Consider the following 56,926-nt stretch of genomic DNA (forward strand, 5'->3'; position numbering starts at 1 on the left):
GTCCAGAAGGCCTTCGGATCGGTGATCGTGCTCAAGGGCATCGATCTCACGGTCGAAAAGGGCGAACTCGTCTGCCTCATTGGCGCGAGCGGGTCGGGAAAATCTACGCTCCTGCAATGCATCAACGGGCTCGAACCGATCCAGGGTGGCGAGATCCTCGTAGACGGCATCAGCGTCCACGATCCGAAGACGGATATCAACAAGCTGCGCAGCAAGCTGGGCATCGTCTTCCAGCAGTACAACGCCTTCCCGCACCTCACGGCGCTGGAAAATGTCGCGCTGGCACCCCGGGTGGTCTCAAAGCGAAGCCGCGCTGTGGCGCGCGCACTTGCGCAGAAGCACCTCGAGCATGTGGAGCTGGGCGACAAGGGCGACAGCTTGCCGTCTCAGCTCTCAGGCGGCCAGCAGCAGCGTCTCGCCATCGCCCGAGCGCTTGCAAGAAGCCGAGCTACATGCTCTTCGACGAGGTCACCTCCGCCCTGGATCCCGAACTTGTCGGCGAAGTGCTTGAGACCATGCGCCTCCTGAAGAGCGAAGGCATGACGATGGTGGTTGTCACGCACGACATCAATTTCGCTCGGGAATCGGCGGACCGCGTGGCCTTTCTCTGCCAGGGCGAAGTCTGCGAAATCGGCACGGCCGAAGAGGTGATCGACAATCCCCGACAAGAACAGACACAGAAGTTCCTGCGGCGCGAGAATCGCAAGCCCCTTGAAATCGTCAGAAGCTCAGTCGCCTAGCGAATTCCATCCAAACGCAGCATCGAAGGGTAACTCATGATCTCGTTCAATCTCACGGGAAAGGCGGCGCTTGTCACCGGGGGCGCGTCGGGCATCGGCCTCGAAACCGCGCGCATGATGGCCAAGGCAGGCGCCAAGGTCGCAATCAACTATCTACCGGCCGACCAGAGGGGCGAGGCTGCTCTCGCTGGGCTCCAAAGAGAGGGGCTCGACGTTATCGGTGCTCCAGGCGATGTCGGCGACGCCGGGCAGGCCAAGGCAATGGTGCTCGAGGCGGTGGCGAAGCTCGGCCGTCTCGATCTGCTTGTCAACAACGCGGGAATACCGGGCGTGAAGGTCCCGGTGCCGATCAACGACCTGGACAGCATAACGGAGGAGCTTTGGGCAAATCTGCTGAACGTCAACCTGATGAGCGTTTTCAGGTGCTCGAAGGCCGCGGCGCCTGCTCTCAAGGTGGCCAAAGGTTCGATCGTGAACACCGCTTCCATCGCCGGCTTCGGCGCCGTGGCCAGCACCATCGCCTATAGCGGCTCCAAGGCCGCGGTCATCAACCTGACGAAGAACCTGGCGCGTGCGCTCGCGCCCGATGTGCGGGTCAACGCGGTGGCGCCCGGCGTCGTCGAAAGTTCGTGGGCGATTGAATGGTCGGTGGAGCGTCGCCAGAGCACCCTCGCCAGCACACCTCTGAAGAAAGTCTGCACCACGGCGGATGTCGCGGAGCTTATCGTCTTCCTCGGTTTCGCCGGCGCGCTGATCACCGGTCAGACGGTGGCGATCGATGGCGGCATCTCGATCTGATCAGCACTGGAGAACGGCATGGAACTCGTGAAGCTAAAGTCCGGCAGCATCCTGGAAGAGAAGGAAGGCTATTCGCGGATCGTCGCCCTCGACACTGGATCTTCATGTCCCTGACCGCAGGACGCGACTACAAGACCCGTGTGATGCCTGAGACGGCCGTCGAGCAGGCAAGGCAAGCGATGAAGAACGTCGAAGGCGCGCTTGAGGCGGTCGGCAGCAGCCTTGCGGATGTTGTGCGGCGACGCATCTTCATTCCGCGCCAGGAAGACGTCCCGGAAGTCATGGCCTATATGGGCGAGAAGTTCCGGGACATCTCTCCGGCAAGCTGCGTCAGCTGTGGTCCGTTGGGCGGACCTGAGTATCTCTTCGAAATAGAGCTCACTGCGTATCGTGGTGCTGGCTCCCGGCGAAGAACCTGGTGGTCTCGCTCTAACGGCAAGTCAGGCGGGACAGAACGTTTTCCACTTATTCCGTAAGGATAGCTTAGTGGCAGGCTTCTCATTAGATTGTCGCATTCGTATATAGTCTACATTCCGAATGCCTGTGCAGCCGATCTCCTGCGGTCGCCTTATGAGGATCTTGATGCGACACGCGAATGAAACAGGCGCCATTCTGGCTCCCATGACGCAGATGGAAAGCACGCAGTTCGCTGCGGAGCAAATCCGGAACGCGATCATTGCCGGGCACTTCAAGCCCGGCGACCGGCTCGTCGAGCAACAGCTTACCGACATGTTGAACGTCTCCCGGCATCCGGTCCGGGAAGCATTGCGCCTGCTTGCTCGCGAGGGGTTCGTCGAGATCAAGCGGAACAAGGGAGCATCTGTCAGGGCGGTGGACGCAGACAGCGTCATCGAAGTCTACAATATCCGGATGGCCCTAGGAAAAATTGCCCTGGACCATCTGCTCGCGGAACCAGGTAGCCTAGCTTCGGTTGACCTCAAGCGTCTCGAAAAATTGGCTGAGAATGCCGTCAAGTTTGCTAACCTCGATAGCCAGGTCGAGACCGTTCGCAACGATCTTGAGTTCCAGCAAGCGATCATTGACGCGACGGGATTGCAGCGGACCATCCGCTACTTTTCCGAGCTGACCGCAGATGTGAGGCGCTTCAACCATCAGTTGGGCGTTGTCTATACAGACCGAAAGGGCGACGCCGAGAAGTATGTCGTCAAGCTACTCGAAAGCTTGCGCGACGGAGATCTCCGCACTGCGCATGAGATCTGGCAAGCCAAGTTCTCGAAGGCTCTCGAGCGCTACCTTTCGCTGATTGCCGACAGTGAATCAGATGGGGCGAGCCGCAACAGCGTGAAGACCGGTCGACCCTCACGTCGGTAGCAAGGGACGGCCTCGCACGAAGCATCTTCGCGCGTTGATTGTCCTCCCGATTTCGGCATCTAGGTCATGATGCGGCTCGGGCTTGATCGCCAACATGCACGCGCTTTTGCTTAAACAATGTTGCACCTGATTTCACTAGCAGAATCGACGCAGACGCGTCATTGTGCAATGAATATTGCGAAAGAGTGCAACATGAAACCGACCGCTGAAGCGCCGCGTGACTATGAAGAGCTCATCCGGCTCATCCACGACCGCTACGACGAAATGAGCAAATCCTACCAGAAGATCGCGCTCTATCTCACCCAGAATCCTAACGACGTTGCTGTCAGGTCGGTGAATGCAATTGGGGATAGCAGCGGAGTGCATGCCTCAAGCTTCGTGCGCTTTGCGCAGGCGCTCGGTTATGAAGGCTTCAAGGAACTCGAGTCTCTCTTTCAGAAGCGCCTGTCGACCGCCGCGCCCGGCTTCGAGGCTCGTATCAAGGCGCTGGAAGGCGAATTGGGAGCGCGAACAGATCGTAGCGAAGTCGGATTCATGCGCGACCTCGTGGTTCGCGACATTGCCTCGCTTCAGGACATGCTGACACAGATACCACCCGAGGATCTGGCCAAGGCAGTGACCCTTCTCGAAAAGGCCGACGCGATCTACCTGATCGGGCAGTTGCGATCGACGCCTGTGGTCGAACTTCTCCGCTATATCTTGACGATGCTGGGCAAACGTTGCGTGCTGCTTGATCCCGGCGGCGGACTTGCTACGCATATGGCGCGCATGATCCGCAAGACCGATGTCTTGTTTGCCGTGTCCTTTCGCTTCTACGCCAATGAAGTGGTCAATGTCGTGGAAGAGGCCGCTCGCAGCGAAGTTCCGATAATTGCTATTTCTGACAGCACGCTGTCTCCGCTAGCCAAGAACGCCAGTGTTCTCTTCGCCGTACCGGAGCATGAATATACCTTTTCCCGTTCGCTTGCCGCCCCAATGTGCCTCGCCCAGGCGCTGACGGTTGCACTCGCGGCGCGACTGCAGAACAACGCTGTCAGTCCGCGCATACCCACCGTCACCGGGCAGTAGCGGTTCCCCGACAACAACCCGGGCGTTCCGCGTCCTTGGCATTCCGGTTGCGAACCAAGCGCGCCAGGTGCACTCGAGCCTGGATGTCGCAATAGAAATTGCGCGTTTCGCATGATGCAAAGATTTCATTGTCGCATCGTTGACACATCGTTCATTGCGGAATATTTATATCTTGCAATTTTCGTTGCAGCCTATCCTTAAACCGGTTCGGGGGTGCCCCGTGCCGTCGTGAAGGGGGGCGAACTGAGTATTCCATGGGAGGAAACTATGAAGCGACTTCTGACCGCATTTCTGACGGCAACCGCTATGGCAAGCGCCTTGGCGGCGGCACATGCTCAAGATGCCAAGAAAGTGTTCTTTTTACTGCCGAATACCACGACAATTCGCTTCACAAGCCGGGACGCGCCGTTCTTTGTCGCGGCAATGAAGGAGAAGGCGCCGAACGCTCAGGTGACCGTGCAGAATGGCGAGGGGGATCCGGCGCGGCAGCAGCGGCTGGTCGAAGACGCCATCACCCAAGGCGCCAGCGTGATCGTGCTCGCGGCGACGGACGCAAACCTCGCCGCTGGCAGTCTTAAGGCGGCAGCTGATGCGAAGGTGCCGGTGGTCCTTTATGATCACGACGCGGTCGGCGGCAAGGCCGAAGCGCACGTCGTCTTCGACTCATTGTCAGTTGGCCAAGCCCAAGGCAAGCGCGCCGCCGAGCTGATCAGCGCAATGAAGAAGTCGCCGGTCAAGGTTGCGCGCGTGAAGGGTAATGAGGGCGAATACGGTACAGGCCAGTATGAAAAGGGCCAGAACGAATTCCTTCAGCCGTTGATCGATTCCGGCAAGGTGAAGGTCGTCTGCGAGCAGTACACGCAGAACTGGGATCCGGCGCTGGCTCAATCTTTCGCCGAAGACTGCCTGACCCGCAATGGCGGTGATGTCGATGTCTTCCTCGGCATGAATGACGGTACCACCGGAGGCTCGGTTGCCGCTCTGATCAGCCAGGGGGCCAAGCCTGGCGACAAGCTGGTGACCGGCGGACAGGACGCGACCGTTGAAGCGTTGCGGTACGTCGCACAGGGATGGCAGGACAACTCCGTGCTCAAGGATCTCAAGGTTGAAGCGACCTATGCGGCGGACGTCGTGGCTTCGATCCTGAATGGCAAAGGAGTGCCAAAGGATCTGATCAACGGCAAAGTGAACAACAAGTTCATGGATGTGCCGGCTGTCTTCCTGCCGGTGAAGAACATCACCTTGGATAATCTCTCGGACGTCGTCACCGCCGGCGTCTGGACCTGGCCAGAAATCTGCAAGGGCATCGAAGACACCGAAGTCTGCAAGAAGAACAACAAATAGCGAGATCGACCGAAGGACAGCGGCGCTCGCTGTCCTTCGGTCACCTGATGGGAGGAGCCTGATGGTCAAAGCGGCAGCAACCCGCGGCGGCGCCGATGTTCGTGCGGCGCATAAATCCACGCCGCTAATTTCGATGCGCAATATCCGTAAGTCGTTCGGGTCGGTCCATGCTCTTCAGGGGGCTTCGGTGGACGTCCACGCCGGCGAGGTGGTCGCCCTGGTCGGCGACAACGGCGCCGGCAAGTCCACGCTCGTCAAGATCATGGCGGGCGTCTTCGGCTTCGACTCTGGAGAGTACACCATCGAAGGCCAACCGGCGAAAATCGGCAATCCTGCCGACGCCACTGCCCTTGGGATCCAGACCGTCTATCAGGATCTAGCGCTCTGCAACAATCTGGACGCCGTGCAGAACCTGTTTCTCGGGCGCGAGCTGACCGGTCCGACATGGTTCGGCCGACGGATCCGGCGTGCGGAGTGCGAAGTTCGTGCCCGTGAGGTGCTGACGCGCATGCGACTCGGCCAGCTGTCACTGACGCGTCCTGTCGGAGCAATGTCTGGCGGCCAGCGACAGAACATAGCCATCGCACGTTCCATTCTGTGGACGCCGAAGGTCGTCATATTCGACGAGCCGACAGCCGCACTCAGCCACTCCGCAGCCGAACAGGTCTCGGCCCTGGTCCGCACGTTGGCCGACGAAGGGCTCGGCATAGTCGTGGTTAGCCACGACATCCACAATTTCGTCGTCAACGCCACCGACCGCATAGAGGTCATGCGCCTGGGCGCGAACGTCGCGAGTTTTAAATCGAGTGAAGTGACAGGCGAGCAAGTGGTCAACGCGATGGTCGGTGGCAACGAGGCAGTCAACCTCGCTGGCTGAGCCCCGCGGGGCGAAAAGTATCAGAAGGATACGTCAAGAATGGCAAACTCGGCCGCCGCTTCCGGTGACGTCAAACGCCGCACCATCGGCGAAGTGCTCAACAGCGACATGCGTGCGCTGCCCGTCATAATCGGGCTGGTGGCGCTGTGGGTGTTCTTCGCGCTCCAGAGCAATGTCTTCCTGACACCGCAGAACCTGTCGAACCTGCTCGTCCAGAGCACGGTTGTGGGCATCATGGCGATCGGTCTGATGTTCGTGCTGCTGGTCAAGGAAATCGACTTGTCGGTCGCAGCGATCAACGGCGTGACATCGGTCCTGATGGCCAAGCTGGTTGTCGACTACGGCGTTTCGCCCTGGCTGGCGGTGACGGTCGCAATCGTAATGGGTGCTGCTATCGGCAGCTTTTCGGCGCGCTGGGTCACGTTTGTCGGCGTACCGTCCTTCGTGGTGACGCTGGGGCTCGGACTGGCTCTCAATGGCTTGCAACTCGTGCTTTTGCCTCCGACCGCCCGCTACGGTTTGATGGGAACCGGTATCGACAAGATTGCAGAGACTAAGATTTCGGGGATCACGTCATGGAGCGCGCTGGCGATTGGGCTCGTCGCGTTTGCCGCTCTGGTCCTGTCGGGCATTGCCCGCAGAAAGCGCGCCGGTCTGGAAGCTTCCCTGTTCAGCCGATTTGTGCTGCCGCTCGGCGCGGCCGCGATTTTTGGCGCCATCGTCGTGATGATCCTCAACGCACATCAGGGCATACCAGTTGTGGTTTTGATCTTTGCGATCCTGCTCGGGATAGGCGGGTATATCCTCAAGGAAACCCGGTTCGGCCTCTATCTTTATGCGGTCGGCAACAATGACGAGGCTGCGCGACGGGCCGGCGTCAAGGTTGCGCGCATCAAGATGGCGGCCTTCGCTATTGCCGGCGCCATCGCTGCGCTGGCTGGCGTACTGGGCGCATCGCGGGCACTAGGCGTTGGCGTCTTCTCCGGTGGCGGAGTAGGGGGCGGCACGCTGCTGCTGGAATCAATTGCCGCCACCGTCATCGGCGGCGTCAGCCTGTTCGGCGGCCGCGGCTCCATTCACGCGGCCCTGTTGGGCGCGCTTGTTATCGGAACAGTCCAGAACGGGCTCAACCTGATGGGCGTCGAGAACTACGTTCGCCTCATCGTGACGGGACTGCTTCTCGTGCTGGCGGTATCGATCGACAAACTGATCGAAAAGGCCATGGGTCAGCAGAATTTCTGATTTGCTTCAAACCCACTCTGAACGACCGAATTCGATACCTTGGCGGTCGTTCAGTTTCGAAGGTTCGATGACGCGATCTGACCCGAAGCAGACTCGCAGGTGAAGCAGGGCATAGCCGCTTCGCGCCCAAATATAGCCGTTGAGGTCCGTTTGTGCATCACCTGAAAGCGGACATCCTTATCGGGTCGCAGGACGCCCGCGCCAGTAGCTGACATCTGCGTCAGATATTCTCCGGCGTGACGATTTCAAAAGGTATGGATCGCTGAAGGGTGGCAAATGGTGCTTGCGGTCCAATGACATCGATCATCGTTTGGACAAGAAGGGCCGAGGTCGATTCGAGCGGGTGGCAAAGAGCTGCAGTGATCAGGCCCTCAGACAGTCCCTTTCGAGTTTCGGGTCCAATGTCACGGCATACTACTTTGATACCCGACCGCCGCTCAGGAGACACCTCCCTCAAGGCACGAAGTACACCAGTTATTCCGCCGCCGACGATCAGAATTCCGACAAGATCGTCAGTCGATTTCAGAAGCTCAGTCACCATTCGACAGGCCTCACTGGCTTCCTCGTGGGTCGGACGGCTTTCCTCTACCGCTAGCCGTGGAGCGTGCTCGCGCAAATAGGAACGGAAACTGGCGTCTGACACATCCTGGCATTGATACCGGTGGTTGCCTATGAAAACCGCTATACGACCCGGTCCGTGAGTGGTTTGGGTAATCAGGAAGGCTGCAGTGCGCCCCAGCTTCCAGTTGTCGGTGCCTACATATGCGGCCCTTTCCGGCGCGGACTGATCCGTGATGTAGGAGACAACCGGTTTGCCCATCTCCTTCAGCGAACGGATGGCCTGGCCAATGATGGGATGATCTGCCGCGACCACCGCAACGGCGTCGCATGAATCGCCCAGCGCAATCAGACGGCTCGCGATTGTCTCCGGCGTCAGCAGATCCACGAAGTCGACTATTGGATCGATGACCTCGTCGCGACGCTCGCGACAGGCGGCAATAATCTTCTTCCCGAACAATTGGTAGAGCTCACGGGTCGACTGCTGAAGCAGGAAGCCCAATCGGTAGTGTGGAGATATTTTACGAGCCCGATCATCAATGGCTCCGATTCCGTAAAACCCAATTTCCTCCGCTGCGCTTTGTACTCGTTGGACGGTCTTCGGGCGTACTGAAACGGTGCCACTTAGAATTCGATTCACGGTCGCCACCGAAACGCCTGCCGCAGTAGCGAGATCGTGGATTGTCGGTCGCCTCATGAGCTCCATCCCATCTATATCATCATGACTGATATTAAATGATACAAATGTCGCTTTGATACTATTTTCGCCTTCTAGAAATATCAAGCCTCCGATATGAATGCCACCCAATTGAGGGCCGATGTTTTGACGAGCCCAGTTGGGAATAGTTCCGCAGGGAGGCGCTGTTACGATGGATGACCTTCAGTATGGAACGCGCGATAAACGCGGTAACTGGGCTCCGCATCGCCGGGCCGAGCCGGCGCCAATCTGGCATCATCCGTTCAATGCAAAGAAGGTGGTGGCGTGGATTCCTGAATTTCTCTGGCCGTGGAACGCCTTTCATATTGCCACGTCGATTATTTGGGTGAACTTCCTTATCCCAAGCTGGCAGAGCCTCGCGACCTTCTCAGTTCTCAACTACTTCTGGCTATACGGCCTAAACGCCGCCGGCATATTCCTTTTCTATGGCTTCTTCGAGCTGCGCTATTACTTCCAGCGGAAGCAACAGAACCGCTTCAAATATAATCCAAAATTCCCTTCGGACGCGCCGTCTGACGTGTTTTGGTTTCAAAGCCAGAACATCGACAATTTCACCCGCTCGTTTTTCGTCACCATACCGCTGTGGACCGTGGTCGAGATCGTGATGCTGTGGGTCTATGCGAACAGCTGGGCGGTCTGGCTGCCATGGACGACGAATTGGCTTTACCTGTCTTTCCTGGTGATTGTCTCGCCAGCCGTGCACGAGGTCTATTTCTTCTTCCTGCACCGGGCGATCCATTGGCCGCCACTCTACAGATGGGTGCACTCGGTCCATCATAACTCGATCAATCCAAGTCCCTGGTCGTCGCTGTCGATGCACCCGGTCGAAGGCTTCCTCTATCATGCTGAAGCCTGGCTGCACCTGTTGATCCCTTCTAATCCGGTCTGCGCCTACTTCACGCTGCACGGAGCGGGATTTGGAGCGGTGAACGGCCACCTCGGCTTCGAGACATTCGAAATCACCGATAAGGTTAAACTCGATAGCCATTCGTACGTGCACTACCTGCACCACAAGTATTTCGAGGTGAACTACGGCGGTGATGGGCTGGTACCCCTCGATAAGCTGTTCGGCACTTGGCACGACGGCAGCAAAGAAGCTGATGAGGTCATGAAGGCCCGCTTCCGCAAGAAGAAGGAAAAAATGCGTGGCCAGCAGGAAGGCCGCAGCGATCCCACGTCTGGAATGCCGGCGGAATAACGATCCAAACGCTGTTTCGACTGCGCCTGAGAGGAGTGGGCCCGGGACAGCAAGACTTTTTTGTTGAGACCCCACGGGGTAAATTGGGAGGAAGACTATGAAGCTTTTCAAGACACTCGTGTCGACAGCGGTGCTGATTGGATTCAGCGCCGGCGCGACGCTCGCTGCCAATATCTTCGTGGTTGGCGGCAAGCCGGACGATCCGTTTTGGTCGATCGTAAAGCGCGGTGCTGAAGACGCTGGCAAGGTCGTCGAGGCCCAAGGTGGCAAGGTCACCTGGCTCGGGCCGCAGAACTATGACAATCTGGGCGTGGACGCCGCCGAATTGATCCGTCAGGCCATCGATCAGAAGGCCGACGCCATCGTCGGCCCGGACTGGGTGCCGGAAGCGATGGACCCGGCGTTCAAGGCAGTGAGGGATGCTGGCATTCCCCTGATCATCTACAACGCCGGCGGGCTGAAAGCGGCCGATCGTCTTGGCGCCATGAACTATGTCGGCTCAGACGACTACAAAGGCGGTGTCGCGGCTGGCGAGTACCTCACCAAGGCCGGCAACAAGAAGGGCGTCTGCATCAACACGCTGCCCGGCGCCGCCAATATTGAGGCCTTCTGCGGCGGCTTCAAGGAGGGGATGAAGAACGGCGGTGGCGAAGCCGACGTCCTGCCATTGCCCGCTACATCCTTCGGCTCGGCAACGGCCGTCGCCCAGGCGGTCAAAGCCTATCTGCTGCAGCACCAGGACGTGAATGCCGTCTTTACCATCGGCAACGTTGACGCCAACTCGGCCATGAACGGCCTTACCCAGGCCGGCAAGGTTGGGAAAGTGCAACTCTGCGGCATGAACTTTGACGAAACCATCCTGAACAACATCAAGGATGGCAAGCAAGCCTGCGCGATCGACCAGCAAGGCTACCTGCAGGGATACCTGGCTGTAGCGATCCTGAACGGCCACGTCAATTACGGCTTGGCGGTGCCCACCCGCGAAATCCTTACGGGACCAGGCATCATCGACAAGACAAACGTCGACGCCACCATCGCCGGTGTGAAAGCAGGGACGCGATAATCCTCCCGCCTGGGCCGCCCTCGCTTTACAGCGGGCGGCCCTTTTTCCCTCTCTCTGCGGCGGCCACATCGCGGCCGGCCGCGTGATCGCGGATTACCCTAATGGCACATCCCGTGACGTCCACATTAACCCCGGCGCCTCACCGCACGCGGTCCGGACTAGCCCTCGGCCGGCTGGCGCGTCGACCAGAGGCGGGCTCGTTCCTCGGGCTGGTCGCAGTTCTGCTTTTCTTTGGCCTGTTCGGCGGAAGTGCCTTCACGTCGGCAGCCGGCTCGGCCAGCTGGTTGAACATCGCGTCTGAGATCGGGATCATCGCGCTGCCGATAGGGTTGCTGATGATCGCCGGGGAACTCGACATCTCGGTCGGTGCCGTGATCCCCGCGGCGTCTCTCACCGCTGCCATCGTCTCGGGTCACTATGGGTTGCCCGACTGGCTTGGCATAACGGCCGCGCTTGGTCTCGGCCTCGCTGTCGGCTTTCTCAACGGGCTGTTCGTGACGAGAACCACCATCCCGTCGCTCACAATCACCATTGGCACCATGTTCCTCACGATGGGTCTGACGCTAGGTCTCACCGTCAAGATCGCCGGCAGCACCGGCGTCTCGCTCGTGCCGGACCCGCTCACCAAGGTAATCTTCGGCGACTATCTCGGCGGCATGTTTCAAGTCACGATCCTATGGTGGGTGGTGTTCGTGATTGGCTTGTTCTGGCTATTGCACATCTCCCCGATAGGCAACTGGATCTATGCACTCGGCGGTGACAAGGAGAGCGCGCGTAATGTCGGCATTCCGACCAAACGGCTGACCATTGGTCTGTTCATGCTGTCCGGCTTCAGCGCCGCTTTCGTTGGGGTCAGCGAGGTGATGGTTTACCAGAGTGCGCAGGTTCTGGCCGGTCAGTCCTTCATCTTCAATTCCATCATGTGTGTGGTCATTGGGGGCGTTCTGCTCACGGGCGGCTTCGGCTCGATCGTTGGCATCGTGTTTGGCACGATTACCTTCTCGATCGTGAACCAGGGCATCTACTTCACGAGCATGGATCCCAACATCGGTAGCGTCATAATTGGCGCGCTTCTTTTGATCGCGGTGCTGACCAACGACACCTTCCGGCAGCTGGCGCTCAGCTATTCGTCGAAGAAGGGGCCGCAGTCATGATGGACGCAATCAAATCGGTGCTGCGCCGTCCCGAAGCCGGCTCGATCCTCAGTCTTATCGGCGTCGTGCTGTTCTTCGTTCTGTTCGGCGGCGCCAGTTTGGGCACGCTCGTTGGTGCAGCGAGTTGGGTCAATTTCGCGGCCAATCTGGGCATTGTCGCCATTCCAGTCGGGCTGCTGATGATCTCAGGCGAACTCGACATCTCCATCGGCGCTTTGATCCCCGCGGGTTCCATGACAACCGCCATACTCACCGGCTATTACGGACTGCCCATTGGGGTGGGAATTGCTGGGGCGCTGACAGTCGGCGTGGCGGTCGGCCTGGTCAACGGCCTGCTGACGATCCGCACCTCCGTGCCCTCGCTAATCATTACTCTGGCCACGCTGGTCGCCATGCAGGGGGTGGTGCTCAGTGCTTCGGTGCTTCTGACCGGGACTGCCAGCGTTGCCCTGACCGCGCCGGGCTGGGCCAAATTCCTGTTCGGCCAGTTGATCGGTGGCAGTCACCAGGTCATCATCATCTGGTGGATCGCATTCGCCGTGATCATCGGCTTCGTTCTGCACAAGACCCGTTACGGCAACTGGCTGTTTGCAATGGGCGGCGATCGTGTCAGCGCCCGCAACGCCGGAATTCCGACAGACCGCATGACCATTGCGCTGTTTGTGTTGTCCGCAGTCAGCGCCACCTTTGTTGGCATCTGCCAGGCGATCCTGTTCAATTCCGCCCAAGTCTCCGGCGGCATGAACTTCATCTTCAACGCCATCGTGTCCGTGGTGGTGGGCGGCGTATTGCTGACCGGCGGTTTCGGGTCGGTTGTTGGTATCTTCGTAGGCACCATCACCTTCGCCATAGTCAGCCAGGGCATCTACTTCACCCAGATCGACCGAAACTGGTCGAACCTGATCATCGGTGTGATGCTCTTGGTGGCCGTGCTGATGAACCAGTCGTTCCGCGATTTGGCTTTGTACTTCAGACCGCGGGGTAAGCGAAGCCTGCCGCGGGAGCCAGCAAACCCATGAGAAACGAGTTGTTACAGCAGCCGGGCCCTGAACTCGCTTCCGTCAACGAGCATCGAGCTTCCCTGGCCGATCAACCGCATCAGCCAAGCCGGTTCGCAGATGAAGAGGTGCGCACGCCATGAACGACAAACCTGCCATTCTCGAGCTGAAAAGCGTCAACAAATCCTTCGGGCCGATCGATGTCCTGCACGATATTTCGCTGAGGGTGCGCGCCGGCGAAGTGCTTTGCCTTCTCGGCGACAATGGCGCCGGCAAGTCCACCCTCATCAAAACCCTGGCCGGGGTCCACAAACCAACCAGCGGCCAGATACTGATGGATGGTCAGCCGGTGACCTTTACTGGGCCGAGTGATGCGCAGGGACGGGGCATCGCCACGGTGCACCAGTTCGGCGGCACGTTTCCGCTGATGAGCATCGGGCGGTCCTTTTTCGTCGGCGTCGAGCCGACCAAAGGTTGGGGACCGTTCAAGATCTACGACCGCAAGCGCGCCAACGAGATCGCGGTGAAAGCGGTCCGGGATTTCGGAATTACCCGCATTGATGACGGTGACCGCCTAGTCGGCGGCCTGTCGGGCGGAGAGCGCCAGTCGCTTGCCATTGCCCGCGCTGTGTATTTTGGAGCGCGCGTGCTGATCCTGGATGAGCCGACCGCGGCGCTCGGCGTCAAGCAGGCCTCCCACGTGCTGCGTATCGTCAATGAGTCCAAGAAGCGTGGCTTGGCGGTGGTCTTCATCACCCATCAGGTCATGCACGCCATGACTGTCGGCGACCATTTCGCGGTGCTGATCCGCGGCGCCATCGCCGATGATTTCCGCAAGGGCCAAAGGTCCCGCGAGGAGATCACGGATCTGATGGCTGGCGGCGAGACCATGGCCGGCCTGGAAGCCCAGGTCGAAGGTTACATGGCCGAGCATGAAGGCCATCCGCCGTCCTTCCAGGTGCTGGAGGGATCAGCCGCTCCGTAGACCCTTCCCTGGAGCCCCGGCAAGTCGGCTGCGCATCACGGCGCGCCGCTGCCCCGTAAATTAGAAACGCAAAGAATAGGACTAAGATGACAATCCGCATTGCGGTGATCGGCGCCGGCCTGATGGGCGCAGATCATGCCAAGATAGTCGCCGAGGAGCTTCCAGGCGCAAAGCTCCAATTGATCTGCGACATGGATCAGCAGCGCGCTCGCCTCGTCGCCGATGCATGTGGTGCCGTCGACATTGCCACCGACCCCAACGGCGCCATCGCGCGGCACGACGTGGACGCCGTGATCATTGCGAGCCCCGATTTCACGCATGCACCTCTCTCGATGGCCTGTATTGCCATGGGCAAGCGCGTTCTGTGCGAAAAGCCCCTTTCACAATCGTCCGCTGACTGCATCGCCGTGATGGAAACCGAACAGAAGGCAGGGGCGAAATTCGTCCAGCTCGGCTTCATGCGGCGTTACGACCGCTCCTATCAGGAAATGAAGCAAACGCTCGATAATGGTCATCTCGGCCGGGCGCTGATGATGCACAATTTTCACCGCAATGTTGAGACACCTGCGGCCGATTTTACCGGCGCTATGGCCATCACGAATTCGGCACCGCACGAATTCGACGTCGTGCGTTACGTGCTCGGGACAGAATATGCCTCTATTTCCGCGTTCCAGCCGCGCCGCTCGGACGCGCGTGTCGCACCTGTCGTCATGGTGTTGGAAACGGTGGACGGGCAGCTCGTCAATATCGAGATCAACAACAACGCCGCCTACGGCTATGACGTCCGCGCCGAACTGATCGGCGAGCGCGGAGCGGTGGCGACGAACAACATTGCCTACACCCGCAGGGAGTCGGCGCTTGCCCAAAGCACAAGCTACGACGCCGACTGGCGGACCAGGTACTATGATGCCTATCGCCGCCAGAACCGCGACTTCCTTCGCTTTGTCATGACCGGTGAGTTCCCCACGACCGCCTCGGATTGCTGGGACGGCTATTGCGCCGCAATCGTTGCCGAGGCTGGCGTGAGTGCGTTGAAGGAAGCCCGTCGTACGCCTGTGCAGATGATTGCAAAGCCGGAGTTCTACGCGTGAAGCTGGGTTTCGTTTCAGACAGTCTCGGCAATCTGCCGTTCGACGCGGTGCTTAATCATGCCCAGCGCATGGGGGTATCCGGCATCGAAGTAAACGCCTGCGGCTGGTCGACCGCCCCGCATTTCCGGCTTTCGTCCATGCTGGGTAACAGGGAAGCGCAGAAGCGGTTTGCTGCAGCCTTCGAGGAACGCGGCCTGGAGATCATCAGCCTCAACGCAAACGGCAATCCGCTGCACCCGACCGATCCGGCCCAAGGCCAAGGATTGAAAGACACGATCCGCGTCGCCGGAGAGATGGGCATTCGCACCGTCTGCACCATGAGCGGTCTGCCGGCTGGCAGCGCTGGCGACAGCATGCCGAACTGGGTCGTCTCGTCTTGGCCGACGGAAACGCAGACCATCCTTAGATATCAATGGGAAGATAAGCTGATACCCTTCTGGACCGAGATCGCGGCGCTGGCGAAGGAAAACGGTGTCGATCGCATCGCGCTCGAACTCCACGGCAATCAGTGCGTATACAACGTGCCCTCGCTCCTGAAACTGCGGGAAGCGGTCGGACCTGTCCTAGGCGCCAATCTCGACCCCTCGCACCTGTTCTGGATGGGCGCTGATCCTCTCGCTGCCGCCGACGCGCTAGGCGAGGCCGTCTATCACGTTCACGCCAAGGATACGATGCTCAACCGGCCGGTTCAGGCAACGACCTCGCTGCTTGAGAATGGGAGCCTGATGAACATTCCGGCACGGTCCTGGAGCTACATTACACTTGGGTTCGGGCACGGCGAGGAGTGGTGGCGGCAGTTCTGCTACCGACTCAAGATGGCTGGCTATGACGGCTGGCTTTCCATCGAGCACGAAGACGTCCTTCTCAATTCGCTGGAGGGACTCGAGAAGTCCGTCGCGCTGCTCCAGGGCGTGATGCCGTCCGCTCCCGCAGACTTCAAACCGCAAGATATCTGAGGAGAGAATCAATGCCCTGGGTTGACGCTTGTGCCGCTGATGAAATCGAAGCCGAGGAAGCTAAACGCTTCGAGAATGGCGACCGTACCTTCGCAATCTTCCGCAACGACGCGGACGAATTCTATTGTACAGACGGGCTTTGCACGCATGAGAAGATCCACCTTGCCGACGGTCTTGTCATGGGGAATACGGTGGAGTGCCCCAAGCATGCTTCCGTTTTCGACTTCACGACCGGCGAAGTAGAGACGCCACCGGCGTGCGAGAACCTCAAGACTTACAAGACAAAGGTCGAGGACGGCCGCGTGTATATCGAGGTCTGACATGTCCGATACCTTTACGCTTGCGGCATGCGCCGAGATGCTCTGGCGCGACCAGCCGATGGAATGGCGCGTCAAGCGCCTCACCGAAATAGGCTTCCAGGTCGGCCTCTGGAACTGGCCCGATCACGACCTCGCAATGCTGGAGAAATCCGGCGCGATCTTCTCGATCATGAACGGCTATCTGCGCGGCAGGCTTGCCGACGACGAGGGTGCCGCCGAACTGTTGAAGACAGCAAAGGAGACGGCGGCGGTTGGCAAGCGCCTCGGCGTCGCGCGGCTCAATTTGCACGGCACCGGGCTCGGCGATGGCGGCATGCCGGTCACGCCTTGCGAAACGATAGCCGGCGCGATGTGGCTGAAGGGGCGCGAGACGCTGAACCGTATCGCGGATCTAGCCGAGGCCGAGGGAGTGACCTTCACGCTGGAGAATCTGAACCTTCCGGTCGACCATCCCGGCGTGCCGTTTGGGCGCGCCGAAGACACACTTGCGCTGGTGTCGAGCGTCAACCGACCGGGCCTGCGCCTCAATCTCGATCTCTACCATGCGCAGATCGGCGAAGGGAATCTGATCGCGCTCTGTCGCGCCTGTCTGCCTTGGATCGGCGAGGTCCAGGTGGCCGACGTTCCCGGACGCATGGAGCCCGGCACCGGCGAGATCAATTACCGGGGCATCGCCCGCGCGCTTAAAGACATGGGCTACCGCGGGCCGGTTGGGATGGAGGCGTTTGCCTCCGGTGATCCCGAGGCGGCGCTACTAGCCTTCCGCGAAGCTTTCACCGTCTGAGGAACAAGAATGGTCACCAAGAACACCCGGCCCACCGTCGCAGACATTCGCGCCATGAAGGCGCGCGGCGAGAAGATCTCGATGCTTTATGTCACCACGGAAGAAGAGGCCGCGGCCGCGAACGCGGCGGGGATCCAGATGCTGTCGATCGAGGGGCGCTTTTTCAGTCCTCAAATGCGTGAGGCGGCTGGGCGCTGCTTCGTCCAGGTCGGTCTGCCGTATGGTGGCTGGGGAACCTTTGAGGGCCGACCTCTCGCAACTGCCGAGGACTATCTGCGAGCAGCTTTCCACTTCGCAGCGATGGGAGGTGACTGCTTCTATTGCGCTGCCTCCTATGACATCCAGAAGACATTATGCGATAATCACGTGCCAGTCGTCGCACATGTCGGCCTCATTCCTTCCTACATCACCTGGACAGGCTTTCGGGCGGTGGGCAAGACCGGGCAGGAAGCCCTGAAAGTCTGGCAGCAGGTGAAGCAGCTTGAGGCCATCGGCTGCTTCGGCGCCGAGCTTGAAGTTGTCCCTGACAAAGTCGGTGCATTCATCTCGAAGAACACTTCGATGATCATGCTCGGCATGGGGGCCGGGCCGGGAGCCGATGCGCAATATCTGTTCGCCGAGGACGTGCTTGGCCATACCGATGGCCATAAGCCGCGCCATGCCAAGACCTATCGCAATTTCGCGGCCGAGTATGCGCGGCTCCAACAGGAGCGGATTGCGGCGTTCAAGGAATTCGTCGCCGACGTCGGTTCGGGAGCCTACCCGCAGCCGCAGCACAATGTTGCGATCGCGGAGGCGGAATACCGCCAATTCCTGGAGCAGGCGAAAGCCTAAACCAGATCCAGAGACATCCTTCAAATGGGGAGGGACGGGCTCGTCCCCCATCAGCGGGCAAGCGCGTTCAAAACTTTCTCGCTGATCTAAAGATCAACCAGACACACAGCAAAGCTAGAGGACAACTATGCTCAAAGTCGGCCTTCTCGGTGCCGGACGTATCGCCGGCGTTCACGCGACGGCTATCTCGTCGCATCCCGACAGCACGCTCGTCGCGGTGTCGGACATCAATGCCGCAGCCGCGGAAAAGCTCGCTTCCCAGTATGATGCCGAGGCTCGGACCACTGACGCCATACTCAACGATGTCTCGATCGACGCGGTGCTAATCGCAACTTCGACCGATACTCACTCCGACCTGATCGAGCGGGCGACTGTCGCCGGCAAGGCCGTGCTTTGCGAGAAGCCTGTGGATCTGAGCCTTGCCCGCGCACACGCTTGCCAGAAAGTTGCCGCCGGAACTGGCCGCCCGGTGATGATAGGATTCAACCGCCGCTTCGATCCGAACTTTGCATCTCTGAAGGCGGCCGCTGACAGAGGTGAGATCGGCAAGTCCGAACTCCTGTCGATTACGTCCTTCGACCCGGCGCCGCCTCCGGTTGCCTACATCAAGGTATCTGGTGGCCTGTTCCGGGACATGATGATCCACGATTTCGACATGGCGAATTTCATCATGGGAACTGCTCCCGTAGCGGTCACGTCGGTGGCATCCTCTATCGTCGATCCGGAGATCGGGGCAGCCGGAGACGTCGAGACGGCTGTCGTCACGTTGACCTACGCGGACGGCCGGATCGCGGTCATCAAAAACTCCCGCCGCGCTGTCTACGGCTATGATCAGCGCGTGGAACTTCTGGGGTCCGAAGGGCTACTGCAGGCGCAGAACATGCTGGAAAACACGGTGGTGAAGTCCACCACCTCTGGCGTGACGGGGGCCAAGCCGACCTACTTCTTCCTGGAGCGCTACATGCCGGCCTATGCCGCCGAATGGGCCGGTTTTGTCGAGGCAGTCAATGGTGGCAAGGCGGTTCCCGTCACCCTAGACGACGGCATTGCCGCGCTGGCGATGGCAGAGGCAGCAACGGTGTCGGCGAAGACCGGTGCCCCCGTCAGTCTAGCGAGCGTTCTGGGCTGAGCCGGCGGATCACCAAACGTCGGGACTCTTGCCGGATCAGAAAGCATGGGCCCTCCGGCTTCGTCATTCGGAACCGGTGCAGGCAGTATCTAGCGTTTTGGAAAACAGGATTTGCCATGGAAAGTCCACGTCCTGAAATGATCATCGACGGGAAGGCCGCTGCGGCCGTTCTGGCGGGCAAGGTCACCGCTGATGTTGCGACACTCAGAGCGAAGACCGGCCTGGTGCCTGGTCTGGCGGCCGTACTGGTGGGTGACGATCCGGCCAGCGCCGTCTATGTCTCCTCAAAGCATCGCCAGACTATTGCCGCGGGGATGGCTTCCTTCGAGCACCGGCTGCCCGTGCGGACCACCGAAGATGACCTCCTCGGGTTGATTGAGAAGCTGAACGGCGATCCCGCAGTGCACGGCATCCTCGTGCAACTCCCGTTGCCGCCGCAGATCGATGCAAGCGCCGTGCTCAATGCCATTGTGCCGAGCAAGGACGTTGATGGATTTCATATCCAAAATGCCGGCAGCTTGGCGACCGGCCAGGAGGCGCTGGTGCCGTGCACACCACTTGGTTGCCTGATGCTCCTGAAGGAAAGGCTCGGCGACCTGTCCGGACTGCATGCCATCATCATCGGCCGCAGCAACATCGTCGGCAAGCCGATGGCCCAGTTGCTGCTGTCCGAAAACTGCACCGTCACCATCGCGCACTCGCATACCCGCGATCTGGCGCCGGTCAGCCGACATCCTGGTGGCAGCAGTGGGAAGGGCAGAGATGATCCGAGGCGATTGGATCAAGCCAGGTGCGGTCGTGATCGATGTCGGCATCAACCGCGTGACGCGAGACGGTAAGCCGCAGCTCGTGGGCGATGTCGCATTCGCAGAGGCGGCCCACGCCGGCGCCATAACGCCGGTCCCTGGCGGCGTCGGCCCCATGACGATCGCCTGCCTGCTTTCCAATACGCTGACGGCGTTCCGCCGCAGCCTTCAGGCGTAAGTCCGCCCAGGAAGAGAGCCAATGTTGAACTTTGCACTTCGCGTCAAATGCCGCTCGACCAGGGGGATTGTCGCGGCGATCTCGACGTTCCTCGCCGACCAAACCTGCAACATTACTGACAGCGCGCAGTTCGACGACGCCGACACCGGCAACTTCTTCATGCGGGTGAGCTTCCGCTCCGAAGGCGGATGGGGGCTGGAAGAACTCCGTTCGGGCTTCAAAGCAATCGCCTCGCAGTTCGGCATGGAGTGGGAATTCTTCGACGAGAGCGTCAAGCGCAGGGTCATCATAATGGTCTCGCGGTTTGGCCATTGCCTCAACGACCTTCTGTATCGCTGGCGTATCGGAGCGCTTCCGATTGACATCGTCGGAGTGATCTCCAATCACATGGACTACCAGAAGGTCGTCGTGAACCACGACATCCCGTTTCACCTCATCAAGGTAACGAAAGAGAACAAGGCCGAGGCAGAGGCACATCAGATGCGCGTGGTCGAGGACGCGGGCGCCGAGTTGGTCGTCCTGGCGCGGTACATGCAGGTTCTCTCGGACGAGATGTGCCAGAAAATGTCTGGCCGGATCATCAACATCCACCATTCCTTCCTGCCCTCGTTCAAAGGCGCCAATCCGTACAAACAGGCCCACGACCGAGGTGTGAAGCTGATCGGGGCTACGTCGCATTACGTGACGGCTGACCTGGACGAAGGACCCATCATCGAGCAGGACACGATCCGCGTGACGCATGCGCAGTCCAGCGAGGACTATGTCAGCCTCGGCCGCGACGTCGAGGCACAGGTGCTCGCCCGGGCAATCCACGCCCATATCCATCGTCGGGTTTTCCTCAACGGGAACAAGACCGTCGTATTCCCCGCGTCGCCTGGATCGTTTGCTTCAGAGCGATTGGGCTGACGTGGCTCGTGAACGCCTTGCCGTCATGGGCTGGATTTCAGGGCTAGCTGGCTACCGATTCTTCGAAGGTCTGGAGGGTTTCGGATGAAATCGCCTGTACTTGCACACAGACCCAAATGTCTTGATGAGATCAAAACTGCGATCGCGAAGCGCGAGCTTCGATTGACCCCCGCTCTCGAGAAGGTAGCTCGGCAAGCACTTGAAAAGCCGGAGATCATTGCATTTGAAAGCGCGGCTGCGATTGCCCGCCGCTGTGGCGTGGGCACTACTGCGCCGACAAGGCTTGCCCGCTGTTTTGGATTCTCCGCTTTTCGCGAGATGAAGAAGTTCTTTCAGGATAGTATGCGCGTTCGGGGCGGGCGTCCTTTGCCGCCAAGCCACGAACGTGGTTGACCAGCCTGAAAATCTTCGACACGCGTGCAGAGCTAGCGTTGGTCGTCAGATTGCTATGCCGACTAATCAAATCGCATTGAGTAGCGCCGGCGGCATGATCGCGTTCCGTTTACGCCGCAGACCGGCTGGAACTCAATGCTAGAAAAGGTCAGGTGGTGACGACGTCCACCCCACCTACGGTCCGCTCTCTAAGGTCAGTAGCACGAGAGCTGCCATTCCGCGTCCAGCCCCAATGAAGTCATTCCGGAACATGCCTCCGAACGGCCGCCATTGGCGCTAACTTCTCGTTCCGGCAGCGGGCAACTCCCCTTCCATCCTGACCACTTGGGTAGCCAGCTACTTGAGTTTTGACCCAGACTCCCCGGAAGGATTGAGGGCCCGCCGACCTTGCGTCGGCGCACCCCCGATGGCCTGTCAGACGGCGTGAGGTTTCAGCCATGGCTGCCCTTCGGCTTCGGCGCTATCGACGACTGCATCGACGAATGCCACACCCTTCAGCCCGTCATAAGCGGTCGGCACGTTCAACCCTATTGCCGCTGCCTTGCGCCCCTCGCGACGGGCGTGGATGGCTTCGGCAAAGCCGCGATAGAGATTGGCGAAGGCCTCCAGATAGCCCTCGGGATGGCCGGGCGGTGTGCGGGTTCGCACCTTCGCTGCCTCACTCAGATCGTCAGCACCCCGCTTGATGGTCTCGGTGCGACCGAACAGCGGTGAGAAAATCAGCTCGTTCGGTTGCTCCTGGAACCAGGTTAACCCGCCCTTTTCGCCGAAGACACGCAGCCGGATCCCGTTCGAGCAGCCGAGTGCGACCTGTGACGACCAAAGCAGCCCTCGCGCGCCCCCTTCGTAGCGCAGCAGCACATGGGCGTTGTCGTCAAGCACGCGTCCCTCGACGAAGGAAGCGAGGTCTGCTGTCAGGGACTCCAGCTTCAGCCCGGTCACGAAGCCAGCCAGATGATAGGCGTGCGTGCCGATGTCGCCGATCGAGCCGCCACGCCCCGATCGCTTCGGGTCGGTGCGCCAGGCGGCCTGGACATTGCCCGCGGTCTCGATGGCCGTCGCCATCCATTCCAGGGGATACTCCACCTGCACGATGCGGATCGCGCCAAGCTTGCCTGCTGCCACGATCTCGCGCGCCTCATGCACCATCGGATACCCCGAATAGGTATAGGTCACGCCCATGAAGCGTCCGGTCTCGCGCACCAGCTGCTCGAGCGCGATCGCGTCTTCGAGTGTGTTAGTCAGCGGCTTTTCGCAGATCACCTCGTAGCCGGCCTCGAGAAAAGCCTTGGCGATCGGAAAATGGGTGTGGTTTGGCGTGCAGATCGCCACCACGTCGATGCGATCCTCGCGATCGTTTTCCGCGGCGATCATGGCCTTGAAGTCGTCATAGGATCGGGCGGGATCGATACCTTGCGTTGCCGCGAAGCGGTGGCCGCGCGCTGCATCCGCGTCGAACGCGCCGGCTACAAGCTGGAAGGCGCCATCGAACCGGGCGGAGATGCGATGGATGTTGCCGATATAGGCGCCTTCGCCGCCGCCGACCATGCCGAGCCGAAGCGGTCGCTGAAAATCAGCAGTCACGAGCGTGCCCCCCTGTCGATACCTAAAATGGCATCGTTGATCGTGCGGTTCGCACTGGCCTTGACGAAGTCGTCGAAGGCGCGTTCGGAAACGCGGATGATGTGATCGGCGATGAAGCGGGCTCCCTCAGCCGCGCCGTCCTCTGAATTCTTGAGGCAGCATTCCCACTCGAGCACCGCCCAGCCGTCGAAGTCGTAGCCGGAGAGTTTCGAGAAAATCGCCTTGAAGTCGATCTGTCCGTCGCCTGGGGAGCGGAAGCGGCCGGCGCGCCGGATCCAGGGCTGGAAGCCGCCATAGGCGCCGGTCTTACCGTCCGGCCGGAACTCGGCATCCTTGACGTGGAATATTTTGATGCGCTCGTGATAGTGGTCGATGTAGGCGAGATAATCGATCGCCTGCAGCACGAGATGGCTGGGGTCGTACATGATGTTGCAGCGCGGATGGTTGCCGACGCGCTCCAGGAACATCTCGAAGGTCAGCCCGTCATGCAGGTCTTCGGCAGGATGGATTTCGTAGCACAGGTCCACGCCACTCTCGTCGAAGGCATCAAGGATTGGCCGCCAGCGCCGAGCCTGCTCATCGAAACCGTCGTCGATCAGCCCATCCGTCCATTGCGGATAGGGATAGAGGAACGGCCACAGCAGCGAACCTGAGAAGGTGACATGGCGGTCTATGCCGAAACGCCTCGACGCCTTGGCGGCGAGATGAAGCTGCTCGACTGCCCACGCCTGCCGTGCGGCCGGATTGCCCCGCACCTCGGGTGCGGCGAAGGAATCCGCCGGATGATCGTAGGCGGGATGCAGGGCCACAAGCTGACCTTGCAGATGCGACGCCAGTTCGGTGACAACCAGGCCGTGTTCGGCGAGCTTGCCGGCATAGTCATCGCAATAGGTCTGGCTTTCAGCCGCTTGCTTCAAATCAATGACGCGCTTGTCCCAGGTCGGTATCTGCACGCCCTTGAAGCCCTTGGCCGAGGCCCAGCCGGCCAATCCCTCGATGCTGTTGAACGGTGCTTCGTCGCCCGCGAATTGAGCCAGAAACACAGCTGGCCCCTTAATGGTCCGCATCTTGCTCTCCTTCTGGCGGCAGGGCCGCCGGTTCATCCGTTATCGGAGCCGCCCAGAAGAGTGATGTGGGTCCTCACAGGGCAGCTGCTTTCTTTTCCGTCTCCGCTTCGACGGTTCCAATGGCTTCAGAGCGCCATCGCCTTCTCAGGCACGGCCATGGGACCGGGTGCGGCGCCAAGCACGGTCTGGTCGTAATCCACCACCGCACCCGTCATGAGACCCGCATCGTCCGAAACGAGAAAGTTGACCGCTCGTGCCGCCTCGCGGGGGTCGATCAGGCGTCCGAAGGGCAGGTGTGCAACGGCTTTCGCTTCCCAGTCGGGATCGCCCTTCTCGCTCGCCTGCAATTCCCGCTCGTGGTCGGACGCCATCCAGCCGATATCCAACTGGTTGACGCGGATGCGGTTCTTCATGACGGAAAATGCCGTGTTGCGGGTCAGTGTCGCCAGTGCCGCCTTGGTGGCGCAGTAGACGTTGATGAAGGGCTGGCCGGCCTGCTGCGAAATCGAGCCGATGTTGCAGATCGCACCCTCGATGCCATGGCCGATCATGTGCCGGATGGCTTCCTGCATGAGGAAATAAGGTCCGCGTACATTCACGGCGAACAGGGCGTCGAACAATTCTGGCGATGTGTCGAGGATCGTGCCTCGGTCCGTCCGCGCGCCTGCATTGACCAGCACGTCGATTCTTCCGAAAACGCGCTCCGCTTCCGCGATCACGCGGCGGCAATCCTCGACATTGCCAAGATCGGCGTTGACATAGTGCACGGGCACGCCCGTGGCGTGCGAAATGTCTGCGGCCACCGCGCGGCCCTTGGTTTCGTTACGACCAAGTGTGACGAGGCCAGCGGCTCCGGCTCGGGCGAGCTGGCGAGCGATAGCCGCGCCCAGTCCTTGCGTCGATCCGGTGACGACGCAGATCTTACCATCCATCCGGTTCATGCCTTGTCCTCCACTGTGTAGCCAGCCGCGGCCATGACGCGCAGCAATTCCTTGTGACCTATCTTCGCCATTTCGAGCGGCGGGCTTTTGACGGGATCCTGCTCGGCTTCAACGACGAACCAGCCTTCGTAGCCGTGGCTCGCCAAGCGCTTGATCATCGCCTCGAAGTCGAGCCAGCCGTCGCCGGGCACGGTGAAGGCTCCGTTGACCACCGCGTCGAGAAAACTTTCCCGGGTGCGGTCGAGCCCGTCCACGACTGCCTGGCGGATATCCTTGGTGTGTACATGCGAAATGCGGGCGTGGTGCTTGTCGACCACCCGCAGCACGTCGCCGCCGGCAAAGGCCATGTGGCCGGCGTCGTAAAGCAGGGCCAGACCCTCGCCGGAATGTTTCATCAGGAAGTCGAGCTCTTCCTCGGTCTCGATCGGCGCGGCCATGTGGTGGTGGTAGGAAATCGGCATGCCCTCGTCCGAACACCATTCGGCGAAGGCAGTCATCTTGCGACCATAGATTCTGATCTCGTCTTCCGAGAGCCGCCGCTTGGTGGAAAGCGGCGCGGAGCGATCACCCTGTATGGTGCCTGCAGTCTCGCCGTAGACGATGCAGGGGGCATCGACGGCCTTGAAGAGCTGCATCTGCTGGGCGATGCGGTCTTTCTCCGCTTCGATATCGCCGTCAAGCAGCAGACCGGAGAACCAGCCGCCGCAGACGCTCATGCCGTGCTGCCTCAGAATGGGCTCGAGAACCGCCGCGTCCATCGGGAAGCGGCGGCCGGTCTCCATGCCGGTGAAGCCGGCCTCACGGGCCTGCCGCAGACACTCCTCCAGCGAAACGTCGTCGCTCAATTCGGCGAGGTCATCGTTCCACCAGGCGATCGGCGCGATGCCGAGCTTGGCTCTCATCTTGATCTCCATCATCATTCCAGCTGCCGCCGCCCACTTTTGGCGCCGCGAAAAAGCTGCCGGAACAATGCTCAGGGAGTGTGGCATCGTTCCGGCAGAGGACGCCCCAGGGGGCGTCCGAAAAACCTAGACTCCGATGCGCTGCCGTTTGCGGCCTTCGGCTTGAACCGAATGGGCCTCGCGCACCTCGGCCCGCTCGCTGACCTGCGGCACGCCGACATCCCACCAGGCGTCGCCGGGTGTCCAGGTGTAGCCATCCGAGACGATGGTGATCACGGTGGTGCGATCCGTCCCTTTGGCCCACTCCACAGCCTGGCCGAGATCGGCAAGGCTCTCTACCCGCCGCGTGAGGGCGCCCATGGCCTCGGCGTGCTTGGCGAAGTCGACCGAAAACGGCTCCTTGACCCGGCAATCCTTGATCATGTTGTTGAACGACGCGCCGCCCTTGGCATTCTGCAGCCGGTTGATCACCGCATAACCGCCATTGTCACAGACGATCAGGATCATCTTGTGGCCGGCGAGGACCGATGAGTAGACGTCGGAATTCATCATCATGTAGGTGCCGTCGCCGATCATCACGATTGGCGTGCGGCTCGGATCCGCCATCGCCGCACCCCATCCGGCTGAGATCTCATAGCCCATGCAGGAAAATCCGAACTCGCAGTCGAAGGTGTTCGGCTCTTTCACGCGCCAGTTCTTCATGACTTCCCCGGGAAGCCCGCCTGCCGCGGTGATCAGCAGATCCCGCTCGCCGGCCTTCGCGTTGACCACGCCGACGACCTGCGCGTAAGTCGGAACCGGGTCATTCGTGGGTTTTTGGAATCCGTCGAGCGCGGTGTTCCACTTGGCAAACTCGACCTTGCCTTTTTCGGTCCAGCCGCTTTCGGCTTTCCAGTCACCGAGCGCGGCCTCGACCTCGTTGATGGTTTCCAGCGCATCGCCGACCACGGCGAGAGCCCGGTGCTTCGTGGCATCCCACCGCGCGGCGTTGATCGAGACGAATTTGGCGTCGGGGCTGAACGCACTCCACGATCCCGTCGTGAAGTCCATGAGCCGCGTGCCGACGGCCAGGATCACATCGGCCTCACCCGCAAGCGCGTTCGCCGATGTCGAGCCGACGATGCCAATGGGCCCGACATGGGCAGGATGGTCGTGCGTCACCGTGCCCTTACCGGCGATGGTTTCGGCAAGCGGAATACCGCGCGCCTCGGCGAATTTCGCAACAGCAGCCTCCGCACCGGAGTAACGCACGCCGCCGCCTGAAATGATCAGCGGACGCTTTGCCGCCTTGAGAAGACGCACCGCCTCTTCGAGACGCGCGCGATCCGGCCGGGGGCGCGGAATCGCATGGACCGTGGGTTCGAAGAAGGACTCGGGATAATCCCAGACGACCTCCTGCACGTCTTGGGGAAGGGCGATGAAAGCCGGCCCGCAGTCGGCCGGATCAAGCAGAACCGCGACCGCCTGGGGCAGCGAGGAGATGATCTGTTCGGGATGGACAATACGGTCCCAGTAGCGAGTCACCGCCTTGAACGCGTCGTTGACGTTTACTGTAGGATCGCCGAAGTGCTCGACCTGCTGCATCACCGGATCCGGCCGGCGGCTGACAAAGGTGTCGCCGGCAAGCATCAGTACCGGAAGCCGATTTGAATGGGCGACGCCTGCGGCGGTCACCATGTTCAGAGCGCCCGGGCCGATAGAGGTAGCGGCGATCATGATCTGGCGCCGGCGCTTCGCTTTCGCGAACCCGATCGCAGCCAGTGCCATCGACTGCTCGTTCTGGCCGCGCCATGTTGGCAGGACGTCCTGCGCGGCCTCCAAGGCCTCGGACAGGCAGGTGACATTGCCGTGACCGAAAATGGCGAACACGCCCGCAAACAGCGGAGCCTTGCTGCCGTCGATAACGGTGAATTGATTGCTTAAATAGCGCACGAGCGCCTGCGTCATGGTCAGACGAATGGTCTTCGTCATCGCTTCCTCCCTGGCGAATTTCCGTTGTGCAGACTATTACGAAATAGCCATTGACAAATCAACCTCTTTGCAACGATCATTGCAAAAATATTGTTGCGGAGGAATGCAATGCTGAGAATTGGCGTGCTCGGTTGCGGGCGCATCGGGCGCATGCATGCGGCCAATATCGCTGCACACCCACGAACGAAACTGGCGGCGGTGTATGACGTCAATCGCGCCGCCGCCGACGAAGTGTCAGCCATGCTCGGCCTTCCCGCGTTGGACTCGGCCGACGCCATGTTTGACACGGACGATGTGGACGCCGTGTTGATCGCGACGGCCACCGATACCCATGTCGACTACATTGAGCGGGCAGTGGCGGCCGGAAAGCCAGTGTTGTGCGAGAAGCCCATCGACCTTGACCTGATGCGTGTCGATCGCTGTGCCGCGAACATCCGTGGAAGCAAGCTGCCCATCATGATTGGCTTCGTCCGCCGCTTCGATCCCGGGCATGCTGCGGTGCGGGCGGCTCTCCAGAGTGGCGAGCTCGGCGAGCGCCACCAGGTGATCATCACGTCGCGGGATCCTGGCATGGCGCCAGCTGCCTACATACGCGTGTCCGGCGGCATATTTCGCGACATGACAATCCACGATTTTGACATGGCTCGCTTCATGCTCGGTGAAGAGCCCGTTGAGGTCTTTGCGACCGGCAGCCGGCTGGTCGACCCGGACCTGATGGCCGAGACGAATGACTGGGATACGGTGACCGTGGTTTTGCGCACCGCCAGCGGCAAGCAGTGCATCATCAACAACTCACGACGCGCGGTCTATGGATACGATCAGCGCGTCGAGGCTTTCGGATCGGCCGGCATGGCGATTTCCGAGAACCGACGCGCGCATGAGGCCCGTATCTATGCCGATGGGCTGAGCGATCGGGCGCAGCCATACCTTCACTTCTTTATCGAGCGATACAGGGAAGCGTTCAACGCTGAAATCGACGACTTCGTCGACGCCATCGAAAATGGACGCCAGCCGTCGGTCGTATTCGAGGACGGACGCCTTGCGCTGGTCCTCGCCGAAGCAGCGATCAAATCTGTCGCAGAGCGTCGGGTGGTCAGCACCAGCGAGATCGGTGACGGCAATGTATGACAAATACGGACTTTTCATCGACGGTGAATGGCGCGCCGCTTCCGACCGAAGCACGGCGACCGTAGCCAGTCCCGTCACCGAACGCTCACTGGGCGACACTCCAACCGCGACGCTGGACGATACACAATCTGCCTTGGCGGCCGCCGAACGTGGCCTTTCTGCCTGGCGAGCAAAGAGCGCGTTCGAGCGCGCCGACGCGCTTCACGCTATCGCCGACGAAATGGGCCGGCGCAAGGACGAAGCCGCCCGCATGATTACGCTGGAGACGGGCAAGCCCATTGCCCAATCCGAACGCGAGTGGGTTCTGGCGACGGATCAGTTCCGGTGGTACGCCGAGGAGGCTCGGCGTGTTTATGGCCGTATCATCGAGAGCCGTGTCCCCGGAGGTCGCTTCGAAGTGCTGCATGAGCCGATCGGCGTCGTGGCGGCCTTTACGGCATGGAATTTTCCGGCCGCGCTCGTCGCCCGCAAGGTCGCCCCGGCGCTTGCCGCCGGTTGTTCGGCCATCCTTCGGCCTTCGAGCCAGACGCCAGGGGTCGCGATGGTGATGATCGACTGCCTGCGTGCGGGCAGGCTCCCCCCAGGCACGGTCGGTCTTCTCGTCGGGTCCACGGCCACAACCTACGTGCCGCTGATGGCGTCGGCGCTTGTGCGCAAGGTTTCGCTGACCGGGTCTACACGGGTCGGGCAGCAAATGCTGCGCGACGCAGCCGATACGGTGAAGAAGGTGTCGATGGAGCTTGGCGGTAACGCGCCTCTCATCGTCTTCGACGACGCGGATATCGAAAGCGCGCTCAACGTGTCCGTGCCCACGAAGTTCGCCAATGCCGGGCAGGTTTGCGTCACGCCAGACCGCTTTTTCATCCACGAAAAGGTCCATGATGCTTTCGTCGACGGGTTCGTCACGCGGGCGAAGGCCCTGAAGCTGGGTGATGGTCTCGATCCGACGGTGCAGATGGGCCCCTTGATCAATGCCAGGAGGACCGACGAAATCGAACAAATCGTTACCGACGCGGAAAAGGCCGGTGCCAGGATTGCCGCAGGCGGCCGCCGCTCGCCGGCGTTCAACGCCGGTCATTTCTTTGAGCCGACGGTCCTTACCGATGTTGCTGACGACATGACCGTGTTTGCCGAGGAGAATTTTGGTCCGATCGCGGCCATCACCCGTTTCTCGTCCGAAGAGGAGGTCCTGGGTCGGGCAAACGCCTCGAAGATGGGGCTTTCTGCCTATGCCTTCACCCGGGATGCGGGGCGCGCCCGCAGAGTTGTCGCGACGCTCAAGGCCGGAATGGTCGGCATCAACAGCTTTGCGCTAGCGGCTTCCGAGGCGCCGTTCGGCGGGACCAACCATTCCGGCATGGGCCGGGAAGGCGGCGCGGAAGGTATCCGGGACTATCTCGATACCAAGCTGGCTCATATCGTATTCTAAGGAGCGTTTTTCATGATCAAGAACAGGCTCAAGCAGCTTTGGGCCGATGGGAAGCCCACCATCAATGGCTGGCTTTCGATCGGCAACAGTTTCACCGCCGAGATCATGGCGGCGCAAGGTTACGACTGCATCGGCGTCGACCTCCAACATGGAGCGCTCGATTACAGCGGCCTGCTGCTAATGCTCCAGGCGATGCGTGCCTCCGCTACGGTGCCGCTCGTCAGGGTGCCTTGGCTGGAGCCAGGCATCATCATGAAAGTGCTCGACGCAGGTGCTTACGGCGTCATCTGTCCGATGGTGAATACCGCCGAACAGGCGGCCGAGTTTGTCAGCTACGTGCGCTATCCGCCACTCGGCAGCCGAAGCTTTGGTCCGACACGTGTGAATTTCGCGGCCGGTGCCAATTACGCTTCTGAATCCAATGGCGAGATACTTGCCTTTGCCATGGTTGAGACGGCCGAGGCGATGGACAATCTCGACGCGATCGCTTCGACCCCTGGACTGGACGGGATCTACGTTGGTCCGGCCGACCTGACCCTCGGCATGACCCAGGGCCGCTTGCCGCCTGCCTTCGACCGCGAAGAACCGGAGATGATCGAGGCCATCCAGCATATCGTGGCGGCCTGCAAAAAAGCCGGCATAGCCGCGGGATTGCACTGTGGAACTCCGGCTTACGCGGCGCGTGCGATCGGGTGGGGCTACAACATGACCACCGTCTCCAACGACGTGCGCATGCTGGCCGGTGCGGCGGAAGCGAACGTCAAAAAGTTCAGGGAACTCACGGGCGGATCAAGCGTCAGCGCCGGTTCCAAGGGAGGGTACTGATGCCGCATGTTCTAGTTGCCGGGAAACTCCATCCGGCTGGAATTTCCTTGCTCGAACAGGCCGCCGGCATCACCTACGATTACGTGGAGGAAGTCTCCGAGCCAAGTTATGCCCCGCTGATCGACAAGGCCGACGGGCTGGTGATCCGCACACAGCCTCTCTCGGCGGCGACCGTTGAGATGGGGCACAGGCTCCGGATCGTGTCCCGCCACGGTGTCGGCTACGACTCTGTCGATTTGCCGTCCCTCAACAAGCGTGGGATCACGCTCGCCGTCGTCGGAGACGTCAATTCCATATCTGTCGCCGAGCACGCGATGATGATGCTCCTTGCCTGCGCCAAGCATGCTGTGCGCGGCGACCGGTCAGTTCGCGAGGGTGTGTGGAATTGGCGCAACCGGCTGGAAGCTTCGGAACTGGCCGGCAAGCGCCTGCTGATTCTTGGCTACGGCCGCATCGGCCGGCATCTCGCGAAGATGGCGGCTGCCTTTTCCATGGAAGTCGCCGCCTACGATCCGTATCTCGAAAAAATCGGATGGCCGGAAGGCCCTGCTAAAGCCGTCTCCGATCTGGCGTCGGCCCTTCAATGGGCGGATGCGATTTCCGTCCATGCTCCCAAGGGCGATGCTCCTGTGATCGGCGAGCGCGAGTTCGCCCTTCTGAAGCCGGGAGCCTGGCTCGTGAACACCGCGCGCGGCGGCGTCGTAGACGAAAAGGCACTTCTTGCAGCCCTTGCGTCTGGCAAGGTGGCGGCCGCTGGCCTCGACGTGTTCGACGAGGAACCCCCCGCCGCCGACAATCCGCTTCTGTCCTGCGATCAGGTGATCCTGTCGCCGCATATTGCCGGCCTCACCGCCGAATGCGGTGAACGGATGGCCGTGTCAGCTGTGCGCAATGTGCTCGATTTCTTCGAGAGCAGGATCGACCCGATGCTCGTGGTCAACGGCAAAGAGCTGAACGGCCATTGATAGCATCGCAGCCGCTAAGCAACCACCGGAAGCCGCTACCCAAGGTCTGTCAGTCCGGTGCCGTTGCAACAAAGCAGATGCCGCAATTGGGCAATCGCTTGAAAGCGATTCCGCATGAAGTCGCGCAAAAACATATCATTAAAAACAGTTATAATTGACATCAAAATAGTTGTTGCAAATTATAAAACTCTGCAATAAGCATTGTTGCACAAGAACTTCATATGCAATTTCCGTTGCAAAATGAGGCGAGGCGAGACTCCAAGAGCCGCCGGTCCACGGGAGGATGAACCACGTGTCTTTGCTTGAAGTGCAGGGCGTCGGCAAAAGCTTCGGAGCAATCCGCGCGCTGTCCGACGTCAGCTTTTCGATCGAACCCGGTGAAGTGGCCGGCCTGATGGGGGACAACGGCGCCGGCAAGTCGACAATGGTCAAACTGATTTCGGGAAATTTTCCCCCGACCGAAGGGCAGATCAGAGTCGGCGGCAAGGCCTGCCACTTCCATAAGCCGCTCGATGCTCGCGCCGAGGGGATCGAGGTCGTGTATCAGGATCTCGCGCTGGCGGACAATCTAACCGCCGCGCAGAACGTGTTTCTAGGCCGAGAACTCAAAAAGGGCATCTGGCCTTTCCGAATACTCGATAAGCAGGCGATGATCGATCGCTCCGCGGAGCTGTTCAGCGAACTGAAGTCAGAAACGCGGCCACGCGATCTCGTAAAAAAAATGTCGGGCGGTCAGCGCCAGGCAATTGCGATTTCACGGACCCGTTTGTCCAACGCCAGACTCGTCATTATGGACGAACCGACCGCTGCGATTTCCGTGCGCCAAGTTGCTGAGGTCCTGGAATTGATCCGGCGCATGAAAGCGCGCGGTGTCGCGGTGATCCTGATTAGCCACCGCATGCCAGACGTTTTTGCCGTGTGCGATCGCATCGTCGTTCTACGGCGCGGAACGAAGGTTGCCGACAAACCCACCCTTCAGACATCTCCGGAAGAAATCACCGGACTAATCACGGGAGCGATCCGTGCAGCCTAGTCAACCCGAAGCGATCCAGGAAAGCCACGCCTCGATTGCCGACGTCGTCGGCATCATGGAACAAACTGCGCTTCAGAAGTTGAGAAGTAGCCAGGCCTTCTGGGTCTCGGTCGCGCTCTTCGTCCTTGTCGCGTTTATGGCAGTGTTGGAACCGAGCTTCGGCACAGCCGAAAACGCAACCAACATCACCCGGAATTTCGCGCTGATCGCCATCATGGGCCTGGGCATGACCGTGGTGTTGATTACGGGCGGGATCGATCTTTCCGTTGGGTCAGTCATGGGCCTCGTGGCCATCGTGGCCGGTCTTCTACTGACCTGGCATTATCCTTGGTACGTGGCGTTCGCCTCCGGCCTTCTCGCTGGAGTTGCCTGCGGCGCGTTCAACGGCTTTTTCGTCGCCTATATCGGCATGCCGCCCTTCGTGGTCACACTCGGCATGTTGTCGATCGCTCGTTCCCTTGCCGTGGTGCTGTCAGGCAACCAGATGCTCTACCAATTCGGACCTGACGCGCCGATCGTGAAAGCGATCGGCCAAGCGAAGTGGCCGGTGCACTCGCTGGAGGGATGGGCTCCTTACTGGATACCGCAGTTCTCGTCCCATTTCTGGGTGATGGTGATCATGGCGCTAGCCCTCGGCTGGGTATTCATCTTCACCGCGTGGGCCCGCCATCTGTTCGCGATCGGCGGTAACGAGAATGCGGCACGCATGACGGGCGTGCCCGTCGATCGGATCAAGTTCCAGGCGTATGTTTTCTCGTCCTTCTGCGCCTCGATCGCATCCCTGCTGCTGCTTGGCTATAGCGGTTCGGCGATCAACGCCGTCGGCACCGGGTATGAATTGCGCGTCATCGCCGGCACAGTTATCGGCGGCGCAAACCTGATGGGGGGCTACGGCACAGCCTTCGGCGCGGTCATCGGGTCGGCCTTCCTCGAGGTCATCCGCAACGCCCTATTGATGGCAGGCATCGATTCCAACTGGCAGGGTGCCTTTGTCGGCATCTTCATAATTCTCGCTGTGCTTCTGGGTCTGGGTACTTCCGGCAAATCGCTGAAGTCCTTCTTCACCATCAAGCGTGGCTAGAGCTCTGCCGGCTTATGCCGGTGGAATATCCTGAGGTGAACACAACAAACGGAGGAACATCGATGAAGAAATATCTTTTGGCGGCGGCGGTTGCCGCGTCCGCCCTGACGGCGGGGCAGGCCTACGCCCAGCAGAAACTCGTATTCGCGCTGGTGCCGAAGAACATGAACAACCCATATTTCGACCAGGCTCGTGATGGCTGCAAGAAGGCAGAGGCCGAGTCCAACGGCGCATTCGAGTGCATGTACATCGGACCCGGCGAGCACGGTGGCGGTGAGGAACAGGTTCAGATCGTGCAGGATCTGGTTGCCAAGAAGGTCGATGGCATCGCCGTTGCACCGGCGAACGCGGCAGCCATGGCCGTCGCTCTGCAAGCCGCGAAGGAAGCTGGTATTCCTGTTCTGACCTGGGACGCGGACGTGCTGCCCGAGAACAAGGACCTGCGCGCCGCCTATGTCGGAACGCACAACTACGAGATTGGCGTGAACCTCGCCAAGATCGTGCAGACGATCAAGCCGAAAGGCGGCACCATCTGCATCCAGTCGGGTGGCGCAGCTGCAGCAAACCATAACGAGCGCATGCAGGGCATCCGCGACACGCTCTCCGGGACCAAGTCAGCCGCTTCGCCCGGCGATCCCTTGACCGGTCAGAACGGCTGGACCGAGGCGCCAGGCTGCCCGCTCTATACAAACGACGACTTTCCGCTTTCGGTACAGCAGTTCCAGGACTACATGGCGAAGATGCCGAACCTTGACGCATTCGTGCCGACCGGCGGCTTCCCGCAATTTGTCCCGGACGCGAACCGTGCTGCGGTCGATCCCTACAAGGACAAGATCGCCAAGAAGGAACTGGCCCTTGTCGTTGCCGATACCTTGCCCACGCAGATTGACCAGATGAAGGAAGGATACTCCCTCGGCCAGGTCGGTCAGCGTCCGTTCGAAATGGGCTACAAGACGATGTTTGCGCTCAAGGACATGAAGGACGGCAAGCCTGCTCCGACCGATCCGACCTACACCGGCCTCGACGTCTGCACGCCGGAGACGGTCGCCACCTGCATCGCGAAGTAATAAAAAAGGGGGCGGGAGACATCCCGCCTTCTATTTCATGGCCGACCTACGGCCGATCCGCAAACGGCCGTCGCTGTCATGCCGGCCCTTCCAGCGCGACCCGCCGTCGTCACGACGAAAACAGATGCCGGAAGGGCCGCCATCGCTTGACGGAACTCCAACGACGTCTCCGGTGCAGCCGCGGCGCTCATGGGCCAACCAAAGGCCGGTTTGGTCTCATCGAACGCCCGCTCGCTCCATGCCGGGGTATTCGAGCGGGAATTCCGAACGGCCCTTGAGGACAACCTAAGTGGTAATGTGAGGCTGTTTTAGCAGAAGCGAGGCGAACGCCTGGGTCGGCTAGACAGAGCGGTTCGGGCACAATCACTGGATCATGAAGCGCGAGCTGAACGGCAGGCTCGCCGCTCCCACGGCCTTCGGGCTGATGGTGACCCGCGCCGGCAACGCTTCGATGGTGACGAATTCGCGGTTGATGTCGGCGCACAACGCCTTGGCGATTTTCCGCGGCGCATAGCTGGACAGGACGACCGTCCTGAACTCAACAAACTGGGTCAGCGCCGAAATCGACGCTTTCAGGCGATTGGAGCATTCCCCCAGCCATTCGCTGTAGGCCTCTCCGAGATCAGGCCACTCCGGGTTGCTGCTCCAGATGATTTGGGACGGGCGCCCGCGCTCGGTCAGTTCGCTCTCCAGGCGCACAAGGCCATGATCGAAGCTTGCGCTGGAGTTTCCCTTGTAGATCTGGTGATTGAGGATAAGCCTGCTTTGTAGTCTCGCGCCGAGATAGAAGAACAAATAGTCGTTCAGCGGCTTTGCGACGCCGAACATGCTCTCGCCGCCGGCTGCCGCGGTGATGTCGTTCTGCACGAAAACCGGCAGCTTGCTCTGCTCTTCGATCTCGCCTTGCAGAGCCTTCAAGGAGGTGCTCGATCCGTTGCGGATTGCAGCCATGGCGTCGACTTCGTCGGGAACAGCCAGCCCGATGCCGGCGACCCGGCCGCGCGCCTCGATCGGCAGGCTCGTCATGGCCTGCCCGATCGCTCCCAGCAAATCGCTGCTTTGCGGAAAGGGATTGGCTTCATCCGCCGGCAGCTGCTTGTGGAAGCGCACGGTGCCGATGAAGTCGATGAGCGCGATGTCGATCCTGCGCCGGCTGAAGCCGACGCCGACCGCATAGGCGCCCTCCGGATTGAGCGAAAGCGGGACGGTGGGCGGCCCGACGCGGCCGCGCTGCGCCTCGCCCTGCGAGACCAGGCCTTCCTGCACGAGCGAGCGGACGATGACCGAGGCCGTCTGCGCCGACAGGCCGGTCTTCTCGCCGATTTCCATCCGCGAAATGCCTTCGTTCTGAAGCAGCAACGATAGCACCAGCCGCTCATTGTAGCTGCGGACGCTCAACGCATTCAGCCCGCTCGCACGATCCGCGATGCGCAAGGGATTGGGTGGTGCGAATCTCATGTCAGGCAAGGGTCTCCCCGTCGGTAAGAGCGCGTTGCCTGGCAGCGGTTTGGTTGCTCATGTCGAGCGGCTCCAGCCGATGGCGTCGACCGCGCGGGCCGGCTCCGTGCCCAGCAATCTGTGGGCTTCGGCATCGATGTGAAACCCGTCCGCTTCGCTGCAGGATACCACCGAGCCGGCATCGAAAAAGTGCAGTTCGAGCGAGTCCGCCAGAACCTCGAACTCGAGCGCCAGCAGGCGCGATTTCTCCGGCGCGCCGGCGAAGATGGACTTCCATTCCTTGACGTCGTCCTGCATCGGCGGCGGCGCCACGATCATGATTTCGGGCGTGGTGCCGCCCGGACCTGGCGCCAGCTCCTTGATGTCGTAAACGAGGCAGCCGATTCCCATCGCCACTTCCGACGGCGGCTTGTTGAAGCGGATCTTCAGGTCGTTAGTGCCGAGCATGATGAATGACGAGGTCGAGCGTCGCATGGCTCTGCAGGCAAGGGCGAAGATAGGTTCGGCCGTTCTTGTGTGCTCCCTCGATCGGATCGTCATGGACGGTGGTGCGACCGCTCAATCCTTCCTCGATGACATACCAATCGGCCCCCAGCTGTGCACGCAGTATCCCCGGCCAACGCTCATCGGGACCATAGCGCTCGAGCGGCCCCCTGCCGGGGATCTGGCCGTGCGTGTTGGAGTCGCCGTAGCACAATACTGATCGCATGTTTTTCCCGCCGGGACTGACAGCGCGCCGAAGCCGGCGAGCGCCATTCATGATGGATAGAGGAGCGGTGAAAGGCAAGCAAGGGAATAGTCATTCAACATGACTAACTATTGACAGGCCGAATCCGCTGTGCTTCTAAAGTGCCCGGAGGAGTTCTCAACCGTCATCATCGTCCAGCCCAGGTTGGACCTCGACACGCATGTGTTCGGGGGCGGGAGAATTGCGTGCATCGGTCGGTTTGCGACGACGAGCGTGCATTGGGAGAGCGTCTCGCGGCCGTACGCATTCGTACGGCCGGGGCAACCACAAGGAGGAGAATTCAATGTTAGGATTGCTGAAAACCGTCAGTCTGGGAGTGCTCGTTGTATCAGCGCTTGCCGTAACATCCCTGGCGCATGCGGAAGATGTCAAGCTGATGGACGGCGTCGCGCCGCGCCCCGACGACACGCGCATGACCGCGGCCGGTGCGTTCAAGAAGGACCCGCCCTGGGTCATCGGAATGAGCGACTTCGGCGTCAACGCAAACACCTGGACCGTGCAGGTGGCGCACGAGGCGGAAAATGCCGCAGCAAAGGACAAGCGCATCTCGAAGTTCATCCTGCTCGATGCCGGCTTCGACCAGAAGAAGCAGGTGGCCGATATCGAGGATCTGATCGCGCAACATGTCGACGCGATCATCGTTCAGCCGGTGACCAGCACATCGGCCAACGCCAGCATCGCCAAGGCGGTCGCCGCCGGCATCCCCGTCATTCTTCATACCGGCCGCATCGATTCCGATGCCTACACCACCGAAATCCAGGGCGGCGCCGAACATTTCGGCAAGGTGATGGGCGACTGGCTGGTGAAGACCGTCGGCGACAACGGCAAGATCTGGGTCCTGCGTGGCCTGGCCGGCCATCCGGAAGACACTAACCGCTACGACGGCCTCTTGGAATCGCTCAAGGGCACGCATGTGCAGATCACCGCCGAGGAGCATGGCGACTGGCAGTACGACAAGGCCAAGAAGCTGTGCGAGACACTCTATCTGAACAATCCGCAGGTCGACGGCATCTGGTCGTCCGGCGCCGACATGACACGCGCCTGCGTCGACGTCTTCAAGCAGTTCGGCACGCCCATTCCACCGATTTCGGGCGAGGGCAACAATGGCTATTTCGGCCAGTGGATCACGGACGGATTCAAGTCGATCTCTCCCGAATACAGCCCCGCCCAGGGCGCCGCCGGCGTGCGCGCCGCTGTTGCGCTGCTTGAGGGTCAGCAGCTCTACAAGCGCTATGTCTACAACCCCGACGGCTGGGACAAGGACAAGGCTGCCAAATACTATCGCGACGATTTGACGGCCAATGTCTGGTGGCCGAGCGAACTGCCGGAGGACAAGCTCAAGGAATATTACGGCAAGAAGTGACGGCGCCGTGGCTGGCGGGGAGTGGACAAGCATTCCCCGCAGGCCGTTCCATCTGTCGAATCCGGTTCGTTCGAGGGTTTCGTGACCAATCTTATCGAGATGTCCCACATTTCGAAGGCGTTCGGAGGGAGCAAGGCGCTCCACTCCGTTTCCCTCGATCTGAAGGCGGGCAGCGTCCACGCCCTGATGGGGGAGAACGGCGCCGGGAAATCGACGCTCATGAAGATCCTGGCGGGCGTGCATCAGCCCGATTCCGGCGAAATCTTCATGAACGGGGAAAAGCTCGATCTGAAGTCGCCGCGCGACGCGCTGGATGCCGGCATTTCGACCGTTTTCCAGGAGCACTCGCTGCTGCCCAATCTGTCGATCGCAGAGAACATGTTTCTCGGCCGGGAGCCGACGACCCGGTTCGGCTCGATCGACTATCCCGAGATGAGCAGCCAGACCGCCAAGGCGCTTGGCGAACTCGGCCTCACCCTCGACCCATCACAACTCGTCTCCAACCTGACGATCGCCGAGCGGCAATTCGTCGAGATCGCGCATTGCATCCAGGCGGACGCCAGCGTGCTCATCCTGGACGAGCCGACGGCGGCGCTGAACGCGGCCGACGTCGATGTGCTCAACCGCAACATCCGCCGGCTGCGCGATAAGGGAAAGGCTGTTGTCTACATCTCGCATCGCATGGAGGAGATCTTCGAGCTGTGCGACACGGTCACGGTGCTGAAGGACGGCGCGCTGGTCGGCACCAGGGTGGTATCCGAGATCACCACCGACGAACTCATCGCCATGATGGTCGGACGCGAACTCCAGGACCTTTTTCCCGATCGCACGGGCGACAAGGGCGACGAGATCCTGCGCGTCGAAAACCTCAGGATCACCGAGACATCGCAGCCGCTGTCGCTGACTTTGCACAAGGGTGAGATCGTCGCTTTGGCAGGGCTGGAGGGGCAGGGCCAGCAGCGCTTCCTGAGATCGCTGATCGGCCGCTACCATCCCTTTGCGGGGACGATTTCCATCAACGGCAAAGCGCTCAAGATGCCGCTCTCGACATCATCAGGCGTTCGCCATTTGCAGCAGCTGAAGGTCGGTTTCGTTCCCGAAGACCGCAAGGAAGAGGGGCTCTTTCTCGCCCTGCCGATCGCCCACAACATTGCCATCGGATTGCATTCGAGGCGATCCGAACTTGCGTCGGCGCGATCCTATCGAAGCGTTATCGCCCGCTTGATGGAGGTCATGAACATAAAGGCGGTAGGTCCATCCGCTCCGGTCGCCTCCCTATCGGGCGGCAACCAGCAAAAGGTTCTGCTCGGCCGCTACCTCGCCGCGGATCTCGATCTTCTGCTGGTGGAGGAGCCGACCCGCGGCGTCGACATCGGCGCCAAGTCGGAGATCTACCACCTGCTGCGCGACTTCACCCGCAAGGGCGGCGCGGTGCTGGTGCTGTCGCGCGAGACGATCGAGTTGATTGGGCTCTGCGACCGCATCTACGTCGTCCACCACGACACCATCGTTGCCGAAATGCCGGCGGCGCAGGCGACGGAACACAAGATCCTCGACGCGGCCCTGATGGGCGGCTCCACGCGCCAGCATTAGGGGCTTCCATGTATCATTCGCTGTTCAACATCCTGAGTGGCCGGAACACACGACAGGGCCTGTGGGGCCTGCCGCTGCTGGTCGCCTTGCTCATTTCGCTGTGGCTGACCGTCGAGACGACACAGTTCGCCACGGCCGAAAACCTTTTCAACCTGGTTGCCCAGGCGATGCCGCTGATCATCGCGGCGCTCGGACAGCTCATCGTCGTGCTGATCGGCGGGCTCGACCTGTCGGTCGGCTCGGTCATCAGCTTCACGACGGCGGTGCTGGCGCTGGACCAGCCGGCGATCGTGCTGATCCCGGCGGTCTTTCTGCTGGCCGCGTTCATCGGGTTGATCAACGGCCTGGCGATCACCCGCTTCAACGTCCATCCGATCATCGCGACGCTGTCGACGCAGTATATCGTGCTTGGCATCACGCGCATCTTACGTCCCGTCTCCGGCGGCACCGTGCCTGAAATCGTCATCGCTGCCGTTTCCGGCAGTTTCCTCGGCATTCCCTATCCGGTTTTCTGGGGGATCGTCGTGATCCTGGTGGGCTGGAACTGCTCTACGGATCGCGGTACGGGCTGCATCTGTTCGCGATCGGCGGCGGCATCGCGTCCGGCGCCGAGAGTGCGGCCCGCAACTTCGGCGTCTCCGACCGTCGCAACAGCGGTTCGCCAATCTGCTTTTCGAGCGCGGTGACGCGTCGTCCAAGGGTGGCTGCGCTGAGGCGCGTGGTTCCCGTCGCTGCGCTCAAGCCACCCAGCCGCGCAACGTCGAGAAACAACCTCAGATCGTCCCAGCCAATATCCATTTTGCAGAAATGAAAAACTCCTTGCGACCGTGGCTGTAGCGCGAAGCGGGCATCGCGCGCAAGTATGCAGGAATTGGAGGCGTTGGATAATCTTGCCTGACGGGACAGGGATAAGCGCCTCGGCTGGCCAAGAAGCGAGCGCCATCTTTTCGATCGAGCATGCGATTCGCGCAGATGCTTTGCGCTTTCGATCAACCCAGGCGCGCCGGCATTCTGCGCGCCAAAGGAGACGACCATGTTGTATGAACTTCGATACCGTTTCACCCGCTGGATTGCCTATCGCCAGACGCTTGCGAGCTTGAGGCAGGCCCCGGACAGCACACTGGTGGATGCTGGCATTTCCCGCGATGAGATCCGCGAGCGTGCCCGCCATGCCAGCCTGCGCCGTTGAGGAAACGGGCATGGAGATGATGGAGCTTTGGGATGGCCGATCGGTGCCGCGCATCGGGATCGGCACCTGGGCAGCGGGGGGTGCCGCGCGCTGGCGCGACACGGCGACAATCTATGGCGAGGTCGACGATATCAGGTCGCAAGCCGCGCTGGCGATGGCCTATGACATCGGCGCGCGGGTGTTCGACACGGCTGCCGCCTATGGCGCCGGCAATGCCGAACTAATCCTCGGGCGGGCGTTGAAGGGTAAGGACGAAGCCGTCATCGTCACCAAGGTCGGCTATTTCGGCGATCCCGAAACGCGCAAGATCGCTCCCGAGGATGCCTCTGCCGCGGCGATCCGGACATCGATCGACAATTCGCGGCAGCGCCTGCAGCGCGATTTTATCGACGTCGTGCTGCTACACATCAACGAATATCCGATCGAACGCGCCGGCGAGGTGTTCGATACGCTCGGCCTGTTGCGCCAGGAGGGCAAGATAGGCGGCTTCGGCTGGAGCACCGATCACTGCGAACGGCTTGCGGCCTACGCGCCGCGCGAGGGTTTCGTCGCCGTAGAGAACGACTTCAATGTGTTTACCCCGGCGAACGAGCTGATGGCCGTTGCGGCGCGCGAGCACCTCGTCTCGTTCAGCCGGCTGCCGCTGGCAATGGGACTGCTCACCGGCAAATACACGCCGGCCATGAGGCTGCCCACCGATGACGTGCGCGGCGGGAATGCCGATTGGATGGTGTTTTTCAGGGATGGCGCCGCCAACCCGCAGTATCTGTCAAGGCTCTCGGCAATCCGCGACCTGCTCACCTCGGGCGGACGCACGCTTGCGCAGGGTGCGCTCGGCTGGATCCTCGCCAAGTCGGCAATCGCCTTGCCGGTTCCCGGCTTCACGCGGCCCGAGCAGGTCGCGGACAATCTCGGTGCGCTGGAAAGAGGGCCGCTGCCGGCAGCGGTGATGGCCGAGATCGACGCCGTGCTGAAAATTGCCGAGACCGCTTAGTGTTGCGAATCCGAAATTCGCATTGGTGATGATGCCGACCAACTTCGATCTCTCCGATGTCCGCCGGTATCTTATCTTCCCTTGGCCAAGCTTCCGTGGCGCAATTGAACAAAGACGGAGCGGCGGACCCGACTCCATTTGAAGGTCCGCCACTCCGGGTTTTCAGATCACAAAGACTGATGCTGCCACGGGAAATGGGTAGCGAGCTGCGCTTGAGCTGCGCCGCCGACTTCATCGCTGTCGATAGAGAGCGATCCGGTTGTACTGTCAAAGATGATGTGGTGGGAACCATCATCGGCGGCCGTATCAGCAGAGGAAGCATGCAATGAAAGCCCGCCCGACTTAAGCTCGGTAAGAGCGGGTTGATCGAGGTGGAGCTTGTCCTGGAGCTTGCTGAAGTCGAAGGCGTCGTTGCCTCCGTGGCCGGACATGATCTCGGCGGCGCCATTTTTTGCCTGGGCGCCGACATTTTCATCGGGCTGGACGGTCTGCGCGAACCCGTGGCGAACCAGGCTGGTTGCCGTTGTGTCGGACGGGTCGTTGGTCGGGAGAAGCTCCGAGCCGGCCGAAAGAGAATGGTTCAACGCAGCCAATATGCGGTCAACGCTGCTGCCCTCGCTTACCTTGTCGCCGGCATTATCGTGGGTGGTGTCAGTCGAACTGCCGTCGCTGGCAAGGAGGTGCGAAAGCGCGGTCTTGCTATCACTGCCATCGCTTGTGGTGGCGCCGGAAGCGGCGGTATCAGTCGAACTGCCATTGCCAGCGAGGAGGTGCGAGAGCGCGGTCTTGCCATGACTGCTATCGCTGATGGTGGCGCCGGAAGCGGTGGTATCAGTCGAACTGCCATTGCCGGCGAGGAGGTGCGAAAGCGCGGTCTTGCCATGACTGCCATCGCTGGTGGTGGTGCCCGAAGCGGCGGTAGCAGTCGAACTGCCGTCGCTGGCGAGGAAGGGCGAAAGCGCGGTCTTGCCATGACTGCCATCGCTTGTGATGGCGCTGGAAGCGGCGGTATCAGTCGAACGGCCATTGCCGGCGAGGAGATGCGAAAGCGCGGTCTTGCTATCACTACCATCGCTTGTGGAGGCGGCGGTGTCGGTCGAACTGCTATTGCCAGCGAGGAGGTGCGAAAGCGCGGTCTTGCTATGATTGCTATCGCCGGTAGTGGTCTCGGCAGGGGCAGTCGCAGTCGAGCTGCTATCGCCGGTGATGGCCCCGGAAGGGGCGGTGGCAGTCGAGGTGCTGTCGCTGGGGGTGGCCCCGGACGGGGCCGTGGCAGTCGAGGTGCTGTCGCTGGGGGTAGCCTCGGACGGGGCCGTGGCAGTCGGGGTGCCATCGCCGGTGGTGGCCTCGGCAGGGGCAGTCGAGGCGCTATCGCCGGTGGTGGCCTCGGACGGGGCCGTGGCAGTCGAGGCGCTATCGCTGGGGGTGGCCTCGGACGGGGCGGTGGCAGTCGAGGCGCTATCGTTGGGGGTGGCCTCGGACGGAGCCGTGGCAGTCGAGGCGCTATCGCCGGTGGTGGCTTCGGAAGGGATGCTCGCCGTAGAACTGGGATCAGTAGCCGCGGCTTCGGAAGGAGCAGTCCCTCCAGTGTTGAGATTGTGTTCCCGGAAAACGGCCTGCAGTTCCGAAGAGCTCTCCAACGCTGTGTCGCCTCGCTGCGAACCCCAGGCGTATGCGTAGTCGAAGGCGGGTGACGGAACCAACTTGGCCCAGTGGTCCATCATGGTTTCCATCTGGGTGGCGGTGGGCACGACATATTTGCCACCCATGTCGGTGTTATAGTCGCCACCTCCAAACGTCTGGTAGCCTGGAATGATCTGGCTCGTCGGGATGCCCGATGCCTGAGCGGCGGCGACGAATTTGTCGATCATGTTGTAGTCGACCGCGCCATCCGTGCGGACAGGATAGACATCCACGCCGTAGTAATCGATACCCGTACTGGCGGGATTGTAGGTGTTCGAAAAATCTGGATTCGCCGACGTCCCCAGGCTCATCATCGTGATATAGGTCTTGGCATCCGGCACATTGGAATGAATCCAGTCGGATTCTGCCTTCAGATTTGCGGCAGAGGCGTAGGTACCCCATTGGCCGGTGGGATCCGGCTCGTCAACCAGGAAGAATCCGAACAGCTTTGGATTACCGATGAAGGGCGTGACCTTGTCGACAAAGGAGGAGGTTACTCCGTCGGTTTCGTTCAGATAGACCATGCCTTTCATACCGTCCGGCAGCGCATTGAGTTGGTCAACGGATGAAACGTCAGCCAGATTGAATCCGGCTTGAGCAATTTCCGTGCCCGATCCACCTGACGTGTAATGCAGAGTTGTCATCCAATATTCCTTTTTCTGTTTCGACAGCGCCCTACCTACAGACTGCGTATATTAGCGCCAAATCACATACCGGCACCCCGTGAGAGAAACTTTGATCGTAAGTTGATACACACAGTGCGACCTTCTCCCCGATAAGCCCTTCGATGCGGTGCCAGGTCGCAAGAGAGTCTTGCGCCATGTGCCGGACCTGGCGTGCGCTATTTGGAGTGCGCTTCGCTGCTCTTGAAGCCTCGTCATGCGGGGTGCTGGGGAATCGGCTGAGCCGTCAATGAAACCGGAAGCGGGACACATCCAGTGTGCCGTACAGCGTGCCAAGCCTGGATACCCCGGTGTTTCGCGATTAACGCGAATCTTTCTGGCACACCCGCCGAGCGCTTCTGATCACGATGTTCGTGCGGACGAGGTTGGCCGGATTGGCTGCGACGCTGGTGCAAGGCGATATATCCCAGACACCAGAGCGCGAACGAGCGGCTTGCGTACCGGCGTCTCGATGAAGCGCCAGACGAGAAAAGAGGCAAGAAGAATCCCGGCAAAGACAACGAAGAATGCGGCGTTCTTTCCGACATGCGGCGCCAGCGCGTTAAGCGAGATGTAGCCAATATACTGATGCAAAAGATACAGCGGATAAGTCAATCCTCCGAGCATCATGACAACCTTGGATGGAGCAATCACGGAGCGGAGCAGTATCGCGCCAGAGAAGACTCCGTAGACCACTATATTGGCAGCGAGGAGAGCAGGATACGAAATGGCAGCGCCAAAGTGCTCATGCATCCAGTTGTGAGAGAAGATTATGGTCTGGCAAGACACCAGGAATGCGACGGCAAGAAGCAGGAACGCAGCCGGCGAACGGCCCCTTGCAACGATGTCTTCCGCGAGGATGCCGGCGGCAAACAAAGGCGCATAGTTTGTAATAAAGAGAATGCGTATCACCGCGTTCTCAAAGAAGAACTCGTTGCTTGCCGAAATTGCGAGCCAGATGGCAGCGATAGGTATTTTCCAGCGCTGAAAGGCACCCGCAAAGATCAGCACTGCAACCCAGCCGTAGAACAGGATCTCGAGCATGATCGACCAGTAGGCCCCATCCATGGATGGTCTGCCGAAGAGGCGGGCGAACATAGAGAGATTGGCTACATAGGTCGCAATATCGGTCGGAAAACGCTGGTCTTTGGCGACGACGAGAACAACAAAAGTTGCGGTCATGCAGACGAGGAATCCGGGATAAAGCCGGGCGAAGCGGGCGACCGCGAATTCCTGCCAGGTTCGACCTTCGGCCGACCACGCGATGACGAAACCGCTGATCAGGAAAAACAGATTGACGCCGAGATAGCCATAGATGGCGTAAGGTGCTGCGGCAGGATATTCCACATCGAGACTTCCGGCGATCGCGCCGCCAAAAAGATAATGATAGAGCACGACCGCGAGGGCTGCGGCCAAGCGCAGCAGGTCGAGTGATGCCATGCGCGCCGGAATGGCCTTGCCTGCCGGTTCCACAGCCACCTCCCGTCGCCGTTTCAGCTTTTGACACCCATCAGCGGCTTGATCCGCAATGCCAGTGCTAACGCAAAGGCTGCAAACCGGCGGCAGGCCACGCCTTTACCTTCTCAAGTACGAACAGCTGCTCGCAGGACAGGAACCGGAGGACGCTGAAAGAGCGTACCAGTTCGAGCCCCGCCTCTGCGAAATCCTGTCGTGCAACGTTAAGATTGACGGGATGAGGCGCCGACAGCCTTCCGGTGATTATCTTCCGCAGCCTTAGTCGCATTCTCTGGAGGCGGGTGCCAACGCCGTAGGATACGATCAGACGGCGGCTGGCAACGCGCGCGAGCTCCATGATAATGTCGCGCCTGAGATGTGGCGGGATAAGATGGATGAGGCGAAGACAGACCACCGTGTCAAAGCTTTCGTCGGCGAACGGCAGTTGCGTCACGTCACATCGGATGAATCCCCGAAATCCGGGCTGACCTTCATATGCTGACTTAGCCAGGGCCATCATTTCCATTGAAATGTCTGCAGCCAGCACCTGACAATCATGCCGGCCCAGCACGCCAGCCAGCTTCCCGGTTCCGCATGGGATATCGAGCACCTGGGATGGAGGCGGGCTGCACCTCTCCAGCGCCTTGGCGATGCAGCGCTGCTCCCGTCGCGCAATGACGTAGGATGCAATTGTAGACAGCTTCAAGCGGCCTGCATATCCGTCCAGGTACCAGCTCGCAAAGCTCGGATCCTGATATCTCTGCTTTGTTGGGAGATCATAGGCCGCGGCCGCGACTTCGGCGTCGTAACTAGTAGGCATAGCGGCTGTAGCCCCTGCTGACGGATATGACTTGAGGTCCTCGCTCATCTGCCCGCTTTCATACGATTTCTCCTGAGATGGAATCGAAGATTTTTTGTCCAACATATTCATTGGATGCCCCCCAAGCTGTTCTATTGGCGATAGAGGCGGCAAAAGATCAGTTCTGGGTGGGGCCATCGCAGAGGTAAGGTTTCCAGATGGCTGGGTATCTCGCATCCCCCGAACGGATGAGACATGCCGAACTTATGACTACTGAGCCCCGTGGAGGTGCGCTGGGGCATTGGGCTACTGCACAGCCCTGTCGGGGACGGAACGGCAAACGGATGGAAGGCAATCGGGAAGGATAGTGACCGAAACGCACTCCTTCCGTTCACGATTATGGCCTTCGTCGATATCCTAACGTGACCACACCGTCATTCATACGGATGGCGCGAATTCCTGGCTCGTCGGCTAGACATCCCGGGAAGAGATGGGCGTTCGCTTCAGCAAATGGACATAACATCACTGCCGGAAGGCTTCCCTCAGTCTGGATTGAAAGATGATCTTGGAGCTATTTGGGCCGTCCGGTGCTGGTAAGACGACGTTGGCGTGCGAGCTGGTGCACGTTCTGCGAACTCAGGGCTACTCTGTTGTTTTGCAGACCGGCGACCGTCGACACCCGGTTAGAAGAGCCGCCTTCAAACTAGTCTCCGGCTTGCATTCAAAGTGGATTGGACAGCGTTCTCTCGGTGCAGAAGTGCTTAAGATCCTTCCACCCAAGAATGAGCTGTGGGCGGCTCGTCTGAACTGGCATCTTGAAGCTCTTCTACAAGCCTGGCGCGCGGCAATAGCGTCCAAGGACACGATCTCAATTTTTGACCAGGGTATGGTGCAATTCGTGTGCTCGCTGGTTTTGTTCAGCGGCATAACGGATCGTGAAAGGGTGTCGTGCGCCCTCGAGCTTCTACCCAAACCGGACCTGCTTGTCCGATTGCAGGCGCCACGAGAGATTCTAGAGGCGCGGTTGAGGGAACGCCGGCGTAATCTCGGCATCATTCAGAAGTTCCTCGAAGTTGATCTGCAGAGCAGTCTTGATCATATCGACCACGTTAATCTTATCGAGGAACAACTTGGATCGTTCCCGGTACCGACAACTTGCGTTGAAAGCTTAGATTCAGACGGGCTCGCTGCCGCCACCGAAATAATAGCGCGTGGAGTAATTGACAAGTTTGGCGCGGCGCGGGCGAAATTTAAAAGGGTTGAAGCTTAGAGAGATACGGTTTTGAAGCGTCGAGAAGAAGGTGTCCAATAAAAACGGAAATCGAACTATTGAGACGGAACCGCGTGAGTTGACACGACATGCGCTTTTTTCGCTACCAAATTGTCTTGGCGTTGACGCTAGCTGCCAGCGCGACATCCATAGATCTGCGCGGAGCGGTGAGTGAAGAGGATGTGGCATCGACAAAGTTCGTCGCGCCGGTGGCCATGGACCTGCCTGATTACCTGCACCCGGCGAAGGATGCGGCATTTGGCACAACTTTCACGCGAATAACCAAACCCGGAATCCTCGGCGCCGGCATCGCATGCGGGAGCAAATATTGCAGCCACCGCTATTCGAGCGCTCAGGCCTGGAATTCGGATCAGAGCCTTCTTGTCATCAGCAACGGCTGCGGCGGCTTATGCTTCCTGGATGGGCGCACCTACGCTCCGCTTTTTCGCCGTGTTCGATCGATCGAATGCGAATGGCACCCTCGCGATCCCGACCTGATGATCTGCGTCGGTGGTCGGAAAATCTCGACGTGGGCGCCACGCACCAATCATGAGGAGGTCCTGTTTGTTTCGACTGACAGTAGCGATCTCCAGTTCGGCCCTTATAAAGGGAATCCGAGCCGTGACGGCAGCCGTATAGCCGTGCGCGCGGTTCGCGGGGACGGCAAAGCGGTCGTCTTTGCCTACGATCTCAAACAGCGGCGGAAGTTTCCGGAAATCGATCTCGCACAGCTTGTCGGTACCAACAGCGCCTGCTCAATCTCGCCGCTAGGCGTCAACATCTTATGCATTCAGTACCTAAAAGACGAAACTGAACAGACGTTCATCTTTTCGGTTGACGGCGTTCTGCGCCAAAAATGGACCGAGCATCATCGGCCTGGCCATGGGGACATGACGGTCGATGCCGACGGCAGCGAAATCTATGTGGGGATCAGTAAATCCGATCCGGACATATTCCAGGTGATCAAGCGAAGGCTGTCAGATGGGAAAGTCACCTCGCTGATGAGATATGGCGAAGCACAGCATGCATCGCTCAGGTCACTGGACAGGCCGGGTTGGGTGTTCCTTAGCTATTCCGGCGACCCGGACGAAGTATCGAAATATCCGAATTGGGCGCCGTATGCGCGGGAAGTCATCGCGCTGCGCATCGACGGCAGCGGAGAGGTTCGACGTATTGTGCAGACGAAGAACGCTCCATTCGACTACTGGAGTGAGACCCACGCCTCGCCGTCCCCAGACGGTTCACAGGTGGTCTGGTCAAGCAATTGGGGAGTACCCGGCGGTCCGGTTTACGATTTCGTCGCCCGTATTGACTGGCCGGAACGGTCAAACACTGGCTCGAGAGCATTAACCGCGAGCGGTCTTCAATAACGAAACCTTCCGGTCACCTATCACGGTTGTCTCCGATCGTGCTTACCCATTGTGCGTTCAACACCTCACCTCCAACTTCGCCGCCACGCAGCTCCGTTCAATGTCAATTCATTCAAACAGACGACGACAGGTGGCCAAGCCTGCACCTACCGTGAAAGTGCAGTTTGCAAGGCTTATGACACTTGCCGGAACTCTACGATTTACAGAAATGACTCGAACGTCGGGTGATGGCTTTTGTGCGAAAGACGCTCGCGTCGGAGCCGAGAAAGGAATAGCAGATGGATGCGGATAGGCGAGCCGAAGAGAATGCCTCTTTCAATCCTGAGTTGTTGAAACGGTTAGTATGCCCAGTGACCAAAGGCTCACTTGCCTGGGATGGGGATCGCGACGAACTCGTATCGAAGAGCGCAGGACTTGCCTACCCGGTACGCGACGGCATTCCGATCCTGCTAGCATCGGAGGCACGGGCGATCATCTCCCGCGTGGTCAAACTTCGCGCATCCAGAGGATGAGCTAGCCGCGCAAATTAGGCGGCATTCCGACGGCAACCAGCACCAAGACAGGAAAGTGCCGCGGAGCGCGAGCCGTTTGTCAACGGACCACTCCGTGCTCGGGCATCTGGGCAGTGCCGACCTTTTTGATGCAACGCGCGGCTACCTGAACCGGCTGGGCACGGCGATCCGTTTCCGGGACACGGTGTGTGTCATTCAAACAGACGAGGACAGTGGCAAGGCCTGCCCCTACCGTGATCTTGGGCGTGATGGGTAACGAAACCAACACTATGAAAGCAAATTCAACGGCCGGCCACTTCGCGCGATCGGGCTACGGCGAACGGTCAGGAGACGCAGGATGAATCCGCACCTCGTGTGTGTTGGAGGCGAGGATCACGCCCTGCGAATCCCCTTCCTGATGTCGCTGCGAGAGAAGGGATTCCAGGTTACTGCGGTTTCGAGCGGCGGTGAAGCCGCATTCCTGCGGCATGGCATTCCGCATCGCAGCTACGGTTTCGACCGCTTTTCCAGCAGCAGCGGGGAATGGGCCGCCATCAAAACCATTCGAAAGCTGATGGCGGAACTCCGGCCGGATATTATCCAAAGCTTCGACACCAAGCCCAACCTGGTGACGCCACTTGCGGTGCGCGGGAGCGTTCCAGTCGTGCGCACAATCAACGGTCTGGGCTGGACGTTCTCGTCCCTGGAACCGCGCGCCCTGGCCCTGCGCCCAATCTTTTGCGGACTGCAATGGCTTTCGTCCTTATGGACGGCCGCTACGGTGTTCCAAAATCGGGACGATCAGTCATTCTTTGAACGCTACCGACTGATCATACGTGGCAGCGGACGAGTGATCCGCAGTTCTGGAATCGACGTCGATGCGTTCGCCATGGCAAGGCATCTTGGCCCGTCGGCGATGAAAATGCGCGAGGAGCTTGGGCTCCAATCCGCCGAGATCGTAATTTTTGTCGGCCGGCTAACTCGCCAGAAAGGCATCCCGACACTCCTCAAGGCAGTCCCTCGCATTTTGGCTGAAAGGCCCGATGCCCGTTTCGTGCTTGTCGGGCCATTGGAATCCGAGGGCCCATTTGCGGTGGACAAGGCGGAGATTGATCGACATGCGCCCCATGTCATCGCCTTGGGCCCACGACGCGACGTTCCTGCCCTGCTTGGCATGGCCGATCTGTTCGCCTTTCCGACACAATACCGCGAAGGGATTCCGCGCGTCCTGCTGGAGGCAGGGCTGGCAGGATTGCCTATCGTCGCCTCAAGGATGCCTGGCTGCAATGAGGTGGTCGAAGACGGATGGAACGGCCATCTCGTCCCACCGCACGATCCGAACAGCCTTGCGTGTCGAATTATAGACGTCTTGTCCGACCGCCGGAAAGGAAGGACCATGGGCGCTCGCTCTGTCGAGCTGGTCCGGACGCAGTTCTCGCTGCCCTGGGTGGTCGAGCAATATTGTGATCTCTACGACAATGTCCTTAGCGCCAAATCCCATGGCGGCTTCGCTCGACCGGCGTCGCCGGCGTTGCTTGAAGAGGCTGCTGTAAACCGCGCATTGGGTGGAGCGCGCCGATGATCCGCGACGCGTTGCTGGCCTGCGGCGTTGCGATGTCCTATGCGGCGCAGCTCACCATTCCGGGAGTGCCGCTCGGCTATGGCGAGCTGTTTCTCGCGCTTTGGATCATGCTGTCGATCGGCCGGGTGCTCGCCGGCGGTCACTTGGTAGTCAGGCCCGCCCTGATCCGTGTCGCGGGCTTCTGGCTGATCATGACGCTTGCTCTGGGGATTGGCACCATCGTCGGCTATCTGACCACGGTGCTGTACCTGTCGGTGGTGATGCACGATATGATAGCCTACCTGCTGCTGATCTGCGTCACCTGCCTAGCCGCCGCGGAGCCCGAGGCTGATCGTCATCTGCGCAGTACTGCGTGGTGGGTGGTCGCGATCGCGAATGCAGGCTTTATTGTTCAGCTGGCACTTGGATGGGGTTGGATCCACCAATCCGGCGTCGATCCGTGGTACTGGGATCGCTTCCGCGGCTGGTCCGAGAACCCGAACCAGCTCGCGCTCTATTGTGCACTCTTTGGCCCATTCGCCTTGCATCTTGCGACGACCACTAGCAATCCGTGGGCGAGATTGGCCGGGCTCAGCAGCCTTATCCTGACCATCTATATCGGAAGGCTGACGAAGAGTGATACCTATCTGTACACGACGGTCCTGGCCTGCCTGATATTTCTTGGGCTGCGGGTTCGGACATGGCTCGCAACCGGTGACGGCAAGGCCAGCTTTTCCCGGCAAGTTACCCTCCTGTTGATGATTGGCTTCCTTCCGTTGGCCTTGTCGATGACGCCCTACATTCTCACGGAAGCGGGCAGCGTCGAACAGTTCGCCTTAAGTCTCACCAAGGACAAGGGCGGCGACGCGACCGCCGAAACCGCCGCACTTCGCCTCCATCTCTGGGGAGATGCATTGGGCAAGGGCCTGACGTCAGGATCCCTGGGCCTTGGTCCTGGGCCGCATCTGGAGCGCCCGCCCATTTCCTACAGCCAGTTTCTGCCCCGGCCTTTCGAGGCTCACAACACGATTCTCGATCTATACACTCAAGGTGGTTTGATTGCAGTCCTAGCCCTGGCCTGGATTGTCGGCGCGGCGGCTTTATGCGCATGGCGTGCAAAGCTCGATGCCCTGTTCGTGCTCGTCGTGTCGATCGTTATCTTCGGGATGCCACATCTGATCATCCGCCATCCAATCGTGTGGTTTGCGCTGACCATTTGCCTTGTTGCCGGAACGCCGCAAACGGTTTCGGCAACCTCGAGCGACCGGAGGTGATGGCATGTGTGGGATTGCCGGAATTCTCCTTGCACCCGATGCAGCCAGTGCCAGGCCGCTCACGGCCATAGGGCAGATGACGACGGGCCTTCGTCATCGCGGGCCTGATGGTGAAGGCTTCTGGGTCAACCGTGAAGCCGGCATCGCCTTCGGCCACAGGCGTTTGGCTATCGTCGATCTATCGGAGGCGGGACGCCAACCAATGCATTCGGCAAGTGGCCGATATGCCATTACGTTCAACGGCGAGATCTACAATTTCCGCGATCTGCGCCGCGAACTTGAAGGCGCTGGCCATCGGTTCCGTGGCGCCAGCGATACCGAAGTCATGCTGTGCGCAATCGAGAGTTGGGGTCTCGACACCGCACTGACGCGCCTCGCTGGCATGTTCGCATTTGGATTGTGGGATCTGAAGACCAGGACCCTCCATCTCGCCCGCGACCGAATGGGCAAAAAGCCGCTCTATGTTGCTGCAACACGCGATGCGCTTGTTTTTGCCTCCGAGTTGAAGGCGATCAATCGTTTTCCAGGGTTCTGTCAGGAGCTCGATCTCGACGCGGCTGCGACGATGCTTTCGAAGGGATGGGTGCCGGGTAACAGTTGCATCTGGCAAGGCGTATTCAAGTTACCTCCTGGCTCGGTTCTGTCTGTGACGGCGGCAGATTTTGCCGAGGCGCGCAGTGCCGCATCCCTTTCGCAACGCGTCCGACACTGGTGGTCGCTGCCTGAAGTCGCCGCGAACGGTCGACTGAATCCAATCGCCGGCACCGACGAAGAACTGACCGACGAACTCGACGACCTGCTGCGACTTGCCGTTCGGGAACGCATGGTAGCCGATGTGCCGCTGGGTGCCTTTCTGTCTGGTGGCATCGACAGCTCCGCCGTTGTGGCGCTGATGCAGGCTCAGTCGCCGAAGCCGGTGCGCACATTCACGATTGCTTTCGGAGAAGGCGGGTTTGATGAGGCTCCCCACGCCGCGGAGGTTGCGCGGCATCTGGGCACCAATCATACTGAACTACACCTTTCGGCCGCCGCTGCGCGCGAGGTCATTCCAGAATTGCCGCAGATCTGGGACGAGCCGTTCGCCGACGAATCGCAGATACCAACTTTGCTGGTGGCGCGGCTCGCCCGCCAGCATGTTACCGTGGCCCTGTCAGGCGACGGTGGCGATGAATGCTTCGCCGGTTACGCCCGCCACTTCATGGCGGCGCGGTTGAAACGACAGCATGCGCTGCCGTCGCCGCTGCGTCACACGCTTGCTGCAGGGGTCGAATTGCTGGCCCGTGCGGCGCGCTACGATCTCGTCAGCAAGCTGCCGCTTTCGGCGAGTGCACGGCTCGCGCTGCGGAGCGATCGGCTGCACCGCCTCGCTCGGCTGCTCGCCGCAGCAGATGAGGACGAATTGTATCAACGGCTGACCGGAGTATCGACCGAGAGCCTCACACTCCACAAGCCGCCCACATCAATTCAAGAGTCACCCCGGCTTGATGGCCTGCTGTCCCGTCTCTTGTACGACGACATGGCCGGCTACCTGCCCGACGATATATTGGTGAAGTTGGACCGTGCCAGCATGGCCAACAGCCTCGAGGGCCGGTGCCCGCTTCTCGACCATCGGGTTGTCGAATTCGCTTGGCGGCTGCCCGCACATGCGAAGGTTCGCAATGGCAAAGGCAAGTGGATACTTCGTCAGTTGCTGAGCCGCTATCTTCCGCAACGGCTGATCGACCGGCCGAAGCAGGGTTTCGATGTTCCCATAGCGGTCTGGCTGAGAGGCCCGTTGCGCGACTGGGCCAGCGATCTGGTCGCCGATATGCGCCTCTCCGGAGATGGGATCTTCGACTTTGCGAAGGTCGCGATGTGCTGGCGCGACCACCTTGACGGAAGACAGGACCATTCTCGTGATTTGTGGCCCGCATTGATGTTCCAGGCCTGGCGCAACGAGGCCGGGCGGCCCCCAGGGCCGGCAACGGGCATGTCTACAGTGCTCGAACTGACAGGAGTATAAGATGGAAGGTTCCATAGTCAGCCGCATTCACCTTCCGCGCGCCACTGAAATGCACGTGCCGACGCGCGAGATCAACCCGCGCATGAGGCCATTCCTGCGCGAACAGATCGACGCGCAGACCCCCTTCCATCAAGTCCTTATTACCGTCGCGAGGAGAAAATGGTTCCTGCTTGCAATGGTGATTTTGGGCGGTGTGTTGGCTGGGCTTGCGGGTTTTGCGCGTCCCGTCCTGTTCGAGTCGACCGCACAGGTGATTGTCGATGCTCCTGGCAGGAATGCGGCTCCCGGAGGCGCAGATTCTGCGCAGGAGATGCTGGATGCGAGCATTGATGACCACTTAACCATGCTCTCTTCGCAGGGGCATCTGCGTCGCGTGGTGGCAGCCCTGCGCAAGACGGAGGTTGGTAACATTGCTGAGCAAGGGGATGTCGTAACCGGAAATTCACGCCCCGCTCCGGCCGGCGGCGACTTGCAGAACATACGCACCTTCGCAGCCGGTCTGCTGGAAAGCATTTGGCCGCAGGGCAAGCCGGCGGCCGCCGATGAAGACGAACTCAAGGCATTACGGAAGGGCATGAGGGTTGGACAGGAACTGCGATCAAGAGTGATCACGGTCGGCTTTACCGACAACGATCCGGCGCGAGCCGCCCTTGTGGCCAATACGTTCGTCCAAGTATACATCGACGATCTCGCACAGAAGCGCAGGGCGTCAGACAGACTGGAACTCGCCTCGATCGTCGCTAGCCTACCGGTCGTACAAAGCGACTTGGCGAAAGCAACCGACCGCCTGGAAAAGTATCGGCTGAGCCATGGCGCGGTCGATCAAGGTGCGGCGGACAACGCTGCCAAGGAGACAGCCGAGCTCAGCCAGCAGATATCTTTGTCGAAGGCGGATCTCTCCGCAACGGAATCTCGCCTTCAACACATCGAGGCTTTGCGAAAGGAAGGAGCATCGGTCGCGGCGCTCGCCGAAGCGATCGGGTCACCGGTACTGGCCGACATGGCGGCTCGCCAAGCCAACGACAATGCGGATGCGGGCCTGAGTACTGCAATCAACCGCGAGATCGAACAAGGCACTGCTCGCATTGCTGCGGAGGCGAACATCTACCGTGCCCAGATTGCGGCTCTGGAGGGGCGCAAGAATGTGCTTGATGCGGTGGTGGCCGACACAGCCGGCCGGCTTTCCGGCTTGCGTGCGCTCGAGCCGCAGGTCAGCATCTTGACGCAGCGATACAACCAGCTACTCACGCAACAACAGGATCTGGTGCAGCGTATCGCAACTCCCTTGCCCGGAGTCTCGATCCTTTCAGCGGCGTGGCCGCCGACGAATCCAAAAACCCTGCCGCCCATCTTCCTTATTCCGCCCGGCATGATCGTGTTTGGTCTCATTGGCGGGATCTTCGTGATGGTCCGCAGCCGCCTCAATCAGACCTTGTGCGGCGAGGCCGAAGCTGAAGCCGCGCTCAGGGTCCCATGCCTGGGGCTGATACCGGAAGCGCCCACAATACACGCGAAACGACTACAGCAGCTGGTTCTTGGCCAACGACAG

Annotated in this window: 51 protein-coding genes and 3 pseudogenes (2 of these 54 only partly in view); 41 read left to right on the top strand and 13 right to left on the bottom strand. The window is 60.3% G+C overall.

What is annotated here, in order from left to right:
- The 8 genes and pseudogenes from NKH05_RS13600 to NKH05_RS13635 all read left to right on the top strand — a co-directional run.
- A pseudogene (locus NKH05_RS13600) lies at positions 1-740 on the top strand (amino acid ABC transporter ATP-binding protein); it begins 18 nt to the left of the window's first position.
- Positions 741-776: 36 nt separating this feature from the next.
- A complete protein-coding gene (locus NKH05_RS13605; protein WP_023718645.1) occupies positions 777-1,538 on the top strand; it encodes an SDR family NAD(P)-dependent oxidoreductase in 762 nt (253 codons plus the stop codon).
- 104 nt (positions 1,539-1,642) lie between these two features.
- Positions 1,643-2,014 (top strand): Rid family hydrolase, encoded by a 372-nt coding sequence (locus NKH05_RS13610; RefSeq protein WP_353025556.1) that lies wholly within the window; start codon positions 1,643-1,645, stop codon positions 2,012-2,014.
- A 106-nt stretch (positions 2,015-2,120) separates the two neighbouring features.
- Entirely contained in the window at positions 2,121-2,870 is a 750-nt protein-coding gene (locus tag NKH05_RS13615) for a GntR family transcriptional regulator (protein ID WP_352589354.1), read from the top strand.
- Positions 2,871-3,062: 192 nt separating this feature from the next.
- Positions 3,063-3,938 carry a MurR/RpiR family transcriptional regulator gene (locus NKH05_RS13620; RefSeq protein ID WP_353025558.1) on the top strand — a complete coding sequence of 292 codons (876 nt, stop codon included), beginning with the start codon at positions 3,063-3,065 and terminating at the stop codon, positions 3,936-3,938.
- A gap of 267 nt (positions 3,939-4,205) precedes the next feature.
- The gene (locus NKH05_RS13625) at positions 4,206-5,282 is read left to right on the top strand and encodes an ABC transporter substrate-binding protein (protein ID WP_352741907.1); all 1,077 of its coding nucleotides are present in this window, start codon (positions 4,206-4,208) and stop codon (positions 5,280-5,282) included.
- Between the two features lie 61 nt (positions 5,283-5,343).
- A complete protein-coding gene (locus NKH05_RS13630; protein WP_023718640.1) occupies positions 5,344-6,159 on the top strand; it encodes an ATP-binding cassette domain-containing protein in 816 nt (271 codons plus the stop codon).
- 39 nt (positions 6,160-6,198) lie between these two features.
- Positions 6,199-7,401 (top strand): sugar ABC transporter permease, encoded by a 1,203-nt coding sequence (locus NKH05_RS13635; protein WP_023718639.1) that lies wholly within the window; start codon positions 6,199-6,201, stop codon positions 7,399-7,401.
- 220 nt (positions 7,402-7,621) lie between these two features.
- Here NKH05_RS13635 and NKH05_RS13640 read toward each other — a convergent pair whose 3' ends face one another.
- Positions 7,622-8,656, bottom strand: a complete 1,035-nt coding sequence (locus tag NKH05_RS13640) for a LacI family DNA-binding transcriptional regulator (RefSeq protein ID WP_352855685.1) — start codon at positions 8,654-8,656, stop codon at positions 7,622-7,624.
- Positions 8,657-8,828: 172 nt separating this feature from the next.
- Here NKH05_RS13640 and NKH05_RS13645 point away from each other — a divergent pair, with 172 nt between their 5' ends.
- The 14 genes and pseudogenes from NKH05_RS13645 to NKH05_RS13710 all read left to right on the top strand — a co-directional run bounded on the left by NKH05_RS13645 (position 8,829) and on the right by NKH05_RS13710 (position 21,472).
- Positions 8,829-9,875: a sterol desaturase family protein gene (locus tag NKH05_RS13645; protein ID WP_352790415.1), complete on the top strand. Its 1,047-nt coding sequence runs from the start codon at positions 8,829-8,831 to the stop codon at positions 9,873-9,875.
- A 97-nt stretch (positions 9,876-9,972) separates the two neighbouring features.
- The gene (locus NKH05_RS13650; RefSeq protein ID WP_352704786.1) at positions 9,973-10,938 is read left to right on the top strand and encodes a sugar ABC transporter substrate-binding protein; all 966 of its coding nucleotides are present in this window, start codon (positions 9,973-9,975) and stop codon (positions 10,936-10,938) included.
- 101 nt (positions 10,939-11,039) lie between these two features.
- Entirely contained in the window at positions 11,040-12,092 is a 1,053-nt protein-coding gene (locus NKH05_RS13655; RefSeq protein ID WP_352855613.1) for an ABC transporter permease, read from the top strand.
- Positions 12,089-13,111, top strand: coding sequence for an ABC transporter permease (locus NKH05_RS13660; protein WP_502897180.1), 1,023 nt, complete (start codon positions 12,089-12,091; stop codon positions 13,109-13,111). The genes NKH05_RS13655 and NKH05_RS13660 overlap by 4 nt, the downstream gene beginning before the upstream one ends.
- Positions 13,112-13,229: 118 nt before the next feature.
- Entirely contained in the window at positions 13,230-14,075 is an 846-nt protein-coding gene (locus tag NKH05_RS13665; RefSeq protein ID WP_023718633.1) for an ATP-binding cassette domain-containing protein, read from the top strand.
- 86 nt (positions 14,076-14,161) lie between these two features.
- Complete coding sequence (locus NKH05_RS13670) at positions 14,162-15,166, top strand: Gfo/Idh/MocA family oxidoreductase (protein WP_352855609.1); 1,005 nt, start codon at positions 14,162-14,164, stop codon at positions 15,164-15,166.
- Positions 15,163-16,122: a sugar phosphate isomerase/epimerase family protein gene (locus NKH05_RS13675; protein ID WP_352855683.1), complete on the top strand. Its 960-nt coding sequence runs from the start codon at positions 15,163-15,165 to the stop codon at positions 16,120-16,122. The genes NKH05_RS13670 and NKH05_RS13675 overlap by 4 nt, the downstream gene beginning before the upstream one ends.
- Before the next feature lie 11 nt (positions 16,123-16,133).
- Entirely contained in the window at positions 16,134-16,442 is a 309-nt protein-coding gene (locus tag NKH05_RS13680) for a MocE family 2Fe-2S type ferredoxin (RefSeq protein ID WP_023718630.1), read from the top strand.
- A 1-nt stretch (position 16,443) separates the two neighbouring features.
- Positions 16,444-17,226, top strand: coding sequence for a TIM barrel protein (locus NKH05_RS13685; RefSeq protein WP_352790731.1), 783 nt, complete (start codon positions 16,444-16,446; stop codon positions 17,224-17,226).
- Between the two features lie 9 nt (positions 17,227-17,235).
- Complete coding sequence (locus NKH05_RS13690) at positions 17,236-18,060, top strand: 3-methyl-2-oxobutanoate hydroxymethyltransferase (RefSeq protein WP_352790733.1); 825 nt, start codon at positions 17,236-17,238, stop codon at positions 18,058-18,060.
- Between the two features lie 127 nt (positions 18,061-18,187).
- Entirely contained in the window at positions 18,188-19,189 is a 1,002-nt protein-coding gene (gene iolG, locus NKH05_RS13695; RefSeq protein ID WP_352790735.1) for an inositol 2-dehydrogenase, read from the top strand.
- A 65-nt stretch (positions 19,190-19,254) separates the two neighbouring features.
- Positions 19,255-20,173: pseudogene (gene folD / locus NKH05_RS13700) on the top strand (bifunctional methylenetetrahydrofolate dehydrogenase/methenyltetrahydrofolate cyclohydrolase FolD).
- Positions 20,174-20,194: 21 nt separating this feature from the next.
- The gene (gene purU, locus NKH05_RS13705) at positions 20,195-21,079 is read left to right on the top strand and encodes a formyltetrahydrofolate deformylase (protein ID WP_352589372.1); all 885 of its coding nucleotides are present in this window, start codon (positions 20,195-20,197) and stop codon (positions 21,077-21,079) included.
- Between the two features lie 84 nt (positions 21,080-21,163).
- The gene (locus tag NKH05_RS13710; protein WP_084642600.1) at positions 21,164-21,472 is read left to right on the top strand and encodes a MurR/RpiR family transcriptional regulator; all 309 of its coding nucleotides are present in this window, start codon (positions 21,164-21,166) and stop codon (positions 21,470-21,472) included.
- A 414-nt stretch (positions 21,473-21,886) separates the two neighbouring features.
- Here the strand turns inward: NKH05_RS13710 and NKH05_RS13715 are convergent, their stop codons facing one another.
- From NKH05_RS13715 to iolD, 5 genes are all read right to left on the bottom strand, one after another.
- The gene (locus NKH05_RS13715) at positions 21,887-23,020 is read right to left on the bottom strand and encodes a Gfo/Idh/MocA family protein (protein ID WP_023718623.1); all 1,134 of its coding nucleotides are present in this window, start codon (positions 23,018-23,020) and stop codon (positions 21,887-21,889) included.
- A 32-nt stretch (positions 23,021-23,052) separates the two neighbouring features.
- A complete protein-coding gene (locus NKH05_RS13720; RefSeq protein ID WP_353025563.1) occupies positions 23,053-24,123 on the bottom strand; it encodes a sugar phosphate isomerase/epimerase family protein in 1,071 nt (356 codons plus the stop codon).
- Positions 24,124-24,248: 125 nt separating this feature from the next.
- Positions 24,249-25,064 (bottom strand): SDR family oxidoreductase, encoded by an 816-nt coding sequence (locus NKH05_RS13725; protein WP_352494519.1) that lies wholly within the window; start codon positions 25,062-25,064, stop codon positions 24,249-24,251.
- On the bottom strand, positions 25,061-25,966 hold the full coding sequence (gene iolE / locus NKH05_RS13730) for a myo-inosose-2 dehydratase (protein ID WP_352855605.1): 906 nt from the start codon (positions 25,964-25,966) through the stop codon (positions 25,061-25,063). Before iolE ends, NKH05_RS13725 begins: the two co-directional genes overlap by 4 nt.
- 126 nt (positions 25,967-26,092) lie before the next feature.
- Entirely contained in the window at positions 26,093-27,913 is a 1,821-nt protein-coding gene (iolD, locus tag NKH05_RS13735) for a 3D-(3,5/4)-trihydroxycyclohexane-1,2-dione acylhydrolase (decyclizing) (RefSeq protein ID WP_502898591.1), read from the bottom strand.
- A 132-nt stretch (positions 27,914-28,045) separates the two neighbouring features.
- On the opposite strand from iolD, the gene iolG (NKH05_RS13740) reads away from it, so the two are divergent.
- The 7 genes from iolG (NKH05_RS13740) to NKH05_RS13770 all read left to right on the top strand — a co-directional run bounded on the left by iolG (NKH05_RS13740) (position 28,046) and on the right by NKH05_RS13770 (position 35,465).
- A complete protein-coding gene (gene iolG, locus NKH05_RS13740) occupies positions 28,046-29,065 on the top strand; it encodes an inositol 2-dehydrogenase (protein WP_023718618.1) in 1,020 nt (339 codons plus the stop codon).
- A complete protein-coding gene (locus NKH05_RS13745) occupies positions 29,058-30,494 on the top strand; it encodes an NAD-dependent succinate-semialdehyde dehydrogenase (protein ID WP_023718617.1) in 1,437 nt (478 codons plus the stop codon). The genes iolG (NKH05_RS13740) and NKH05_RS13745 overlap by 8 nt, the downstream gene beginning before the upstream one ends.
- A gap of 12 nt (positions 30,495-30,506) precedes the next feature.
- Positions 30,507-31,319: an HpcH/HpaI aldolase family protein gene (locus tag NKH05_RS13750; protein ID WP_023718616.1), complete on the top strand. Its 813-nt coding sequence runs from the start codon at positions 30,507-30,509 to the stop codon at positions 31,317-31,319.
- Complete coding sequence (locus NKH05_RS13755) at positions 31,319-32,284, top strand: hydroxyacid dehydrogenase (RefSeq protein WP_031193884.1); 966 nt, start codon at positions 31,319-31,321, stop codon at positions 32,282-32,284. Before NKH05_RS13750 ends, NKH05_RS13755 begins: the two co-directional genes overlap by 1 nt.
- 283 nt (positions 32,285-32,567) lie before the next feature.
- Complete coding sequence (locus tag NKH05_RS13760) at positions 32,568-33,317, top strand: ATP-binding cassette domain-containing protein (protein WP_023718614.1); 750 nt, start codon at positions 32,568-32,570, stop codon at positions 33,315-33,317.
- A gap of 55 nt (positions 33,318-33,372) precedes the next feature.
- On the top strand, positions 33,373-34,398 hold the full coding sequence (locus tag NKH05_RS13765) for an ABC transporter permease (RefSeq protein ID WP_352855681.1): 1,026 nt from the start codon (positions 33,373-33,375) through the stop codon (positions 34,396-34,398).
- A 62-nt stretch (positions 34,399-34,460) separates the two neighbouring features.
- Positions 34,461-35,465, top strand: a complete 1,005-nt coding sequence (locus tag NKH05_RS13770) for a substrate-binding domain-containing protein (RefSeq protein WP_352494514.1) — start codon at positions 34,461-34,463, stop codon at positions 35,463-35,465.
- A gap of 363 nt (positions 35,466-35,828) precedes the next feature.
- Here NKH05_RS13770 and NKH05_RS13780 read toward each other — a convergent pair whose 3' ends face one another.
- From NKH05_RS13780 to NKH05_RS13790, 3 genes are read right to left on the bottom strand one after another with little or no spacing between them, the layout of a single operon-like run.
- Complete coding sequence (locus NKH05_RS13780) at positions 35,829-36,923, bottom strand: ROK family transcriptional regulator (RefSeq protein ID WP_352855600.1); 1,095 nt, start codon at positions 36,921-36,923, stop codon at positions 35,829-35,831.
- A gap of 57 nt (positions 36,924-36,980) precedes the next feature.
- Positions 36,981-37,397, bottom strand: coding sequence for an SGNH/GDSL hydrolase family protein (locus NKH05_RS13785; RefSeq protein ID WP_352855598.1), 417 nt, complete (start codon positions 37,395-37,397; stop codon positions 36,981-36,983).
- Positions 37,357-37,632: an SGNH/GDSL hydrolase family protein gene (locus tag NKH05_RS13790; protein ID WP_352855596.1), complete on the bottom strand. Its 276-nt coding sequence runs from the start codon at positions 37,630-37,632 to the stop codon at positions 37,357-37,359. The genes NKH05_RS13785 and NKH05_RS13790 overlap by 41 nt, the downstream gene beginning before the upstream one ends.
- 322 nt (positions 37,633-37,954) lie before the next feature.
- On the opposite strand from NKH05_RS13790, the gene NKH05_RS13795 reads away from it, so the two are divergent.
- From NKH05_RS13795 to NKH05_RS13805, 3 genes are all read left to right on the top strand, one after another.
- Positions 37,955-39,034 (top strand): substrate-binding domain-containing protein, encoded by a 1,080-nt coding sequence (locus NKH05_RS13795; protein WP_353025568.1) that lies wholly within the window; start codon positions 37,955-37,957, stop codon positions 39,032-39,034.
- Positions 39,035-39,115: 81 nt separating this feature from the next.
- Positions 39,116-40,627, top strand: a complete 1,512-nt coding sequence (locus NKH05_RS13800; RefSeq protein WP_352494510.1) for a sugar ABC transporter ATP-binding protein — start codon at positions 39,116-39,118, stop codon at positions 40,625-40,627.
- Positions 40,628-40,635: 8 nt separating this feature from the next.
- Complete coding sequence (locus NKH05_RS13805) at positions 40,636-41,313, top strand: ABC transporter permease (RefSeq protein WP_353025570.1); 678 nt, start codon at positions 40,636-40,638, stop codon at positions 41,311-41,313.
- A 7-nt stretch (positions 41,314-41,320) separates the two neighbouring features.
- Here the strand turns inward: NKH05_RS13805 and NKH05_RS13810 are convergent.
- Positions 41,321-41,662, bottom strand: a pseudogene (locus NKH05_RS13810) (hypothetical protein); the annotation flags it as partial.
- Here NKH05_RS13810 and NKH05_RS13815 point away from each other — a divergent pair.
- Together NKH05_RS13815 and NKH05_RS13820 are read left to right on the top strand one after the other, a co-directional pair.
- Positions 41,661-41,816, top strand: coding sequence for a YjiS-like domain-containing protein (locus NKH05_RS13815; protein ID WP_352494508.1), 156 nt, complete (start codon positions 41,661-41,663; stop codon positions 41,814-41,816). The pseudogene NKH05_RS13810 and the gene NKH05_RS13815 sit on opposite strands and share 2 nt — an antisense overlap.
- Before the next feature lie 10 nt (positions 41,817-41,826).
- Positions 41,827-42,810 carry an aldo/keto reductase gene (locus NKH05_RS13820; RefSeq protein ID WP_352855592.1) on the top strand — a complete coding sequence of 328 codons (984 nt, stop codon included), beginning with the start codon at positions 41,827-41,829 and terminating at the stop codon, positions 42,808-42,810.
- 167 nt (positions 42,811-42,977) lie between these two features.
- Here the strand turns inward: NKH05_RS13820 and NKH05_RS13825 are convergent, their stop codons facing one another.
- The 3 genes from NKH05_RS13825 to NKH05_RS13835 all read right to left on the bottom strand — a co-directional run bounded on the left by NKH05_RS13825 (position 42,978) and on the right by NKH05_RS13835 (position 47,541).
- A complete protein-coding gene (locus NKH05_RS13825) occupies positions 42,978-45,137 on the bottom strand; it encodes a hypothetical protein (RefSeq protein WP_353025571.1) in 2,160 nt (719 codons plus the stop codon).
- Between the two features lie 381 nt (positions 45,138-45,518).
- Positions 45,519-46,628 carry an acyltransferase family protein gene (locus NKH05_RS13830; RefSeq protein ID WP_352484581.1) on the bottom strand — a complete coding sequence of 370 codons (1,110 nt, stop codon included), beginning with the start codon at positions 46,626-46,628 and terminating at the stop codon, positions 45,519-45,521.
- 64 nt (positions 46,629-46,692) lie between these two features.
- Complete coding sequence (locus tag NKH05_RS13835; protein WP_352484582.1) at positions 46,693-47,541, bottom strand: class I SAM-dependent methyltransferase; 849 nt, start codon at positions 47,539-47,541, stop codon at positions 46,693-46,695.
- A 427-nt stretch (positions 47,542-47,968) separates the two neighbouring features.
- Here NKH05_RS13835 and NKH05_RS13840 point away from each other — a divergent pair, with 427 nt between their 5' ends.
- The 7 genes from NKH05_RS13840 to NKH05_RS13870 form a co-directional block, all read left to right on the top strand.
- The gene (locus tag NKH05_RS13840) at positions 47,969-48,679 is read left to right on the top strand and encodes a hypothetical protein (protein WP_352855588.1); all 711 of its coding nucleotides are present in this window, start codon (positions 47,969-47,971) and stop codon (positions 48,677-48,679) included.
- Between the two features lie 89 nt (positions 48,680-48,768).
- Positions 48,769-50,049, top strand: a complete 1,281-nt coding sequence (locus tag NKH05_RS13845; protein ID WP_352494504.1) for a hypothetical protein — start codon at positions 48,769-48,771, stop codon at positions 50,047-50,049.
- A 278-nt stretch (positions 50,050-50,327) separates the two neighbouring features.
- Positions 50,328-50,561 carry a Trm112 family protein gene (locus NKH05_RS13850; protein WP_084642590.1) on the top strand — a complete coding sequence of 78 codons (234 nt, stop codon included), beginning with the start codon at positions 50,328-50,330 and terminating at the stop codon, positions 50,559-50,561.
- Between the two features lie 337 nt (positions 50,562-50,898).
- Entirely contained in the window at positions 50,899-52,122 is a 1,224-nt protein-coding gene (locus NKH05_RS13855; protein ID WP_031193856.1) for a glycosyltransferase family 4 protein, read from the top strand.
- Positions 52,119-53,375, top strand: a complete 1,257-nt coding sequence (locus NKH05_RS13860; protein ID WP_023718567.1) for an O-antigen ligase family protein — start codon at positions 52,119-52,121, stop codon at positions 53,373-53,375. The genes NKH05_RS13855 and NKH05_RS13860 overlap by 4 nt, the downstream gene beginning before the upstream one ends.
- A gap of 4 nt (positions 53,376-53,379) precedes the next feature.
- On the top strand, positions 53,380-55,377 hold the full coding sequence (asnB, locus tag NKH05_RS13865; protein WP_023718566.1) for an asparagine synthase (glutamine-hydrolyzing): 1,998 nt from the start codon (positions 53,380-53,382) through the stop codon (positions 55,375-55,377).
- A gap of 1 nt (position 55,378) precedes the next feature.
- Positions 55,379-56,926 carry the 5' portion of a GumC family protein gene (locus tag NKH05_RS13870; RefSeq protein ID WP_353025572.1) on the top strand. It continues 675 nt past the right edge of the window, so the window shows 1,548 of its 2,223 coding nt (coding positions 1-1,548); it begins with the start codon at positions 55,379-55,381; the stop codon falls past the right edge of the window.

Origin of the sequence: Mesorhizobium sp. M1399, assembly GCF_040317735.1 — a bacterium.
Lineage (GTDB): Bacteria > Pseudomonadota > Alphaproteobacteria > Rhizobiales > Rhizobiaceae > Mesorhizobium.

What these genes read in the sequence shown, in the direction of transcription:
- NKH05_RS13780 (WP_352855600.1), bottom strand. Translation starts at nt 36,923, where the DNA reads ATGAGATTCGCACCACCCAATCCCTTGCGCATCGCGGATCGTGCGAGC.
- NKH05_RS13745 (WP_023718617.1), top strand. Translation starts at nt 29,058, where the DNA reads ATGTATGACAAATACGGACTTTTCATCGACGGTGAATGGCGCGCCGCT.
- NKH05_RS13630 (WP_023718640.1), top strand. Translation starts at nt 5,344, where the DNA reads ATGGTCAAAGCGGCAGCAACCCGCGGCGGCGCCGATGTTCGTGCGGCG.
- NKH05_RS13760 (WP_023718614.1), top strand. Translation starts at nt 32,568, where the DNA reads ATGAACCACGTGTCTTTGCTTGAAGTGCAGGGCGTCGGCAAAAGCTTC.
- NKH05_RS13620 (WP_353025558.1), top strand. Translation starts at nt 3,063, where the DNA reads ATGAAACCGACCGCTGAAGCGCCGCGTGACTATGAAGAGCTCATCCGG.
- NKH05_RS13860 (WP_023718567.1), top strand. Translation starts at nt 52,119, where the DNA reads ATGATCCGCGACGCGTTGCTGGCCTGCGGCGTTGCGATGTCCTATGCG.
- NKH05_RS13720 (WP_353025563.1), bottom strand. Translation starts at nt 24,123, where the DNA reads ATGCGGACCATTAAGGGGCCAGCTGTGTTTCTGGCTCAATTCGCGGGC.
- NKH05_RS13725 (WP_352494519.1), bottom strand. Translation starts at nt 25,064, where the DNA reads ATGAACCGGATGGATGGTAAGATCTGCGTCGTCACCGGATCGACGCAA.
- NKH05_RS13710 (WP_084642600.1), top strand. Translation starts at nt 21,164, where the DNA reads ATGAAATCGCCTGTACTTGCACACAGACCCAAATGTCTTGATGAGATC.
- NKH05_RS13770 (WP_352494514.1), top strand. Translation starts at nt 34,461, where the DNA reads ATGAAGAAATATCTTTTGGCGGCGGCGGTTGCCGCGTCCGCCCTGACG.
- asnB (WP_023718566.1), top strand. Translation starts at nt 53,380, where the DNA reads ATGTGTGGGATTGCCGGAATTCTCCTTGCACCCGATGCAGCCAGTGCC.
- iolG (WP_023718618.1), top strand. Translation starts at nt 28,046, where the DNA reads ATGCTGAGAATTGGCGTGCTCGGTTGCGGGCGCATCGGGCGCATGCAT.
- NKH05_RS13805 (WP_353025570.1), top strand. Translation starts at nt 40,636, where the DNA reads ATGTATCATTCGCTGTTCAACATCCTGAGTGGCCGGAACACACGACAG.
- NKH05_RS13610 (WP_353025556.1), top strand. Translation starts at nt 1,643, where the DNA reads ATGTCCCTGACCGCAGGACGCGACTACAAGACCCGTGTGATGCCTGAG.
- NKH05_RS13680 (WP_023718630.1), top strand. Translation starts at nt 16,134, where the DNA reads ATGCCCTGGGTTGACGCTTGTGCCGCTGATGAAATCGAAGCCGAGGAA.
- NKH05_RS13665 (WP_023718633.1), top strand. Translation starts at nt 13,230, where the DNA reads ATGAACGACAAACCTGCCATTCTCGAGCTGAAAAGCGTCAACAAATCC.
- NKH05_RS13815 (WP_352494508.1), top strand. Translation starts at nt 41,661, where the DNA reads ATGTTGTATGAACTTCGATACCGTTTCACCCGCTGGATTGCCTATCGC.
- NKH05_RS13840 (WP_352855588.1), top strand. Translation starts at nt 47,969, where the DNA reads ATGATCTTGGAGCTATTTGGGCCGTCCGGTGCTGGTAAGACGACGTTG.
- NKH05_RS13660 (WP_502897180.1), top strand. Translation starts at nt 12,089, where the DNA reads ATGATGGACGCAATCAAATCGGTGCTGCGCCGTCCCGAAGCCGGCTCG.
- iolG (WP_352790735.1), top strand. Translation starts at nt 18,188, where the DNA reads ATGCTCAAAGTCGGCCTTCTCGGTGCCGGACGTATCGCCGGCGTTCAC.
- NKH05_RS13835 (WP_352484582.1), bottom strand. Translation starts at nt 47,541, where the DNA reads ATGAATATGTTGGACAAAAAATCTTCGATTCCATCTCAGGAGAAATCG.
- iolE (WP_352855605.1), bottom strand. Translation starts at nt 25,966, where the DNA reads ATGAGAGCCAAGCTCGGCATCGCGCCGATCGCCTGGTGGAACGATGAC.
- NKH05_RS13635 (WP_023718639.1), top strand. Translation starts at nt 6,199, where the DNA reads ATGGCAAACTCGGCCGCCGCTTCCGGTGACGTCAAACGCCGCACCATC.
- NKH05_RS13615 (WP_352589354.1), top strand. Translation starts at nt 2,121, where the DNA reads ATGCGACACGCGAATGAAACAGGCGCCATTCTGGCTCCCATGACGCAG.
- NKH05_RS13845 (WP_352494504.1), top strand. Translation starts at nt 48,769, where the DNA reads ATGCGCTTTTTTCGCTACCAAATTGTCTTGGCGTTGACGCTAGCTGCC.
- NKH05_RS13645 (WP_352790415.1), top strand. Translation starts at nt 8,829, where the DNA reads ATGGATGACCTTCAGTATGGAACGCGCGATAAACGCGGTAACTGGGCT.
- NKH05_RS13685 (WP_352790731.1), top strand. Translation starts at nt 16,444, where the DNA reads ATGTCCGATACCTTTACGCTTGCGGCATGCGCCGAGATGCTCTGGCGC.
- NKH05_RS13640 (WP_352855685.1), bottom strand. Translation starts at nt 8,656, where the DNA reads ATGAGGCGACCGACAATCCACGATCTCGCTACTGCGGCAGGCGTTTCG.
- NKH05_RS13795 (WP_353025568.1), top strand. Translation starts at nt 37,955, where the DNA reads ATGTTAGGATTGCTGAAAACCGTCAGTCTGGGAGTGCTCGTTGTATCA.
- NKH05_RS13785 (WP_352855598.1), bottom strand. Translation starts at nt 37,397, where the DNA reads ATGCGACGCTCGACCTCGTCATTCATCATGCTCGGCACTAACGACCTG.
- NKH05_RS13650 (WP_352704786.1), top strand. Translation starts at nt 9,973, where the DNA reads ATGAAGCTTTTCAAGACACTCGTGTCGACAGCGGTGCTGATTGGATTC.
- NKH05_RS13715 (WP_023718623.1), bottom strand. Translation starts at nt 23,020, where the DNA reads ATGGTCGGCGGCGGCGAAGGCGCCTATATCGGCAACATCCATCGCATC.
- purU (WP_352589372.1), top strand. Translation starts at nt 20,195, where the DNA reads ATGTTGAACTTTGCACTTCGCGTCAAATGCCGCTCGACCAGGGGGATT.
- NKH05_RS13625 (WP_352741907.1), top strand. Translation starts at nt 4,206, where the DNA reads ATGAAGCGACTTCTGACCGCATTTCTGACGGCAACCGCTATGGCAAGC.
- NKH05_RS13750 (WP_023718616.1), top strand. Translation starts at nt 30,507, where the DNA reads ATGATCAAGAACAGGCTCAAGCAGCTTTGGGCCGATGGGAAGCCCACC.
- NKH05_RS13855 (WP_031193856.1), top strand. Translation starts at nt 50,899, where the DNA reads ATGAATCCGCACCTCGTGTGTGTTGGAGGCGAGGATCACGCCCTGCGA.
- NKH05_RS13825 (WP_353025571.1), bottom strand. Translation starts at nt 45,137, where the DNA reads ATGACAACTCTGCATTACACGTCAGGTGGATCGGGCACGGAAATTGCT.
- NKH05_RS13820 (WP_352855592.1), top strand. Translation starts at nt 41,827, where the DNA reads ATGGAGATGATGGAGCTTTGGGATGGCCGATCGGTGCCGCGCATCGGG.
- NKH05_RS13755 (WP_031193884.1), top strand. Translation starts at nt 31,319, where the DNA reads ATGCCGCATGTTCTAGTTGCCGGGAAACTCCATCCGGCTGGAATTTCC.
- NKH05_RS13765 (WP_352855681.1), top strand. Translation starts at nt 33,373, where the DNA reads ATGGAACAAACTGCGCTTCAGAAGTTGAGAAGTAGCCAGGCCTTCTGG.
- NKH05_RS13790 (WP_352855596.1), bottom strand. Translation starts at nt 37,632, where the DNA reads ATGCGATCAGTATTGTGCTACGGCGACTCCAACACGCACGGCCAGATC.
- NKH05_RS13670 (WP_352855609.1), top strand. Translation starts at nt 14,162, where the DNA reads ATGACAATCCGCATTGCGGTGATCGGCGCCGGCCTGATGGGCGCAGAT.
- NKH05_RS13690 (WP_352790733.1), top strand. Translation starts at nt 17,236, where the DNA reads ATGGTCACCAAGAACACCCGGCCCACCGTCGCAGACATTCGCGCCATG.
- NKH05_RS13605 (WP_023718645.1), top strand. Translation starts at nt 777, where the DNA reads ATGATCTCGTTCAATCTCACGGGAAAGGCGGCGCTTGTCACCGGGGGC.
- NKH05_RS13850 (WP_084642590.1), top strand. Translation starts at nt 50,328, where the DNA reads ATGGATGCGGATAGGCGAGCCGAAGAGAATGCCTCTTTCAATCCTGAG.
- iolD (WP_502898591.1), bottom strand. Translation starts at nt 27,913, where the DNA reads ATGACGCAGGCGCTCGTGCGCTATTTAAGCAATCAATTCACCGTTATC.
- NKH05_RS13655 (WP_352855613.1), top strand. Translation starts at nt 11,040, where the DNA reads ATGGCACATCCCGTGACGTCCACATTAACCCCGGCGCCTCACCGCACG.